The sequence below is a fragment of the Xylophilus rhododendri genome (assembly GCF_009906855.1).
GTDB lineage: Bacteria > Pseudomonadota > Gammaproteobacteria > Burkholderiales > Burkholderiaceae_C > Xylophilus > Xylophilus rhododendri.
On the sequence record NZ_CP047650.1, the window covers coordinates 5,723,980 to 5,779,265 of the forward strand.

54 protein-coding genes and 2 pseudogenes (2 of these 56 only partly in view) are annotated in these 55,286 nt (G+C 68.6%); 23 read left to right on the top strand and 33 right to left on the bottom strand.

The features are described 5' to 3' along the window. A protein-coding gene (locus tag GT347_RS26510; protein ID WP_160555038.1) for a Bug family tripartite tricarboxylate transporter substrate binding protein crosses the window boundary here: on the top strand, window positions 1-972 show its 3' portion. It extends 45 nt beyond the left edge of the window; the window shows 972 of its 1,017 coding nt (coding positions 46-1,017); its start codon lies beyond the left edge, outside the window; the stop codon is at window positions 970-972. A gap of 17 nt (window positions 973-989) precedes the next feature. Here GT347_RS26510 and GT347_RS26515 read toward each other — a convergent pair whose 3' ends face one another. The 8 genes and pseudogenes from GT347_RS26515 to GT347_RS26550 form a co-directional block, all read right to left on the bottom strand. After that, window positions 990-1,913, bottom strand: coding sequence for a hypothetical protein (locus GT347_RS26515; RefSeq protein WP_160555039.1), 924 nt, complete (start codon window positions 1,911-1,913; stop codon window positions 990-992). Between the two features lie 184 nt (window positions 1,914-2,097). Further along, complete coding sequence (locus GT347_RS26520) at window positions 2,098-3,060, bottom strand: Bug family tripartite tricarboxylate transporter substrate binding protein (protein WP_160555040.1); 963 nt, start codon at window positions 3,058-3,060, stop codon at window positions 2,098-2,100. Window positions 3,061-3,163: 103 nt separating this feature from the next. Further along, window positions 3,164-3,955 carry an amino acid ABC transporter ATP-binding protein gene (locus GT347_RS26525; protein ID WP_160555041.1) on the bottom strand — a complete coding sequence of 264 codons (792 nt, stop codon included), beginning with the start codon at window positions 3,953-3,955 and terminating at the stop codon, window positions 3,164-3,166. After that, window positions 3,939-4,595 carry an amino acid ABC transporter permease gene (locus GT347_RS26530; protein WP_160555042.1) on the bottom strand — a complete coding sequence of 219 codons (657 nt, stop codon included), beginning with the start codon at window positions 4,593-4,595 and terminating at the stop codon, window positions 3,939-3,941. Before GT347_RS26530 ends, GT347_RS26525 begins: the two co-directional genes overlap by 17 nt. A 12-nt stretch (window positions 4,596-4,607) precedes the next feature. Beyond that, window positions 4,608-5,270 (bottom strand): amino acid ABC transporter permease, encoded by a 663-nt coding sequence (locus GT347_RS26535; RefSeq protein WP_160555043.1) that lies wholly within the window; start codon window positions 5,268-5,270, stop codon window positions 4,608-4,610. Between the two features lie 83 nt (window positions 5,271-5,353). Then, window positions 5,354-6,148 carry a transporter substrate-binding domain-containing protein gene (locus GT347_RS26540; protein ID WP_160555044.1) on the bottom strand — a complete coding sequence of 265 codons (795 nt, stop codon included), beginning with the start codon at window positions 6,146-6,148 and terminating at the stop codon, window positions 5,354-5,356. Beyond that, complete coding sequence (locus GT347_RS26545; protein ID WP_160555045.1) at window positions 6,145-6,912, bottom strand: GntR family transcriptional regulator; 768 nt, start codon at window positions 6,910-6,912, stop codon at window positions 6,145-6,147. The genes GT347_RS26540 and GT347_RS26545 overlap by 4 nt, the downstream gene beginning before the upstream one ends. Window positions 6,913-7,074: 162 nt before the next feature. Beyond that, a pseudogene (locus tag GT347_RS26550) lies at window positions 7,075-8,438 on the bottom strand (NAD(P)/FAD-dependent oxidoreductase). A 166-nt stretch (window positions 8,439-8,604) separates the two neighbouring features. On the opposite strand from GT347_RS26550, the gene GT347_RS26555 reads away from it, so the two are divergent. The 3 genes from GT347_RS26555 (at window position 8,605) to GT347_RS26565 (ending at window position 11,069) form a co-directional block, all read left to right on the top strand. Beyond that, on the top strand, window positions 8,605-9,768 hold the full coding sequence (locus GT347_RS26555) for an alpha-hydroxy acid oxidase (RefSeq protein ID WP_160555530.1): 1,164 nt from the start codon (window positions 8,605-8,607) through the stop codon (window positions 9,766-9,768). 9 nt (window positions 9,769-9,777) lie between these two features. Next, window positions 9,778-10,527: a 2OG-Fe dioxygenase family protein gene (locus GT347_RS26560; protein ID WP_160555046.1), complete on the top strand. Its 750-nt coding sequence runs from the start codon at window positions 9,778-9,780 to the stop codon at window positions 10,525-10,527. 104 nt (window positions 10,528-10,631) lie between these two features. Then, window positions 10,632-11,069 (top strand): universal stress protein, encoded by a 438-nt coding sequence (locus tag GT347_RS26565; protein ID WP_160555047.1) that lies wholly within the window; start codon window positions 10,632-10,634, stop codon window positions 11,067-11,069. A gap of 3 nt (window positions 11,070-11,072) precedes the next feature. Here the strand turns inward: GT347_RS26565 and GT347_RS26570 are convergent, their stop codons facing one another. The 3 genes from GT347_RS26570 to GT347_RS26580 are packed head-to-tail and all read right to left on the bottom strand — an operon-like array spanning window position 11,073 to window position 14,615. Next, a complete protein-coding gene (locus tag GT347_RS26570; protein ID WP_160555048.1) occupies window positions 11,073-11,819 on the bottom strand; it encodes an SDR family NAD(P)-dependent oxidoreductase in 747 nt (248 codons plus the stop codon). 10 nt (window positions 11,820-11,829) lie between these two features. After that, the gene (locus GT347_RS26575; RefSeq protein ID WP_160555049.1) at window positions 11,830-12,471 is read right to left on the bottom strand and encodes an RluA family pseudouridine synthase; all 642 of its coding nucleotides are present in this window, start codon (window positions 12,469-12,471) and stop codon (window positions 11,830-11,832) included. After that, entirely contained in the window at window positions 12,468-14,615 is a 2,148-nt protein-coding gene (locus GT347_RS26580) for a hybrid sensor histidine kinase/response regulator (RefSeq protein ID WP_160555050.1), read from the bottom strand. The genes GT347_RS26575 and GT347_RS26580 overlap by 4 nt, the downstream gene beginning before the upstream one ends. A gap of 73 nt (window positions 14,616-14,688) precedes the next feature. On the opposite strand from GT347_RS26580, the gene GT347_RS26585 reads away from it, so the two are divergent. Next, window positions 14,689-15,579 (top strand): alpha/beta fold hydrolase, encoded by an 891-nt coding sequence (locus GT347_RS26585; protein WP_160555051.1) that lies wholly within the window; start codon window positions 14,689-14,691, stop codon window positions 15,577-15,579. 9 nt (window positions 15,580-15,588) lie between these two features. Here GT347_RS26585 and GT347_RS26590 read toward each other — a convergent pair whose 3' ends face one another. Continuing rightward, entirely contained in the window at window positions 15,589-16,146 is a 558-nt protein-coding gene (locus GT347_RS26590; protein ID WP_160555052.1) for a hypothetical protein, read from the bottom strand. 215 nt (window positions 16,147-16,361) lie between these two features. On the opposite strand from GT347_RS26590, the gene GT347_RS26595 reads away from it, so the two are divergent. Then, complete coding sequence (locus GT347_RS26595) at window positions 16,362-17,642, top strand: M20/M25/M40 family metallo-hydrolase (protein ID WP_160555053.1); 1,281 nt, start codon at window positions 16,362-16,364, stop codon at window positions 17,640-17,642. A 7-nt stretch (window positions 17,643-17,649) separates the two neighbouring features. Here GT347_RS26595 and GT347_RS26600 read toward each other — a convergent pair whose 3' ends face one another. Continuing rightward, complete coding sequence (locus GT347_RS26600) at window positions 17,650-18,264, bottom strand: PEP-CTERM sorting domain-containing protein (protein ID WP_160555054.1); 615 nt, start codon at window positions 18,262-18,264, stop codon at window positions 17,650-17,652. Window positions 18,265-18,415: 151 nt separating this feature from the next. On the opposite strand from GT347_RS26600, the gene tadA reads away from it, so the two are divergent. Together tadA and GT347_RS26610 are read left to right on the top strand one after the other, a co-directional pair. Then, window positions 18,416-19,507: a tRNA adenosine(34) deaminase TadA gene (tadA, locus tag GT347_RS26605; protein WP_229722550.1), complete on the top strand. Its 1,092-nt coding sequence runs from the start codon at window positions 18,416-18,418 to the stop codon at window positions 19,505-19,507. A 48-nt stretch (window positions 19,508-19,555) separates the two neighbouring features. Then, window positions 19,556-20,566, top strand: coding sequence for an LD-carboxypeptidase (locus GT347_RS26610; RefSeq protein WP_160555056.1), 1,011 nt, complete (start codon window positions 19,556-19,558; stop codon window positions 20,564-20,566). Window positions 20,567-20,581: 15 nt separating this feature from the next. Here the strand turns inward: GT347_RS26610 and GT347_RS26615 are convergent, their stop codons facing one another. The 4 genes and pseudogenes from GT347_RS26615 to gntR all read right to left on the bottom strand — a co-directional run bounded on the left by GT347_RS26615 (window position 20,582) and on the right by gntR (window position 24,980). Next, window positions 20,582-21,568, bottom strand: a complete 987-nt coding sequence (locus GT347_RS26615; protein ID WP_160555057.1) for a 2-dehydropantoate 2-reductase — start codon at window positions 21,566-21,568, stop codon at window positions 20,582-20,584. 69 nt (window positions 21,569-21,637) lie between these two features. After that, window positions 21,638-22,111, bottom strand: coding sequence for a hypothetical protein (locus tag GT347_RS26620; protein ID WP_160555058.1), 474 nt, complete (start codon window positions 22,109-22,111; stop codon window positions 21,638-21,640). Continuing rightward, window positions 22,108-23,766: a hypothetical protein gene (locus GT347_RS26625; protein WP_160555059.1), complete on the bottom strand. Its 1,659-nt coding sequence runs from the start codon at window positions 23,764-23,766 to the stop codon at window positions 22,108-22,110. The genes GT347_RS26620 and GT347_RS26625 overlap by 4 nt, the downstream gene beginning before the upstream one ends. Before the next feature lie 186 nt (window positions 23,767-23,952). After that, a pseudogene (gene gntR / locus GT347_RS26630) lies at window positions 23,953-24,980 on the bottom strand (HTH-type transcriptional regulator GntR). A gap of 147 nt (window positions 24,981-25,127) precedes the next feature. On the opposite strand from gntR, the gene GT347_RS26635 reads away from it, so the two are divergent. Together GT347_RS26635 and GT347_RS26640 are read left to right on the top strand one after the other, a co-directional pair. Beyond that, window positions 25,128-25,661, top strand: coding sequence for a gluconokinase (locus tag GT347_RS26635; RefSeq protein ID WP_229722552.1), 534 nt, complete (start codon window positions 25,128-25,130; stop codon window positions 25,659-25,661). Between the two features lie 67 nt (window positions 25,662-25,728). Then, window positions 25,729-27,018, top strand: a complete 1,290-nt coding sequence (locus GT347_RS26640; RefSeq protein ID WP_160555060.1) for an MFS transporter — start codon at window positions 25,729-25,731, stop codon at window positions 27,016-27,018. A gap of 6 nt (window positions 27,019-27,024) precedes the next feature. Here the strand turns inward: GT347_RS26640 and GT347_RS26645 are convergent, their stop codons facing one another. The 4 genes from GT347_RS26645 to GT347_RS26660 all read right to left on the bottom strand — a co-directional run bounded on the left by GT347_RS26645 (window position 27,025) and on the right by GT347_RS26660 (window position 30,414). Continuing rightward, window positions 27,025-27,531, bottom strand: coding sequence for a DUF1993 domain-containing protein (locus GT347_RS26645; RefSeq protein ID WP_160555061.1), 507 nt, complete (start codon window positions 27,529-27,531; stop codon window positions 27,025-27,027). 111 nt (window positions 27,532-27,642) lie between these two features. Next, entirely contained in the window at window positions 27,643-28,626 is a 984-nt protein-coding gene (locus GT347_RS26650; RefSeq protein ID WP_160555062.1) for a Bug family tripartite tricarboxylate transporter substrate binding protein, read from the bottom strand. Between the two features lie 43 nt (window positions 28,627-28,669). Next, a complete protein-coding gene (locus GT347_RS26655) occupies window positions 28,670-29,035 on the bottom strand; it encodes an AtuA-related protein (protein WP_160555063.1) in 366 nt (121 codons plus the stop codon). Continuing rightward, entirely contained in the window at window positions 29,032-30,414 is a 1,383-nt protein-coding gene (locus GT347_RS26660) for an acyclic terpene utilization AtuA family protein (protein ID WP_160555064.1), read from the bottom strand. Before GT347_RS26660 ends, GT347_RS26655 begins: the two co-directional genes overlap by 4 nt. 103 nt (window positions 30,415-30,517) lie before the next feature. Here GT347_RS26660 and GT347_RS26665 point away from each other — a divergent pair, with 103 nt between their 5' ends. Then, the gene (locus GT347_RS26665; RefSeq protein ID WP_160555065.1) at window positions 30,518-31,435 is read left to right on the top strand and encodes a LysR family transcriptional regulator; all 918 of its coding nucleotides are present in this window, start codon (window positions 30,518-30,520) and stop codon (window positions 31,433-31,435) included. A gap of 18 nt (window positions 31,436-31,453) precedes the next feature. On the opposite strand, the gene GT347_RS26670 is transcribed toward GT347_RS26665, so the two are convergent. Continuing rightward, window positions 31,454-32,536: a helix-turn-helix transcriptional regulator gene (locus tag GT347_RS26670; RefSeq protein WP_160555066.1), complete on the bottom strand. Its 1,083-nt coding sequence runs from the start codon at window positions 32,534-32,536 to the stop codon at window positions 31,454-31,456. 203 nt (window positions 32,537-32,739) lie between these two features. Here GT347_RS26670 and GT347_RS26675 point away from each other — a divergent pair, with 203 nt between their 5' ends. The 5 genes from GT347_RS26675 to GT347_RS26695 are packed head-to-tail and all read left to right on the top strand — an operon-like array spanning window position 32,740 to window position 37,797. Then, the gene (locus tag GT347_RS26675) at window positions 32,740-33,279 is read left to right on the top strand and encodes a sorbitol dehydrogenase family protein (protein WP_229722554.1); all 540 of its coding nucleotides are present in this window, start codon (window positions 32,740-32,742) and stop codon (window positions 33,277-33,279) included. 25 nt (window positions 33,280-33,304) lie between these two features. Continuing rightward, the gene (locus GT347_RS26680; RefSeq protein WP_160555067.1) at window positions 33,305-34,942 is read left to right on the top strand and encodes a GMC family oxidoreductase; all 1,638 of its coding nucleotides are present in this window, start codon (window positions 33,305-33,307) and stop codon (window positions 34,940-34,942) included. Between the two features lie 2 nt (window positions 34,943-34,944). After that, window positions 34,945-36,360: a cytochrome c gene (locus GT347_RS26685; protein ID WP_160555068.1), complete on the top strand. Its 1,416-nt coding sequence runs from the start codon at window positions 34,945-34,947 to the stop codon at window positions 36,358-36,360. Between the two features lie 34 nt (window positions 36,361-36,394). Next, a complete protein-coding gene (locus tag GT347_RS26690; RefSeq protein WP_160555069.1) occupies window positions 36,395-36,841 on the top strand; it encodes a DUF2721 domain-containing protein in 447 nt (148 codons plus the stop codon). A gap of 50 nt (window positions 36,842-36,891) precedes the next feature. Continuing rightward, window positions 36,892-37,797, top strand: coding sequence for a DMT family transporter (locus GT347_RS26695; RefSeq protein ID WP_160555533.1), 906 nt, complete (start codon window positions 36,892-36,894; stop codon window positions 37,795-37,797). Here GT347_RS26695 and GT347_RS26700 read toward each other — a convergent pair. The 3 genes from GT347_RS26700 to GT347_RS26710 are packed head-to-tail and all read right to left on the bottom strand — an operon-like array spanning window position 37,751 to window position 41,598. Then, the gene (locus GT347_RS26700; protein ID WP_160555070.1) at window positions 37,751-39,193 is read right to left on the bottom strand and encodes a class II fumarate hydratase; all 1,443 of its coding nucleotides are present in this window, start codon (window positions 39,191-39,193) and stop codon (window positions 37,751-37,753) included. The genes GT347_RS26695 and GT347_RS26700 overlap by 47 nt on opposite strands. Window positions 39,194-39,199: 6 nt before the next feature. Next, window positions 39,200-40,189 (bottom strand): tripartite tricarboxylate transporter substrate-binding protein, encoded by a 990-nt coding sequence (locus GT347_RS26705; RefSeq protein WP_160555071.1) that lies wholly within the window; start codon window positions 40,187-40,189, stop codon window positions 39,200-39,202. Window positions 40,190-40,224: 35 nt separating this feature from the next. Next, the gene (locus GT347_RS26710) at window positions 40,225-41,598 is read right to left on the bottom strand and encodes a class-II fumarase/aspartase family protein (RefSeq protein WP_160555072.1); all 1,374 of its coding nucleotides are present in this window, start codon (window positions 41,596-41,598) and stop codon (window positions 40,225-40,227) included. 114 nt (window positions 41,599-41,712) lie between these two features. Here GT347_RS26710 and GT347_RS26715 point away from each other — a divergent pair, with 114 nt between their 5' ends. Beyond that, window positions 41,713-42,501, top strand: a complete 789-nt coding sequence (locus GT347_RS26715) for a GntR family transcriptional regulator (protein WP_160555073.1) — start codon at window positions 41,713-41,715, stop codon at window positions 42,499-42,501. On the opposite strand, the gene GT347_RS26720 is transcribed toward GT347_RS26715, so the two are convergent. Then, on the bottom strand, window positions 42,485-42,859 hold the full coding sequence (locus GT347_RS26720) for a VOC family protein (RefSeq protein WP_160555074.1): 375 nt from the start codon (window positions 42,857-42,859) through the stop codon (window positions 42,485-42,487). The two genes, GT347_RS26715 and GT347_RS26720, sit on opposite strands and share 17 nt — an antisense overlap. A 93-nt stretch (window positions 42,860-42,952) precedes the next feature. Between GT347_RS26720 and GT347_RS26725 the strand changes: the two genes are divergently transcribed. From GT347_RS26725 to GT347_RS26735, 3 genes are all read left to right on the top strand, one after another. Next, window positions 42,953-44,977, top strand: coding sequence for a polysaccharide lyase domain-containing protein (locus tag GT347_RS26725; protein ID WP_160555075.1), 2,025 nt, complete (start codon window positions 42,953-42,955; stop codon window positions 44,975-44,977). 108 nt (window positions 44,978-45,085) lie between these two features. After that, window positions 45,086-45,517, top strand: a complete 432-nt coding sequence (locus GT347_RS26730; RefSeq protein ID WP_160555076.1) for a DUF2231 domain-containing protein — start codon at window positions 45,086-45,088, stop codon at window positions 45,515-45,517. After that, window positions 45,514-46,836, top strand: a complete 1,323-nt coding sequence (locus GT347_RS26735) for a PQQ-dependent sugar dehydrogenase (RefSeq protein ID WP_160555077.1) — start codon at window positions 45,514-45,516, stop codon at window positions 46,834-46,836. The genes GT347_RS26730 and GT347_RS26735 overlap by 4 nt, the downstream gene beginning before the upstream one ends. Window positions 46,837-46,846: 10 nt before the next feature. On the opposite strand, the gene GT347_RS26740 is transcribed toward GT347_RS26735, so the two are convergent. Together GT347_RS26740 and GT347_RS26745 are read right to left on the bottom strand one after the other, a co-directional pair. Continuing rightward, on the bottom strand, window positions 46,847-47,902 hold the full coding sequence (locus GT347_RS26740; protein ID WP_160555078.1) for a DUF4126 family protein: 1,056 nt from the start codon (window positions 47,900-47,902) through the stop codon (window positions 46,847-46,849). A 136-nt stretch (window positions 47,903-48,038) separates the two neighbouring features. Continuing rightward, entirely contained in the window at window positions 48,039-48,233 is a 195-nt protein-coding gene (locus GT347_RS26745) for a hypothetical protein (protein WP_160555079.1), read from the bottom strand. A gap of 175 nt (window positions 48,234-48,408) precedes the next feature. Between GT347_RS26745 and GT347_RS26750 the strand changes: the two genes are divergently transcribed. Then, the gene (locus tag GT347_RS26750) at window positions 48,409-48,612 is read left to right on the top strand and encodes a hypothetical protein (RefSeq protein ID WP_160555080.1); all 204 of its coding nucleotides are present in this window, start codon (window positions 48,409-48,411) and stop codon (window positions 48,610-48,612) included. An 18-nt stretch (window positions 48,613-48,630) separates the two neighbouring features. Here the strand turns inward: GT347_RS26750 and GT347_RS26755 are convergent, their stop codons facing one another. The 3 genes from GT347_RS26755 to GT347_RS26765 are packed head-to-tail and all read right to left on the bottom strand — an operon-like array spanning window position 48,631 to window position 51,453. Next, window positions 48,631-49,560 carry an amidohydrolase family protein gene (locus GT347_RS26755; RefSeq protein ID WP_160555081.1) on the bottom strand — a complete coding sequence of 310 codons (930 nt, stop codon included), beginning with the start codon at window positions 49,558-49,560 and terminating at the stop codon, window positions 48,631-48,633. Between the two features lie 4 nt (window positions 49,561-49,564). Further along, on the bottom strand, window positions 49,565-50,542 hold the full coding sequence (locus tag GT347_RS26760; RefSeq protein ID WP_160555082.1) for a Bug family tripartite tricarboxylate transporter substrate binding protein: 978 nt from the start codon (window positions 50,540-50,542) through the stop codon (window positions 49,565-49,567). 44 nt (window positions 50,543-50,586) lie between these two features. After that, a complete protein-coding gene (locus tag GT347_RS26765; RefSeq protein WP_160555083.1) occupies window positions 50,587-51,453 on the bottom strand; it encodes an isocitrate lyase/PEP mutase family protein in 867 nt (288 codons plus the stop codon). Between the two features lie 94 nt (window positions 51,454-51,547). Here GT347_RS26765 and GT347_RS26770 point away from each other — a divergent pair, with 94 nt between their 5' ends. Beyond that, window positions 51,548-52,432 (top strand): LysR family transcriptional regulator, encoded by an 885-nt coding sequence (locus GT347_RS26770; RefSeq protein ID WP_160555084.1) that lies wholly within the window; start codon window positions 51,548-51,550, stop codon window positions 52,430-52,432. Window positions 52,433-52,446: 14 nt separating this feature from the next. Here GT347_RS26770 and GT347_RS26775 read toward each other — a convergent pair whose 3' ends face one another. Continuing rightward, window positions 52,447-53,340: a LysR family transcriptional regulator gene (locus tag GT347_RS26775; protein ID WP_160555085.1), complete on the bottom strand. Its 894-nt coding sequence runs from the start codon at window positions 53,338-53,340 to the stop codon at window positions 52,447-52,449. Window positions 53,341-53,359: 19 nt separating this feature from the next. Then, window positions 53,360-54,283 (bottom strand): LysR family transcriptional regulator, encoded by a 924-nt coding sequence (locus GT347_RS26780; protein WP_160555086.1) that lies wholly within the window; start codon window positions 54,281-54,283, stop codon window positions 53,360-53,362. A 143-nt stretch (window positions 54,284-54,426) separates the two neighbouring features. Between GT347_RS26780 and GT347_RS26785 the strand changes: the two genes are divergently transcribed. After that, on the top strand, window positions 54,427-55,286 hold the beginning of the coding sequence (locus GT347_RS26785) for a hydantoinase B/oxoprolinase family protein (protein WP_229722556.1). It continues 970 nt past the right edge of the window; the window shows 860 of its 1,830 coding nt (coding positions 1-860); it begins with the start codon at window positions 54,427-54,429; its stop codon lies beyond the right edge, outside the window.

Below are 55,286 nucleotides of genomic sequence, written 5' to 3' on the forward strand. Positions count from 1 at the left end.
CTCGGTCTTCTCGGCGCAGTGCTCGGCCTGGCTTCGGCCACGCCCGCCTTCGCGCAGGAATGGCCCTCCGCCAAGCCGATCACCCTGATCATGGGATTCCCGGCCGGCTCCGGCGTGGACGTGGTGGCGCGCAGCATCCAGGAGCCGCTGTCGAAGAAGCTCGGGCAGCAGGTCATCATCGACTACAAGTCCGGCGCCGCCGGCAACATCGCCAGCGAGTACGTGGCCCACGCCAAACCGGACGGCTACACCCTGGCCTTCGGCACCGCCGCCACGCACGGCAGCAACGCGGCGATCTACAAGAAGCTGCCCTTCGACGTGGAGACCGACTTCGTGCCGGTGGCCCCGGTGCTGGACGTGTCCAATGTGCTGGTGATCAACCCAGACGTGATCGACGTGAAGACCCTCAAGGAGTTCGTCGCCGAGGTAAAGGCCCACCCCGGCAAGTACAACTACGCCTCCACCGGCAACGGCGCCGGCACCCACATGGCGTTTGCCGAGTTCAACGCCCGCACCGGCCTGCAGATGGTGCACGTGCCCTACAAGGGTGGCCCGGAAGCGATCACCTCGGTGGCGCGCGGCGAGACCTGCTGCATCATGAACCAGGTGCAGACGGTGCTGCCCCAGTACAAGGCCGGCAAGGTGCGGCTGCTGGGCGTGACGACGATCAAGCCGGTGCCGGCGATCAAGGAGGTGCCCACCATCGCCTCCAGCGGCCTGCCGGGCACCGAGGGTTTCGACAGTTCGATCTGGTTCGCGGTGTTCGCGCCCAAGGGCACGGATGCGGCCATCGTCTCCAAATTGAATGCGGCCATCGGCGCCGTCATGCAGGACCCGGAACTGCGCGCCAAATTCGAGGCCCAGGGCAACAGCATCCGCATCGAGGATCCGGCCCAGTTCAAAAAGACGGTGCACGACAACCGCCTGAAGTGGGCCGAGGTCGCCAAGGCCGCCAACATCAGCGTCGACTGAGGCCGCGGCGCCGCCGGCTACGAGGCTGCTCGCACATGGGGGCCGGGACGGTAGTGGTACCGATGCTCGGCCGGCAGGCCGCCCGACCGGCCGAAGCTGCGCAGCCTGACCCAGAAGGCCTGCCCTTCGGAGATGTGGAGGTCGGGAAAGATGAAGGTGTTGTCCTGTTCCAGGAGGATGCTCAGGGTGGGGAAACCCGTGCCGTGGATGGTGACTTCGAAACTCCGGTTGTCCGGATCTCCATCGCTCACCTGCAGGCGTTCCCCGCCGGCCAGCGTGCCGCCCTCTTGCACGCCCACGATGCGGGGGGCGTAAGGCGGTGGGTCCGGCGGGTAGGGGCCGGGCGGAGCCGGAGGCAGTGGCGGCAGCGGCGGCAAGCTGCTCTCCATGTGCCTGGCCTTGAGGATGCGCACGTTGAAATCGACCTGCGCATTGAAATGCAGGGAGCCGACCACCATGGTCAGGAGAGGCGACTGGTCCCAGTCGCGGTTCCAGTGCTCCACCTGGAAAGTCCTGCCCGGCAGGGTCATCTTGAAGAGCCTGGTCGCGTCGAAGCCGGTGTTGAAGTGCCCGTACACCAGCTCGCCCATGGCGACGAGTTCATCGGGCGAATTGTTGGCGAACATCACCCACAGCTTTTCCTCGGGATAGTTGCGCAACGGCAGCCGGTTGTTGAACCGTATGCCCTGCGGCGGCTGGTCCATCATTCCTTCCTCGGTCGGCAGCGGCCAATACTCCTTGTACTGGATGCGGCCGACACCGCGGTCGTCCAGGCGCAGGCCGATCCAGTTGCTGTCGGCGGGAAAGGGGGGAACCGGGATACGCGCGGCTTCCGCGGACCGGCTGTGGTCGTCGCTGGGAAAACTGAAGTCGGCGATGGGCGGCTGCCGGTGTTGGCCGCGGGTGCGGATCTCGACTTCCTCGCCGCCGAGGCTCAGCATGATCCTGAGACCGTCGTCGCGCGCTTGCGCGTGGGTTGAAGAGGACACCCGCCGGGACCATCTTCCATCGTCTGTTGGCATGTTGACTCCCCGCAATCCGAATGACCGCGTGAGTCCGAATGCTAGTGAGCGTGAGTCTGGAGGCGGGGGTGTTGCGCCTAGGCAGAAAGGGCTAGGGGCTGGGTCACTCGGCCTTGATGCCGCCGGTGCGGATCACTTTCTCCCAGCGCGCGTCGTCGCCGCTCACCACACGCTCCATCTCGGGCGCCGCGCCGCAGGTGTTCACCGCGCCGATGCGGGCGAACTGCTCTTTGGTCTCCGGCAGGCGGCAGGCTTCGAGCAGGGCGGCGACGATCTTGTCCGCGCGCTCCAGCGGCACCTTGGTCGGGCCCATCAGGCCGACCCAGACCGGCACGTCCATGCCCTGCAGGCCGGTGGCGCCGCCGACGGTGGGCGGATGGCCCAGCTCATCCAGGCGGTTCTTCGAGAAGGTGCCGAGCACCCGCGCCTTGCCGCTCTCCACCATCGGGTCGATCGAGGCCGCGCTGGTGATGATCATGCTGACCTGGCCGCCGAGCAGGTCGGTCAGCGCGGGCGATGCGCCGCGATAGGGCACATGCAGGATCTCGATGCCCGCGGCCTGTGCCAGCAGCGCGCCGGTCAGGTGCGAGACCGAGCCGTTGCCGGTGGAGGCGTAGCTCAGCTGGCCGGGCCTGGCCTTGGCGTCCTTCAGCACATCGGCCAGGGTCTTGTAGGGGCTGTCGCTGCGCACGGCCAGGGTCATGGGGGTGTCGGCCACCAGGGCGACCGATTGCAGGTCGCGTTTGGGGTCGTAAGGCAGCTTCTGCAGGTGCGGCGCCACGGTGATCGCGCCGCCGGTGGCCATCAGCAGCGTGGCGCCGTCGGTGGACTTGGCGACGGTGTCGGCCGCCACGATGCCGCCCGCGCCGGCCTTGTTCTCCACGATGACCGGAAAGCCCAGCTTCAGCGTGAGTTTGGTGCCCAGGTAACGCGCGATCACGTCCTGCGAGCCGCCGGCGGCGAAGGGCACGACGATGCGCAGCGGCTTGTCGGCCTGGGCGAAGGCGGAGGTGGCGAGGGCCGTGGCCAGCAGGGCGAGGGTGAGGCGGGAGGGGCGCAGGGACATGGGGGACTCCAGGCAAAACGAACAAGGCCCGCACTGAGCGGGCCTGCTGGACGGAAGTTTAAGCAGCTACATGGCTTGGGCCCAACATCTGGTGTGTCTGGTTTCAGTCGTGCAAGGACGACAGGAACTGCCTCAACTCCGGCGTCCGCGGATCGGCGAACAGCGACTGCGGCGAGCCCGTCTCGTGCACCCGCCCCTGGTGCATGAAGATCACCCGGTCGGCCACCTTGCGGGCGAAGGCCATTTCGTGGGTGACCATCAGCAGGGTCATGCCCTCGGCGGCGAGCGATTCCACCACCCGCAGCACCTCGCCGACCAGTTCGGGGTCGAGGGCCGAGGTGATCTCGTCGCACAGCAGCACGGCCGGCTCCATGGCGAGGGCCCGGGCGATGGCCACGCGCTGCTGCTGGCCGCCGGAGAGCTGGTCGGGCCGGGCGTCGAACTTCTCGCCCAGGCCGACGCGGTCGAGGAGCTTCTTCGCGAGTGCGGTGACCTGGGCCGTCGGCGTCTTCTTGACCAGCGTGGGCGCCAGCATCACGTTGCGGCCGACCGTGAGGTGCGGGAACAGGTTGAAGCCCTGGAAGATCATGCCCACGCGCTGGCGCAGGGCCCGCATGGCCTGCGGGCTGTCGTAGACCAGGGGCTGGCCGTCCACGGTGAGGGCGCCGTCCTGGAACTGCTCCAGGCCGTTGATGCAGCGCAGCAGCGTGCTCTTGCCCGAGCCGCTCTTGCCGATGATGGCGATGACCTCGCCGCGCTGCACTTCCAGGTCGATGCCCTTGAGCACCTCGTTCGTGCCGTAGGACTTACGCAGCCCGTGGATGGAAACGATGGAAGCGCCCGGCGCCGCGAGCGGCTTGGCGGCGTCGGCAACGGTTTCAGCGGCGATGGGCATGGTTCAGTTTCCTCTCGAGGGCGCGGGCACACAGGCTGATGGGAAAGCACAGCGCGAAATACATCAGCGCCAGGCAGGCATAGACGACGAAGGGGCGGAAGGTGGCGTTGGAGATCATGCTGCCGGCCTTGGTCAGCTCGACGAAGCCGATCACCGATGCCAGCGCAGTGCCCTTGACCACCTGCACCAGAAAACCCACGGTGGGCGCCACCGCCAGGCGGGACGCCTGCGGCAGGATCACATGGCGCAGCTGTTCGCCGAAGGACAGCGCCAGGCTGCCCGAGGCCTCCCACTGGCCCTTGGGCACGGCTTCCACGCAGCCGCGCCAGATGTCGGTGAGGTAGGCGCTGCTATAGAGCGTGAGCGCCAGCGCGGCCGACACCCAGGGCGAGGTGTCGATGCCGAACAGCGCCAGCCCGAAGTAGGACAAAAACAGCTGCATCAGCAGCGGCGTGCCCTGGAAGAGCTGCACGTAGCCGGCGACGCAGCGCCGCACGACGGGGCCGCGCGCCAGGCGCAGCACCAGCAGCAGCAGGCCGACGATGCCGCCGCCGACGAAGGCGACCAGCGACAGGTAGACCGTCCACTGCGCGGCGATCAGCAGGTTGCGCAGGATGTCCCAGAGGGTGAATTCGACCATGAACGTGGACTCCTAGCGGCCGAACAGCAGCCGCGGACCGGCCCAGTTCAGCAGGCGGCGCAGCACGATGGCCAGCACCAGGTAGACGAGCGTGGCGACGATCGAGGCTTCGAAGGAGCGGAAGTTGCGGCTCTGGATCAGGTTGGCGGCGTAGCTCAGCTCGGGCACCGAGATCTGGCCGCAGACCGCCGAGCCGAGCATCACGATGATGATCTGGCCGGTCATGGCGGTCCACACCTTGGCCAGGGCCGGCGGCAGCACCACCCGGGTGAAGATCTGCATGCGGCCCATGGCCAGGCTCTGTGCCGCCTCGATCTGGCCCGGGGGCGTGGCGGCGATGCCGGAGCGGATGATCTCGGTGGCGTAGGCGCTGAGGTTGATCACCATGGCGATCACCGCCGCCGTCTCGGGCGTCAGCTTCACGCCGGCTGCCGGCAGGCCGAAGAAGATGAAGAAGAGCTGCACGATGAAGGGCGTGTTGCGGATCAACTCCACATAGCTGCCCACCACCAGCTTGAGCCAGGCCGGCCCGCTGGCGCGCGACCAGGCGAAGGCCACGCCCACCACCAGGCCGATGACGGTGGCGACGGCCGTCAGGCCTATCGTCCAGCACACGCCGGTCAGCAGCAGCGGCCATTCGGCCAGCACCGCGGGGAAATCGAGTTGGATACGCACGTGCAGCACTCGCTCGGATGGTTGTTGTCGGGATGGCGGGGCTCAGGCGCCGCCCTGTGGAGGGCGGCGTGGGCCGGCCGGCTTTAGAGCGGCAGTTCGCCGGTGGTGCGGCCGAGCCACTTCTTGGACATGGCGTCCAGCGTGCCGTCCTTCTTGGCGTCGGCGATGATGGCGTTGACCTTGTTCTTGAGCGCGTCCTCGCCCTTGTTCATGCCGACGAAGCAGGGGCTGTCCTTGAGCAGCAGCTTGTATTCGGCGCCGATCTTGGGGTTCTTCAGGATCATGTTGGCGGCGACCTGCGCGCTGGTGGCGATGGCCTGGGTCTGGCCGGCCACGTAGGCGGCGATGGTGGCGTTGTTGTCCTCGAAGCGGCGCACGTCCACGCCGGTCGGGATCATCTTGTTGAGTTCCTGGTCTTCCATGGCGCCGCGGGTCACGGCCACGGTCTTGCCGGCCAGGTCCTGGTAGCTCTTCACGTTGACGCTCTTGGGCGCGAACACGGCCTGGAAGAAGGGCGCGTAGGCGGCGCTGAAGTCGAGCACCTTCTCGCGCTCGGCGTTCTTGCCCAGGGTGGAGATCACCAGGTCGGCCTTGCCGGTCTGCAGGTAGGGGATGCGGTTGGCGCTGCTGACGGGGATCAGCTCGGCCTTCACGCCCAGCTTGGCGGCGATCAGGCGGGCCATGTCGATGTCCAGGCCCTGGGGCGCCATGTCGGGGCCGACGAAGCCGTAGGGCGGGTAGTCGGTGGGGATGGCGATCTTGAGCGTCTTGGACTTCATCACGTTGTCCAGGGCGGCTTGGGCGTGGACACCGGCGGCGCACAGCGCGGACGCGGCGGCGATCAGGCCGAGGACGAGGGGACGGCGGGCGAGAGTCATAACAAAGCTCCGAGATAGGTAGCGGGGGTTTCGGGGGAGGGTGGCTTGCCGTCGGACCTGGCCGGCGGCGATGGGGAAGCGGTGTTCTTGTCGACCGGCGCGAGTGCGTCGCGCAGGCCGCTCAGCGGGTCCTCGTCGGCCGAGGCAGGCTGCAGGCGCAGGGCGTCCTTCACCGAGCCGATGTGGGCGGCCATCAGGGCCTGGGCACGCTCGGTGTCGCCGGCTTCCAGCGCGGCGACGATCTGCACGTGGTCCTCGCAGGACTGCGCCGCATCGTGCGAGGACTGGTAGAGCATGGCGATCAGCGTGGTGCGGGCGGTGAAGTCGCGCAGGGTGTCGGCCAGCAGGTGGTTGCCCAGGCATTCGGCCAGGCAGACATGGAAGTCGCCCAGCAGGAAGCTGCGCGCGCCCACGTCGCTGCCGCGCACGGCGGCCTTCTCGCGCTGCAGGTGGCTCTTCAACTGCTTGATCGCGGCCTTGCCCATGGGCGGCATCTCGCGGATCAGGCCGACCTCGATCACCCGGCGCGCCTCGAAGGCCTCGCGGGCCTCGTCGCGCGAGGGCTCCACCACGAACCAGCCGCGCCGGGCGCTGACGGTGACGATGCCGCGGGTGGCCAGCCGGGTCAGGGCTTCCCGGACGATGGTGCGGCTGCAGTCGAACAGCATGGCCAGCTGCTGCTCGCCCAGGCGGGTGCCGGGGGCGAGCTTCTGGGCCATGACGGCTTCGATGATGCGGCTGCTGATGTCGGCTGCGGAGGGCATGCAGCCTGATGAGCAGAAACCGTGCCACTGGTATACAAGCCCTGTGCACCGGAATGGTGGCGCTTGATGCACCAGCTTTGTCGCAGGGCCGCTCGCGACGCACCAAAAACTACAAACGCCCGGCCTGAATCCGGGCCGGGCGTCGAGGAGAGCGCAGCTGTCTCAGGGCTTGGGGCCGCGCTCCCCCGGCGCCGGATGCTGCACACCGGCCACGATGCGCGCCGGCCGCTGGAAGTGGAAGTACGCCGTCGACCAGTCGAACAGCACTGCCAGCCGGTTGCGGAAACCGATCAGGAAATAGATGTGCGCGAACAGCCAGAACAGCCAGGCGCCGGTGCCGGAGAAGCGGATCGGCTTCTTCGGCCAGGGCGCCTGCAGGTCGACCACCGCCGCGCGCCGGCCGATGGTGGCCAGGTTGCCGTAGTCGGCATAACGGAAGGGCTCGGTCGGCTTGCCGGCCAGGCGGCGCAGGATGTTGGCGGCGGCGGCGCGGCCCATCTGCTTGGCGCCGGGCGAGACGCCGGGCACCGGCTTGGGCGGCTGGCCGGGCACATGGCTCTGTGCCGCGGCCAGGTCGCCGATGGCGGAGATCTCGGGGAAGTTCTGGATCGACAGGTCGGGCTCGACGGCGATGCGGCCGGCGCGGTCCACGCTGGCGCCGGTGGCGCTGCCCAGCAGGCGGGCCAGCGGTGAGGCAGAGACGCCCGCCGCCCAGATCATGCAGCGGCTGGGAATGCGCACCGAGCCGGCCTCGCCGGCATCCACGTTCAGGCCTTCGCGGTCGATGTGGGTGACGCGGGTGCTCAGCCGCACATCCACGCCCAGGTGCACCAGCTGCGCCTCGGCCTTCTGCGACAGCTCGGGCGGGAAGGCCGCCAGCACCCGCGGGCCGCCCTCGACCAGCAGGACCTGCGCGGTGCTCGGGTCGATGTGGCGGAACTCGCCCGGCAGCACCTTGTGGGCGATCTCGGAGAGCATGCCGGCCATCTCCACGCCGGTAGGCCCCGCGCCGATCACGACGAAGGTCAGCAGGGCCTTGCGGCGCTCGGGGTCGGTCTCGCGCTCGGCCGCCTCGAAGGCCAGCAGCACCCGGCGGCGGATGCGGAAGGCGTCGTCCAGCGTCTTCAGGCCGGGTGCATAGGGCGCCCATTCGTCGTGGCCGAAATAGCCGTGGCCGGCGCCGGCCGCCACGATCAGGTGGTCGTAGGGCAGGGAGGTGCCGTCGGCCAGCGCCACCTGGCGGCTGGCCGGATCGATGCCGACCGCCTCGGCCAGCAGCACGGTGACGTTGGGCTGGTGGCGGAACAGGTGGCGGATCGGCGCCGAGATGGAGGGCGCGGCCAGCCCCGCCGTGGCTACCTGGTAGAGCAGGGGCTGGAAGAGGTGGTGGTTGGCGCGGTCGATCAGCGTCACGTCGACGGGGCGTCGCGCAGGGCGCGGGCGGCTTCGAGGCCGCCGAAGCCGCAGCCGATGATCAGGACCTTGGGGCGGGATTGACGGGGATTAGGGTTTACGAGGGCTTGCATTTTGCTGACATCATGCCATGGCATATGGTGCGCCGCAGCATGGGCCGGCCTCGTGGCGGCCGCGCTGTATGCTGCTGCGCCCTATAAGAAACAGAGACTCCCCTTGACCGCCGACACGCCGCACACCCTGCCGATCCCGCCCATCGCCTCTCCCGTGCCCCGCGCCATGCGGCGCGTGTTCTGCCTGGAAGACCTGGAGGAGGCGGCGCGCCGTTTCCTGCCGCCCGCCATCTTTTCCTATGTGGTCAGCCCGGCCGAGACCGGCGCCACGCTGCACGACAACCGCCGGGTGTTCGACGAGATCCGCTTCATCCCCCGAGTGTTGCGCAATGTGGCGGCCCGTTCGATCGGGACCACCCTGCTGGGTCGGGAATACGCCGCGCCCTTCGGCATCGCGCCCATGGGCGTGAGTGCGCTGACGGCCTACCGCGGCGACCGGGTGCTGGCCGAGGCGGCGGCGCGCGCCAATATCCCGATGGTGATGAGCGGCTCCTCGCTCACCCGCATGGAGGAGGTGGCCGAGGCCGCGCCGCATAGCTGGTTCCAGGCCTATCTGCCGCCCACGCCCGAACGCATCGCCGCCCTGGTGGACCGCGCGGCGCGGGCCGGCTTCGGTACTTTGGTGGTCACCGTGGACGTGGCCGTGCGCGGCAGCACCGAGCACTACGAACGCGCCGGCTTCAGCAGCCCCTTGAAGCCGGACTGGCGCCTGCTCTGGGGCGGCGTCACCCATCCGCGCTGGGCGCTGGGCACCTTCGCGCGCACGCTGCTGACCGGCGGCCTGCCGCACTTCGAGAACAGCGACAACGACAAACGCATCGCCATCGTGGCGCGCAACGTGGTGCGCGAGTTCAGCGGCCGGGCGCACCTGGACTGGAGCGCCATGCGCCGCATCCGCGAGCAGTGGAAGGGCAAGCTGGTGTTGAAAGGCGTGCTGCATCCGCAAGACGCGGTGACCGCGCGCGACGAGGGCATGGATGCGATCGTGCTGTCCAACCACGGCGGCCGGCAGCTCGACGGCGCCGTCTCGCCGATGCGGGTGCTGCCGGCGGTGCGCGCGGCGGTGGGCGATGCGATGCCCATCCTGATCGACAGCGGTTTCCGGCGCGGCACCGATGTGCTCAAGGCGCTGGCGCTGGGCGCGGACTTCGTGCTGGTCGGCCGGCCCTTCAATTACGCCGCGACGGTGGGTGGGGCGGCGGGCGTGGCCCATGCCGCCGGCCTGCTGGCGCGCGAGACCGAGATGGCGCTGGGTATGCTCGGCGTCCATCGCATTGCCGATCTCTCGCCCGAGCTGCTGATGCTGCGGCCGGAAAGCTTTCTGTCCTGACCTAGAAGCATGTCCTCCACCTTCTCTCCTCCCTGGACGCCGCTGGAGCGGCTGGATTCCCAAATCAAGGAACGCGGTTTCGCCGCCCTGCAGCCGGCCGATGTGTGCCGCTGGGCCGGCACCGAGGCGGCTGCGCTGAACGCCCTGCGCCCCGACTGGAACGGCCTGCCGCCGGACGAGTACCTGAAGGACGGCGGCAACTACCGGCGCCGCCGCCATGCATGCTTCGTCGTCGACGGGCAGCGCATCGAGCAGACGCCGCACCGCCCGCACTGGCAGCCGGTGCAGTACAACGCCCTGCACGGCGGCATGCAGCGCTGGTTCGCGCCCATGCTCGACCGCACCGTGGCCGATCCGGCCTGGAAGGGCCTGCTGCGCGCCCTGGCCGATGCGGCCACCGCTCTGCGCGGGCCGCAGCCCTGGTACATCGAGGCGCACCAGTTCCGCATCGACACCACCGACGGCATCGGCCGGCCCACGCCCGAAGGCGCGCACCGCGACGGCGTGGACCTGGTGGCCGTGTTCCTGGTGGAGCGCGAAGGCATCAAGGGCGGTGAGACCCGTGTGTTCGAGGCCGACGGCCCGAACGGCCAGCGTTTCACCCTGGCCGAGCCCTGGTCGCTGCTGCTGCTGGACGATCCGCGCATGATCCACGAGTCCACGCCGATCCAGCCGCTGGGCGGGCAGGGCGGCGGCCACCGCGATACCCTGGTGCTGACCTGCCGGGCCGGCGGATTCCAGGGAGACGGCGTGGTCTGAGGCGCTGTCATGGACGCTTACCTCCGGGCTGGCGCGGCGGGGCATAACAGGGCCGGGCCATGACCCGTTCCGCATCACAGGCAGACAGCCAAAGGAGAAAGACCATGTTCCAGAAGATCCTCGTTCCCGTCGACGGCTCGGACACCTCCATCGCCGCCATCCACCGGGCGGTGACCATCGCGCGGGCCTTCGGCAGCACGGTCACCGTGGTCTCGGTGATCGACCCCTATCCCTTCACCGGCGTGAGCAGCGACATGGCCTACGGCCAGGAGCAGTACCTGGTGGCCGCCAACAACGAAGCCGCCGCCGCGCTGGACCTCGCGCGCAACGCGGCCTCCGGCCTGGGCTTCGAGGTGGAGGTGCTGGTGGTCGAGGGCCATGCGGTGCACCGCGGCATCGTGGAGACGGCCGAAAGCGTCGATGCCGACCTGATCGTGATCGGCTCGCACGGCCGCCGCGGGCTGGAGAAACTGGTGCTGGGCAGCGTCACCCAGCGGGTGCTGGGCGATGCACACATGCCGGTGCTGGTGGTGCGGGACTGAGCTTCAGTCGCGCACATCGGCCAGCAGCTGCTGGCCGAAATCCGCACGCGCCAGATAAGCCAGCACCGCACGTGCCGTGTCTTCGGCCGACACCAGCTGGCCGCTGCCGTGCAGGCCGGCGAAACGGGCCTGGTCGGGGAAGGCCGCCGGATCGCCGCCGCGCAGCTGCTGTTGCATGTCGGTGTCGATCACGCCAGGCGCCAGGGCGCAGAGCCGGGCGCCGTTGGGGCGCTGCGCTTCGTCGAGGGCGGCGCAGCGGGTGAACATGTCCATGCCCGCCTTGATCGAGCAGTAGGCCGATTGGGACGCCATCGGGCGCCGCCCCAATCCCGAGGAGATGTTCAAGACCTTGCGCGGCACTGTCCAGCCGGCGGTCGCCGACAGGAAGGCCGAGCTCAGGAGCATCGGCGCTTCCAGGCCCACACGCAGGGCGGCCACGGTATCGGCCGGCGCTGCATCGCGCAGGGGCACGGCCGGTGGCATGAGCGCTGCGTTGTTGACGAGGGTGGCGCTGGCGAAGGCGTCCGGCTGCAGCTTGGCGATCCACTCGGCCAGGCGGGCGGCCACACTCGCGCCGTCGGCCAGGTCGGCTTGCCACTGGGTGAGTCCGGCGGCGCTGGCCAGGCTGTCGTCGCGCTTGCGGGAAATGCAGAGCAGGGTGTTGCCGGCCGACAGCAGCTGGCGGGCCATGGCCTGGCCCAGTCCGCGCGAGGCGCCGGTCAGGATGAAGAGATGGGTGCTTTGCGTCATGTCGAAATTCTCAGAAAGGCACGGCGCTGTCGAAATGCAGCGCGGCGCCGGTGGCGGGGTGGGTGAATCCGAGCGCGCAGGCATGCAGCAGCAGCCGATCCGCACGCCCGGCGGCGGCGCCGCCATACAGCGCATCGCCCAGGATCGGATGGCCGATGGCCTGCAGATGCACCCGCAGCTGGTGGGTGCGGCCGGTGAGGGGTTCGAGTTCGACGCGGCTGCTGGTCTCGTCCACCCGCTGCATCACACGCCAGCGGGTGATGCTGGGTTTGCCCGCCGCCATGTCCACCTTCTGCAGCGGCCGGCGCGGCCAGTCGGCGATCAGCGGCAACTCGATGCGGCACCAGCCTTCGGCATCCGGCGCGTCGGGCGCGGGCAGGCCATCGACCACCGCCACGTACCGCTTGAAGACCTCGCGCCGTGCAAAAGCCTGGCCCAGCGCGGCTTGTGTCGCGGCGTCGCGGGCCAGCACCATCAGGCCGGAGGTGGCCATGTCGAGCCGGTGCACGATCAGCGCATCGGGCCACTGCGCCTGCACCCGGGCGCTGAGACAGTCCTGCTTGTCTTCCCCGCGGCCGGGCACGGCCAGCAGTCCGGCGGGTTTCTCGACGACCAGCAGATGCGCGTCGACATGGACCGCCGCCGGGCTCAAGACTCCTCGCCCTGCACCAGGCGCTGCACGGTGGCGCAGAGCTCCTCGACATCGTTGGGCTTGTGGATCAGGGCGCGGGCGCCTTCCAGCCGAGCCGCCTTCTCGATCTCGGACGTCACATAGCCGGAGGCCAGCGCCACCGGCAGGTCGGCACGGATCAGCCGGGCCTCGCGCGCCAGGTCCAGGCCGCTGTAGCCGGGCATGTTGTAGTCGGTGACCAGCAGGTCGAAGGCCTGCGGATCGGCCCGCAAAGCCGCCTCGGCCTGGCGTGGATCCGAGAAACCGGTGACCCGGAAACCCCTTCGGCGCAGCAGGCGCTCCACCAGGAAGACCAGCGCCTTGTCGTCGTCCACATACATCACGTGCCGGCCATTGCCCTGGGCGGCGGGCGCGGGCGGGAGCCGGCGCTCGGCCTTGCCGCTGGGCTGGCCTTCGGCCGTGATCGCGGCGGGAAAGTACAGGGTGAAGGTGCTGCCCTTGCCCGGGGTGCTGCGCACATCGGTGGCGCCCTGGTGGGTGCGCATCACGCCGTGCACCACGGCCAGTCCGAGGCCGGTGCCCTTGCCGACTTCTTTTGTCGTGAAGAAGGGCTCGAAGATGCGCTGCAGCGTGGCGCTGTCGATGCCGCTGCCGGTGTCGCTCACCGTCAGCGCCTCGTAGGCGCCGGGCGCCAGGCCCAGGCGCTCGCAGGTGCGCTGGTCGGGCTGGGCGAGGTCGAGTTTCACGGTGACCGTGCCGCGGGGCTCGCCGATCGCATGGATGGCATTGGTGCACAGGTTGAGCAGGGCCTGCTCCACCTGGGTGGCATCGGCCATCACCGGCGGCAGCTCGGCCGCCAGGTCCAGCCGCAGCTCGATGCCGGGCGGCAGGGTGACGCGCAGCAGGCGCTCGGTTTCGTGCACCACGGCCGAGAGCGACACCGGCGCGCGCTGCGTCGGCTCGTTGCGGCTGAAGGTCAGGATCTGGCGCACCAGGTCGCGTGCGCGCCGGCCGGCCTTGCCGATCTCCTCCAGGCTTTCCAGTGCGGGCGCGCCGGACGGCAGGTCGCCCTTGGCCAGTTCCACGTTGCCCAGGATGGCTGACAGGATGTTGTTGAAATCGTGCGCGATGCCGCCGGCCAGCGTGCCCATGGCCTGCATCTTCTGCGACTCGCGCAGCTGGGCCTCCAGCACCGCGCGATGCGCCTCGGCCTTCTTGCGGCCGGTCAGGTCGCGGGCGAAGACGGTGGTGCTTTCGCCGGCGGCATGGCGCTCGAAGGAGACGCTGATCTCCACCGACAGCTCCCGCCCCGAGGCCGTGCGCGCGGTGCGTTCGCCCAGCATCGCCTGGGTGGAGATCTGGGCGAAGGCCAGGGCCTGCGCCGCATCGGGCAGGAAACGCTCCAGCTGGCTGCCCAGCGCATTGCTGGCACTGCACTGGAACAGCGCGGCGGCGGTGGGGTTGAAGACGGTGATGCGCTGGTTCTGGTCCACGCAGATGATCGCGTCCAGCGCCGAATTGATCACGGCTTCGAGCCGGCGCTCGCCCAGGAAGAGCTGCTCGTTGCGCTCCTGCAGCGCCATCGCGCTCTGCTGCAGCGCGCGGCGTTCGGCCAGCAGCGGGCCCTGGTCCACGATCGCGCAGATGTACTGCACGGCGGGGGCGCCGTCTTCCTGCGCGGTTTCGATGCGGCGAATGTGCAGGTCGCCGACCAGGTCGTCGTCGCCGATGGAGAACACCACCTCGGAGGTTTCGCTCATGCCGGTGCGGCTGGCCTCGCGAAAGCCCTGCATCACCTTGGCCACATGCCCACGGCTGACGAAGGGCATCAGCGAGGTCAGGGGCCGGTCGCGTTCGCTGGGCTGGAAGCGGCGGTGGGCCATGGCATTGCCCTGCACCACCATGTCGTGTTCATCGACCACCATCAAGGCCAGGGGCACGCTGGCGAACAGGGTCTCGAAGCGTTCGGAAGCGCTTTCAGCCGCCTCGTTGCTGTAGCGCAGAACCGTGTTCTGGGCGAGCAGCTCGTTGACCATCTCCGACAGGGCCAGGGCTTCGGCACGCTGGCTCGCCGAGGTGCGGGCGGCGCTCGTGCCTGTGGCGGATGAGTCGGTGGCGCTGTCGCGCCGGGTCGGCCGGATTTTGCGTTGGGATGCTTTGGCCATCGTTGGGGCGACATTCTGCATGCGGCTTCGCGCAATCGCGCAAAATTTGGTACGACACGTTAAGGAGGCATCGATGTTTGACGGCTTTTCAACCCATGACGTCCCGGTGGAGGGCGCCACCATCCACGCCCTGGTCGGCGGCCACGGCCCGGCCCTGCTGCTGCTGCACGGCCATCCGCAGACGCATGCGATGTGGCACCGGGTGGCCGAGGGCCTGGCCATGCGTTTCACCGTGGTGGTGGCCGACCTGCGCGGCTACGGCGACTCCTCGCGGCCCGAGGCCGATCCGCAGAACATGGCGTATTCCAAGCGCACCATGGCGCGCGACATGGTGCAGCTGATGGCCCACCTGGGCTTCGAGCGCTTCCTGCTCGGCGCCCACGACCGCGGCGCGCGGGTGGCGCACCGCCTGGCGCTGGACCATCCGGAACGCGTGGAGAAGCTGATGCTGCTGGACATCGCCCCCACGGTGGACATGTATGCCGGCACCAACGAGGACTTCGCCCGCGCCTACTGGCACTGGTTCTTCCTGATCCAGCCGGCGCCGCTGCCCGAACGCCTGATCGAGGCCGACCCCGCCGCCTATGTACGCGAGGTCATGGGCCGCCGCCATGCCGGCCTGGCCGCCTTCGCGCCCGCCGCCATGGCTGAGTACGAACGCTGCATCGCCATCCCCGGCACCGCAGCGGCCATCTGCGCCGACTACCGCGCCTCGGCCGGCATCGACCTGGAACACGACCGCGACGACCGCGAGGCCGGCAACAAACTCAAGATGCCGGTGCGGGTGATGTGGGGCGCCAACGGCGTGGTGCACCGCTGCTTCGACGTGCTGGAGCTATGGCAGGCGCAGGCCGAGGACATCAGCGGCGTGCTGGCGCCCTGCGGGCATTACCTGGCGGAAGAGGATCCGGCGACGGTGCTGGGGCAGATGCATGATTTCTTCCACAGTCCGAAAACCGACTAGCCACAAGGCTCATGCCGCGCTTGAAACTGGGCGTCTGGCGCGGCCCGCGGTGGGCCGCGTCAGCGCCGCGACGATGCAAAGTCCAGCCGCCAGCATGCCGCAGGTTTCTGGCTCCGGCACTGGAGCCAAGGCTGTGAAAATCAAGGTATTCCCTTGCCTGGGCCTTAATCCGGCGATGTTCACGCTGAACTGGTTGCCTGCCGTGCTGTAATCGGCCGAGGTAAATCCTGCCAAGGTGGAGTGAGGGTCCAGCACATAAGTGAATGGGAAGTTCCTCGTAAGGTCGGTTACGATGAATCCATTGAAAGCTGCGCTGGAGAAGTTGCTGGCCACGGGGAAGTTCACCGTGATGGTATCGGCGGCCACAATAAAAGTCAGGTCGTTGAAATAGTCATACGTGCTGCCACTCGCATCGATGGACTGCGTCCCCATGGAGAAGGTGCGGGTGCTGGTGTCCGGGTAGTATTTGTCTATCGAAACCATGTCGCCGGTAATCCCGGCGGCATGAGTCGTTGCGGCTCCCAAAGCGACAAAATAAAACGCCAGGTGTTTAAGGTGTGGTTTCACGGTGAAGCCTGTGTCGGCAGTTGTTGGATATGCCATCTATAATGCGCCATTGGTCTTCATTCTTTGCGATTGCTGATTTAGTCCTTGAGTGCTAGCTTGCTGGGAAGTTAATGCTCGCGCTGATTCATTCCAGGCAGGCAGCGGCAACCGGGTCCTGCCGATAAGGTGGTAACGTCGCGGCCTTTCATCAGCCTCTATCTCCGGAGAACTCTTTCATGCAAGGTACGACCAGCCAACTTTCCAAGCTCGCCACTGCCATCCTGTTGGGTATGGCGGCCGGAGCTGCATGCGCGGCCCCCCAGGCCGCCGTTCAGCAGGCTGCCCAGGCCCAGCAGCAAGGCATGCTCGACACCATGCGTGACCTGGTGAACATCGAATCCGGCAGCAAGGACACCGAAGGCCTGGCCAAGATCGCAGCCCTGATCGCCGAACGCCTGCAGGCCCTCGGCGGCAATGTGAAGCTGATCGCGCCCAGCGACGTTTTTCGCATGGACGACACACCCGATAAGGTCGGCCAGGTCGTGCATGCCGAGTTCAAGGGCAGCGGCAGCAAGAAGATCATGCTGATCGCCCACATGGACACCGTCTACCTCAAGGGCATGCTGAAGGACCAGCCCTTCCGCGTGGAAGGCGACAAGGCCTACGGCCTGGGCATCGCCGACGACAAGCAGGGCGTGGCGGCCATCATCCACACGGTGGCGATGCTGCAGAAACTCGGCTTCAAGGACTACGGCACGCTGACCGTGCTGATCAACGGCGACGAGGAAATCAGCTCGCCCGGCGCACGCAGCACCATCACCAAATTCGGCGCCGAGCAGGATGCGGTGTTCTCCTTCGAAGGCGGCGGCACCGACGGCAGCCTGCGCCTGGCCACCAGCGGCATCGGCGCGGCCTACCTCAACGTGGTCGGCAAGACCTCGCATGCCGGCGCGCGGCCCGAGGGCGGCGTGAATGCGCTCTACGAACTCTCGCACCAGCTGCTGCAGATGAAGGACCTGTCGCAGAACGAGCGCGGCCTGAAACTCAACTGGACCGTGGCCAAGGCCGGCTCCAACCGCAATGTGATCCCGGGTGATGCCTCGGCCCAGGCCGATGCGCGGGCGCTGAAGGTTTCCGACTTCGATGCGCTGGAAAAGGCGCTGCAAGAGAAGGTTCAGAACAAGCTGCTGCCGGACGCCAAAGTGAGCGTGAAGTTCGAGGTGCGCCGCCCGCCGCTGGAGGCGTCGGACGCCGGCCGCAAGCTGGCCAACCACGGCCGCTCTGTCTACGAAGAGATCGGCCTGCCGATGAAGGTGATGGACGTGGCGACCGGCGGCGGTACCGATGCCGCGTTTGCTGCATTGAAGACACGCGGCGCGGTTATCGAGGGCATGGGGCTGAGCGGATTCGGCGCGCATTCGAACGACGCCGAATATGTGCAGATCAATACCATCGTGCCGCGGCTTTATCTGGCCACGCGGCTGATCATGGATGTGTCGCAGGGCAAGGTGAAATAAGGCGGCATCAGGCGGTACGGCTGCGGCGCATGCGCCGTGCTGCGCCGACCAATACCGCCAGACCCGCCAATGCCAGGGCGGCGGAGTCGGGTTCGGGCACGGGAGACAGGGTGAATTTGATTGTGTCGCCTGCCTCGAGGCGGGTTCCTGCGAAATTGAGCTGGAAGTCACTACCGACCGTGGCAAAAGCAAATGTGCCAGGGGTCAGCGTAGTGCCAGCCATGTCCAGGAAATAACTGGCGGGAAATGGACGGGTCACGTCATGAAATATGAAACCTTCGAACGACACACCCGCCCCGATGCCGCCTTCAGAAAAACTCACAATGATCGAAGTAGGCGCGACGGTGAAAGTGATGAAGCCCCCGTAAGAGACTACGACGCCCGAGGGCGTGACGGTATGGTTCCCGAGGTCGTCAGTCAAGGTTACGGTGTCGGGATAATAGCCGCCGACGTTGATCGTGTCGCCTAATATGGTTGTGGCGGCATGTGTTGCGCCTAATGAAAAGGCAAGCACGCAAGCGGTACATAATTTATTCAACATGGAGAAGTCCTTTTGGCAACGATGAGGGATGTGCACGCATGCAAAAGAATACTTAGTGAGCGTACTTAAACGCAGGCGCATGCTTGATTCCTCCGGGCCATGCGGGCACAGAGGTTGGTATTTGCTATTTTTATTCGGTGCATAATGGCTTTCGTTTCCAATCCCCACCATGAACGCCCCAGTTCCTGAGGCTCAAGCCACTTCTGCCAAGACGCATATCGATGAATGTGCGATGCGCCTGGCCCTGTCCATGGCCGAGGCCGCTCGTGAGGCGGGCGAGGTCCCCGTTGGTGCGGTGCTGGTGCGTGACGGCCGGGTCATCGCCACCGGCGCGAATGCGCCAGTCGGGCTGGCCGACCCCACGGCACATGCGGAGATAGTGGCGCTGCGAGCGGCCGCGGCGGCATTGGGCAACTACCGCCTGGACGGCTGCACCCTCTACGTCACCCTGGAGCCTTGCCCCATGTGCGCCGGCGCCATGCTGCATGCGCGGCTGGCCCGCGTGGTGTTCGGCGCAGCGGATCCGCGTACCGGCGCGGCCGGGTCGGTGACCGACCTCTTCGCGGAGCCCCGGCTCAACCACCACACGCAGGTCGAAGGCGGAGTACTGGCGGCCGAATGCGGCGCCTTGCTGCAGGACTTCTTCCGTGAACGCCGTGCCGTGCAGGCGCGGGCCGCGGAGCCCTTGCGCGAGGACGCGCTGCGCACGCCGCGCGCCGCGTTCGAGGCGGCGGCCGATTGGGAGGGCGCTTACCGCAGCGATCTGCCGGCCCTGGAGGGGCTGCGGCAGCATGCGGTGGAACTGGGGCGCGAGTCGTCCGGCCCCGGCTTCCTGCTGCTCCACGGCCCGGCCGAATGGAGCCTGCACTGGCGTGCCATCGCCACCGCGCTGGCGGGGCAGGGCGCCCGCGTGCTGGTGCCCGACCTGATCGGCTTCGGCCGCAGCGACAAACCCAAACGCCAGGATTTCCATCGGCTCGATTGGCATGTCGAGGTCTTGCGCCAATGGTGCGAATCACTGGACCTGGAACGCCTGGTGCCCGTGGCCGCCGAGGACGATACCGCGCTGGCCTACGCGCTGGCGGCGGCGCTCGGTCCGCGCGCGGCGGGTGTGTTGCTGGTGCCCGGCACGAACGCAGGCCTGGAAGGCGCTGCCTGGGCGCAGCTGCCTTATCCCGACAAGGGCCATGCCGCCGCACCCCGCGCCTTCGCCGCCGGCTGGGGCGGGAACGTCGCGGCACCCTCACGCCTGCTGCGGCTGGACACCACCACCGACGCCGGGCTGCGGCGCGCTGTGGAATACTTCTGCCGCCCAGGCTCCTAGAGCTTCCATCCCCTTTTTGCCGAGGCGGCCACCACCGGCCGATACCGCTTGCCGTCTTCCCAGCCGCCGCACGACCACGCGGAACACGACCACGATCATGACCACGCCGCCTGCGGCCATGACCACGGTCCCAAGCACATCTACATCTATTCGCCGGCCGGCGCGGTGCGCGACAAGGCGGCCTTCCGCCGTGGCGTCAAGCGCCTGCAGGCGCTGGGCCACGAGGTGGAGGTGGATGCCGACGCGCTGTCCTCGCACCAGCGTTTTGCCGGCGACGATGCGGCCCGTGTCGCCGCCATCCACCGGGCTGCCGCCAGCGGCGCCGACCTGGCCCTGATCAGCCGCGGCGGCTACGGCCTGACCCGCATCCTGCCCGCCATCGACTACGCCCGACTCGGCAAGGCGATCGCCGACGGCATGAAGTTCGTCGGCTTCAGCGACTTCACCGCGCTGCAGATGGCCTTGCTGGCGAAGAACGGCGCCACCACCTGGGCCGGCCCCGGCCTGCTGGGCGACTTCGGCTCGCCCGAGGTGGTGGACGACATCATGGAAGCCTGCTTCGACGACCTGCTCAGCGGCCATGGCGAAGGCAGCGGCTGGCGCATGCCCGCCACGCCGCGCAGCGCGGCCAGCCAGGCGCCGGACGATGTCTACGTCCAGAAAGCCACGCTGTGGGGCGGCAACCTGGCGGTGATGGCCGGCCTGGTCGGCACGCCCTGGCTGCCGGCGGTGAAGGGCGGCGTGCTGTTCCTGGAGGATGTGAACGAGCATCCCTACCGGGTCGAGCGCATGCTGACCCAGCTGCTGATGGCCGGCATCCTGGGAAGGCAGAAGGCCATCGTGCTGGGCCAGTTCACGGATTTCCGCCTGACGCCGCACGACAAGGGCTTCAAGCTGCAGAGCGTGGTCGACTGGCTGCGTTCGCAGATCGATGTGCCGGTGCTGACCGGGCTGCCCTTCGGCCATGTGCCGACCAAGGTGCTGCTGCCGGTGGGGGCCAAGGTATCGCTGTCAGTGGAAGGCCGCGACGCCTTGATTTACTGGGGCCACGTGCACTAGGCACGCGGCGGTTTCTCAAGCGGCCGGATACAGGCCGTGCGAGCGGCCGAAAAGGCGGGCCATGGCCAGCAAGGCATCGATGTTGGGGGTGGCCACGCCGATGCGCAGGGCGATCTCGTGCACCGCCGTCACGATGCCGTCGAGTTCCATCGCACGGCCGGCCTCCACGTCCTGCAGCATCGAGGTCTTGAAGGCACCCAGCTTGCGGGTGACGGCATGGCGGTCCTGCGGCGTCTCGGCGATGGCGCAGCCGATGCGCTCGCCGACGGCCTGGGCCTCCAGCATGGCGTCTGCGCAGAAGCGGCGGGCCAGGGGGTCGTCGAGCACCCGGTCCACCGTGGCGCCGGTGATCGCGGTGATCGGGTTCATGGTGAGGTTGCCCCAGAGCTTGTACCAGAGGTGGTAGCGCACATCGGGCACCGCAGGGGCGTCGAAGCCGGCCTGTGTCAGCAGGCGGGAGACGGCTTCTGCACGGTCGCTGAGGCCGCCCTGGGGTTCACCCACGATCAGGCGATTGCCCATGGAACGGCGGGCCAGGCCCGGCTCCGGCGTGGAGGTGCTGGCATGCACCACGCAGGCGAGCACCTGGGAAAAGGGCAGGGCGGCGGCGATGCGGCCGCCCGGGTCCACGCTTTGCAGTGCCTGGCCATCCAGGCCTCCGATGCCCTGGCCGAACCACCAGGGCACGCCGTTCATGGCGGGCAGGATGCGGGTGCGGGCGCCGATCATGGGGGCCAGTTGCGCGGCCACCTCGGCGAGGGCGGGAGCCTTCACGGCGATGACGATCAGGTCCTGCTCGCCCAGGTCGGCGGTGCGGTCCGACAGCCGGGCAGCCGGTGCCTGCAGCGCGCCTTCGGGCTCCTGCAGCCGCCAGCCGTGCTGACGCAGCGCCTGTAGGGTGGCGCCGCGCGCCAGGGCGCTGACCTCATGGCCGCCGGCCGCGGCCAGCCGGGTTCCCATCAATCCGCCGATGGCACCGGCGCCTACGATTGCGATCCGCATCTTTGCTGTCTCCTCATGTGGGCGCCGGGCAGCGCCTTCCGATGCGGGATTCTGCGGCATCGCGTCCGCTCAGCGGATCGGCATCTCCTTGATGCCCCTGCTGCCGAAGCCGGACTTGGCCGCTCCATCGGTCTGCTTGACCGGTGCCGCAGGCCCGACCTGGACCGGGACGGAATTGGCCGTGCCCGCCGTGCCTTGCCGGGTGAACACATTGACGTACATCAGGCCGTTGGCCGACGGTATGGCCGTCACCGTGATCGCGGACTTTCCTGGCTGCAGCGTCCGGGGGCCGGCATTGCCCAGCCTGAGGCCCTGGTCGGCACTGAAGCTCACCTTCACGGGGGGTGTCGAAGCGACATGCGAAAAGACGATGGTCACCGGATAGGGCTGGCCGACGGTGGCGATACCGCTGGTTTCGTAATCGATGGTCAGCGACTGGAACTGCGGCTTGGCCTGAGCCAGGTTGGCGAGGGCCAGCGATGCAGCGGCGGACACCAGTAGCAGACGGCGGGCATGGAGGATGGGTTTGGCAAAGTTTTTCATTGGATGCTCACGGTGAAGCAGGTATCGGCCGAGGAATGCCTGTAGTCGCGCACGGCCATCAGGTAATCACCGGCGTCCAGCTGGGCGGAGGCGCTCTGGTATGCGGGTGAATCCGTGACGCCACGCACGACGGTGCCCTTGGCGTTGGTGATGGAGAAGTCGGGGTCGCTATCGATCGGTCCGGTGACCTGCACTTGATAGAAACGCGGCTCGGTCACCGAGAACCTGAGGTAGCGGATCTGCCCGAGCTTGTTGCCCTCCGAATGGGGGTCAAGCGAGTTCGAGACACACAGGTTCTGCAAGGGCGTTCCGATGGCCAACTGCCCATACATCGGCAGTGCGTACGCGGAGCCGCCGTTGTTGGTTTCGCGTACCGCCCAGGCGTCATCCACGGCGGAACTGATGGACTGGGACTCCAGCAGCGGCGCCAGGTTGGCGGCAGCCTTGGGTGCCACCTGGGCCAGCGAGGCCTGGAACGAGTGGATGCCGGTGCTTGCGACCACCGAGCGGAAGGACCCCTTGAAGGCATCGACGATGGGAGCCAGTCCATCGGAGTCGTGCAGCTTGCGCAGCACATACCACAGAGAGTTCTCGTTGAACCAGCCCTTGTTGGCCGCAGGCGGCGTCGTCAGGTCCATCACGATGCTGGAGGACGCCGAATCGCCCTGGCTGTCCGTGTAGCGGCCGCTGTCCAGTGCGATCCCGGACCAGGCCGTAGCCCAGCCTTCGCTGAAGGCGAGGTTGCGGTCCAGCAGGTCGCGGGAGAAGTGACTGCCGCCTGGCGAGTCGTCGCGGCTTGCCGTGCGCTGGAAGTAGTGGGCCCATTCGTGGCTGATCACTGAAGCGTCGTATTCGTCGGTGTCCACGCCTTTCTTGCCGAGCAGCACCATCACGGGCAAGCCGGCGACCATCCGGGTATGCGTGGTGCCGATGGCTCCTGCGGCGAGATTCACCGGGAGGGCCGGCGTGTTCTTCTCGCTCCACAGCACCGTGAGCAGAGGGAACACGGTGGCCGGTGCGGCCTGGAGCACCTTGGACTGGGACGTCTGGATGGTGTCGAGAATGGCGAAGGGCGCCGCCACGCGTTCCGTGTCGACCGAGGTGGTGCCATCCGCAAGCCAGCCCGAGGGAATGACCAGGTCGTGCTTCAGCGCACCGGAGCCGATCAGGAAAAGCTCCTGCACCGCGGCGTAGACCTGGTCGCCTTCGGTGTTGTCCGCGACCTCCGCGGACGGAGCCGCCATGGCACTTGCGTCCTGGAACATCCGGGCCAAGACCCGCAGCTTGACCGAGCCGGGGCTTGGCACCGACAGGGCGTAATGCCCTGCACCGTCGGTCCTGCCGCTGGCCAGTATTTTTCCGCCTATGTCCACGGCTTCGATGGCCACCATACGAACGGGTTTTCTGGTCTGGGCTGCGTAATCGAGCCCTCCGTCGGCCAGGGTCGGAACCGCCTCGAAGCTGACCGTGCCTTGCAACTCGACCCTGGCTTGCGGGGTGCTGGGCGCACCGCCACCGGAATTCGTGTCGCCGTTACCGGTCCCGCCGGTGGTGCCGCCCCCGCCACCCGTCGCCGCCGCCGGGCTGGTGGTCGCGCCACCGCCGCCACCGCCGCACCCACTGACGACCAAGGCCGCCGCCCAAGCCAAGGCCATCGCCTGAAATCTCGAATTCGCCACTGTTGTCCATCCGATTGTTGAAAAGCGGCGGACTGTAGTGGGCACTGACAAGGGTTCGAGGCTGAAGTGACGAACGCCCTTTTCCGTGGGATGAAGCCCCGGTCTGGCGGGACGAAAATAGTTCTTGCGGACTAGAAAGGCCGCGTCAATGAACCGGCCAGATCACATCGCCGCCGTGCTGCCCCTTGCGCAAAGCTCGTACGGCAGGCTCACGCAATGCCCCTGCACCGCCTTTCCACGAATCAGCTGCACCAGCATCTGTGCCGCCACCCGCCCGATCTCCCGCGCGGCGTGCGCAGGCTGGTCAGCGGAGGCACCATCTGCTCGTTGCCCGGCAGGTCGTTGAAGCCGGCCACCGCCACCCGGCCCGGCACCGAAACGCCCAGCCGCAGCGCGGCCAGCAGGGCGCCCTGGGCCATGTCGTCGTTGCAGAAGAAGATCGCGTCCGGCGGCTCGGGCCAGGCCATCATGGCCTCGAACATGCGCGCGCCCAGGGCCAGCGAGGAGGGCTCGTCCACCAGTACCTCCAGCGCCGGGTCGTGCAGGCCCGCCTGCTGCAGGCTCTGGCGCCAGCCTTCAGCCCGCTGCAGCACCCGGGCATCGAGCTGGGCGCCGGCGAAGGCGATGCGTCGCGCGCCGCCGGCCAGCAGATGGGCCGTGATGTCGCGGCCGGCGTCCTGCTGCGAGAAACCGACGCAGTACACGCCCGGCTCGGCACTGGTCTCCATGGTGTGCACGCAGGGCAGGCCGCTGGCGGCGATGAGCTGGCGGGCGGTTTCGCTGCGCTCGAAGCCGGTCACGATCAGGCCGGCGGGGCGGTGCGCCAGCTGCTCGCGCAGCAGTTGCTCCTCTTCGCGCGGATCGTAGTGGGTGATGCCGATCAGCGCCTGGAAGCCCTCCGGCCGCAGGGTGCGCTGCACGCTCTCGATCAGGTCGACGAAGAGGGTGTTGCTCAGCAGCGGGATCAGCACCGCCACATGGTTGCTGTGGGCCGAAGCCAGGGCGCGGGCGGCCGGATCGGGCACATAACCCAGGGTGTCGGCGGCGGCGCGCACCCGCTCCACCAGGTCGAGCGCCACGGCCCGCTCGCCGCGCAGCGCGCGCGACACGGTGATGGGGCTGACGCCCGCCAGCTTGGCGACGTGCTGCAGGGTGACGCGGCCGGTGCCGCGGGTCTTGGTGCTGGTCATGCGGTGAGGAAAAGCAGGCTCATGCGCACGGGTTCTCAGGGGAAACCCGTATGCAGAAACGGTATGCAGGGAATTAGGATAGCGCTATCCGATAGAGGCGATGCCATCGTGCCCGCTCGTCGTGACGATTTCCGCGGACCGTGAGCGATGACAGCAAACTTCGAAAATTCCAACAAGAACGCGACCTGGTGGGTCGTCATGGGCGTGTCCGGTTGCGGCAAGTCGAGCCTCGGCCAGGCGCTGGGGCAGGCGCTGGGCCTGCCGCTGATCGAGGGGGATGATTTTCACCCGGCGGCCAACATCGAGAAGATGCACCAGGGCATACCCCTCACCGACGCCGATCGCGCCGGCTGGCTGGTGGCCCTGGGCCAGGCCCTGGCTTCGCACGCCGGTGGCGCGGTGCTGACCTGTTCCGCCCTCAAGCAGGCCTATCGCGACACGCTGCGCGCCGCCGTGCCGGGCCTGCGTTTCGTCTTCATGCAGATCAGCCCGCAGGAGGCGCTGCGCCGCGTCGAGGCACGCAAGGACACGCATTTTTTCTCCAGCAGCCTGGTCGACAGCCAGTTCGCCACGCTGCAGGACCCGAGCGGCGAGGCGGGCGTGATCGCCGTGCCGGCGACCGAACCGATCGCCGAACTGGTGCGGCTGGTCCGCGCCCGGGCGCCCGTGGCCAGCGCCTGAGGCGCGGCAGCAGGGAAGGCATGGTCGTCTTCCCCCAGATTTCCTTTTCATATCCGGAGACAACCCCATGGCAATCCTCGATGGCCAGAAAGTACCCTCGCGCCGCTGGCGCATCGGCGGCCTGCTCGGCCTCGGCGTGCTGGTCAATTACCTCGACCGGCTGAGCCTGTCGGTGGCCGCGCCGCAGATCAGCGCGGAACTGCATCTGTCGCCCGAACAGGTCGGCTTCTTCCTCTCGGCCTTCTTCTGGTCGTATGCGCTGCTGCAGGTGCCGGCCGGCATGCTGCTCGACCGTTTCGGCCCCACCCGGGTGGGCCGCTGGGGCGCCTTCTGCTGGGGCCTGGCCTCCACCATCACGGCGCTGGCCGGCGGCTGGGGCGGCATCTTCGCGGCGCGCATGCTGCTGGGCGTGGCCGAAGCGCCGGGCTTCATGGTGGGCTCCAAGGCCACCGGCTACTGGTTCCCGCGCGGCGAGCGTGCCTTCGCCACGGCGCTGTTCGACGCGGCGGCCAAGTTCTCCAACGTGATCGGCGTGCCGCTGGTGGCCTTCGTGGTGGTGGGCCTGGGCTGGCGCTGGGGCTTCGTGATGACGGCGGTGCTGAGCTTCATCTACTTCCTGGCCTTTTTGGTCATCTACCGCGACCCGAGCGCAGACACCAAACTCTCGCCGCTGGAGCGCCGCTACATCGTCGAAGGCGGCGCGCAGCCCGAGGGCGTGCCCCCGGTCAGCGCCAGCGGCATGCTGGGCTACCTGCTGACGCAGCGCAAGGTCTGGGGCCTGACCATCGGCTTCGCCGCCTACGGCTACAGCTTCTACCTGTTCCTGACCTGGCTGCCGGGCTACCTGGTGCAGACCATGCACATGAGCATCATCAAGTCGGCCGGCTTCGCCGCGATTCCCTGGATGGTGGCCACGATCTCCGATCTGGTGGTGGGCGGCTGGCTGATCGACAAGCTGATCGCCAATGGCCACGAGGAGTCCCGCGTGCGCAAGACGGTGCTGGTCTCCGGCATGGTGCTGGGCCTGGCGGTGTTCGGCGCCACGCAGACCACCGACCCGGTCTGGGCCATCGTCTGGATCTCGATCGCGCTGGGCGGCCTGGCCGCCGCCGCGCCGGTGGGCTGGTCGCTGCCCTCGCTGATCGCACCGCGCGGCGGCGTGGGCACCGTCGGCGGGCTGATGAACTTCGGCAACAACCTGATGGGCGCAGCGGCGCCGATCGCCACCGGCTTCATCGTGGGCGCCACCGGCTCCTTCGGTAATGCCTTCCTGCTGGCGGGCGTGATCCTGGTGGTCGGGATCCTGTCCTTCGTGTTCCTGCTCGGGCGCATCGAGACGATCCCCGAGCCGAAATAGGAAGCCTCAGGGCTTGCCGAGATAGTCGCTCTTGCCGACCGGCACGCCGTTGTGCCGCAGGATGGCGTAGGCGGTCGTCACGTGGAAGAAGAAGTTCGGCAGCGCGAAATGCAGCAGATAGGGCTGGCCGGTGAAGGACCGGGCGCGCTCGCCGCTGCCCACGGTGACGGCGATGTCCTCGCTGCCGGCGAAGGCCTCGGCGGGCACGCTGGCGATGAAGTCCAGGGTCTTGCGGATGCGTTCGGCGAGCTGCTCGAAATCGGTCTCCGTGTCCTCGAAGGCGGGCGCCTTCTGGCCCGACAGGCGGGACACGGCGAGCTTGGCGGTATCGCAGGCGATCTGCACCTGTCCGGACAGCGGCAGCATGTCCGGCGCCAGGCGGGCCTGGACCAGCACCGCCGGTGCGATCTTGCGCGCGCTGGCGTCGGCCGCGGCCTTTTCCAGCACATGGGCCAGCTGGCCGAGGGAGTGGCGGAAGACGGTGGAGGACGCGTCGTACATCGAGAGGGACATGGCGGTTTTTTCCGGTTGCGGTTCTGTGGAGCGGCCGGATGCTAGCCGCGCCGCCGGATGCCTGCGGGCCGCCGCGGCCCGCCCCTACGCCGCGTGGGCGTTAGGCCCGCATCACTCGGCCTCGATGCCGGCAGCCTTCACAATCCGGCCCCATTTTTGCGATTCGCCGGCCTGGAACTTCGCCAGTTCCTCGGGCGTGGTGGTGAACACCTCGGTGCCGGTCGGCTCGTAGAAGGCGGTGCGCGCGGCCTCGCTCCTGGCCGCATGCACCAGCAGCTCGTTGAGGCGGCGCACGACGGCCGGCGGGGTCTTGGCCGGCGCATAGGCGGCGAACCAGTAGCCCATCTCGTAGCCGGGCACGCCGGCCTCGGCGATGGTGGGCACATCGGGCGCCAGCGGCGAACGCTGCGCGCTCGACATGCCCAGCGCCCGCAGCTTGCCGGCCTTGACCTGGGGCAGGCCGGTGGCGGTGTCGGTGATCATCATGCTGATCTGGCCGCCCAGCAGGTCGGTCACGGCCAGGGTGTTGCTCTTGTAGGGCACGTGCAGCAGCTTCACGTCGGCCATCTGCTGCAGCAGCTCGCCCGCCATGCGGGACGAGGAACTGCCGCTGCCGAAGGAGTACTTGCCCGGCTCCTTCTTGGCCAGCGCCAGGAACTCGACCACCGACTTCGCCGGGAAATTGTTGTTGACCACCATGATCTGCCCGCCCTTGCCCAGGCCGGCGATGGGCGCGAAGTCCTTCACCGGGTCGTAGGGCAGCTTCTTGTAGAGGTGTTCGTTGGCCGCGTGGGTGGTGTTGGTGGTGATCAGCACCGTGTAGCCGTCGGCCGGCGCCTTGGCCACCTGCTGTGAGGCGATGAAGCCGCTGGCGCCGGCGCGGTTGTCGATCACCACCGCCTGTTTGCTTTCTGCCGTGACGCCGTTGGCCAGGGCGCGGGCGATCTGGTCGGTGGCGGTGCCGGCGGCGAAGGGCACGACAAAGGTGATCGGCTTGTCCGGAAAAGTCTGGGCCTGGGCGGGCAGGGCGCCCAGCCAGGCCAGGGCCATGGCGGCCAGGGCGGTGCGGCGGGGGGTGAGCGGTAGGTGCTTCATGGTTCTTGTCTCCTGGTGTTGTCGTATCGAAATCGGTTTTTTTTCAGCCGCCGGGCGGCCCGGCCAGGTGCGGCATCAAGGCCTCGGGCACCTGCACCTGCAGCTCCATCAGCAGGAAGGACAGCGCCTTGCCGTGGGTGTCGAGGTTGAGGGCGTCGTTCACGCCGCCGTCGAGCACGCCGTCCAGCACGAAATTCATCGCGCAGAGCCGGGGAAGCAGGAAACGCTGCACGGCGCTGGGCCGGCGGTGGGCGAACTGCTGCGCCACCACTTCCGGCGTGAGCTGGTCCACCAGCAGCGGCCACAGCGCGGGATGCCAGGCGATCACGCTGATGTTGGAGCGGTCGCCCTTGTCGCCGGTGCGGCCGTGGGCCAGGCGGTAGAGGGGAACGGTGCGCGGCGCTGTCATGCGGCCTCCGTGACGAAGGAGAAGCCGGTCGGCACCACATCGCGCGGCAACAGGCAGGACACGGTGTTGAGCCGCGAGGTGATGGTGGTGCGCACCCCGCCGCCGCCGGCCGGTCCGCAGGTGTAGAGCGCGGTGACTTCATGCAGCAGCTTCTCGGCCTCCGCGCGGTTGGCGTGGGCAGCGGCCACACGCAGGCGCACATCGCGCCCGTCGCCCGCCGCCTGGGCGGACAGCAGCTGGCCGCCGTCGTCCCCGAAGATGCTGGACACACCGATCAAATCCGCGCGCAGCTGCAGCCGCGGCAGGCGCTGGCGCAGCACCTCGGCCGCCAGCCGGGCGCGGGCCTCGGCGCGCGGGCCGGCATAGGAGATCTCGCCCTCGGCCAACCAGCCGCCTTCGTGGCAGACATTGACCTTGTAGTGGCTGGTGCGGGCATGGCCGGTCACGCCTTCCAGCGCCACCCGGTCGGGGCCGACCTGGCGCACGGTGGCGTCCGAGATGTCGGCCGTCACGTCCGGCGTGAGATAGGCCGCCGGGTCGTGCACCTCGTAGAGCAGCTGTTCCTTCACCGTCTGCTCGGTCACATAGCCGCCGGTGCCATCGGCCTTGCCGATGGTGCAGCGGCCCTCGGCGTCGATCTCGGCGATGGGGTAGCCGAGGTTGGCCAGGCCCGGCACATCCTTGTAGCCCGGGTCGGCGAAATAGCCGCCGGTGACCTGCGTGCCGCATTCCAGCAGATGGCCGACCATGGTGGCGCGGCCCAGGCGCTGCCAGTCGTTGGCGGCCCAGCCGAAATGCGACATGGCCGGGCCCACCGCCAGGGAGGGATCGGCCACCCGCCCGCACACCACCACATCGGCGCCGGCGTCCAGCGCCGCGGCGATCGGCTCGGCGCCTATATAGGCATTGGCGCTGACCACCGCCTGCGTGTTCACCCGGCCGCCGATCTCGCCTTCGAGCAGGGCCATGGCGGCCGTGCCCCGCGCATCGTCGCCGTGCACCACGGCCACGCGCGGCGCTTGCAGGCCCAGCTCCCGGGCCAGCCGCAGCACATGGCGGGCGGCGGCCTCGGGGTTGGCCGCGCCGAAGTTGCCCACGATGCGGATGCCGTGCTGCAGGCAGCGCCGCAGCACCGGCCGCAGCATGGCGTCGAGCAGGGGTTCGTAGCCGGCCTCGGGATCGACGCGGCGGCGCAGCTGGGCCAGGGCCAGGGTGCGTTCGGCCAGGGTTTCGAAGATCAGGAAGGCGCGCTGGCCGGCGGGGCCGGCGGCCAGGCGGGCGATCAGGGTGCTGACCACCGGGCCGGCGGCATCGGTGCGGTCGCCCGAGAAGCCGGCGGCGCAGCCGATCAGCAGCGCGGGCCGTGGGGCAGGGGACATGGTCGGTCTCGTTTTGGGCTGGAAGTTCGAAGCCGAATTTAGGCATGGGATCTGTCATCCGTAAAATCGAAATTCCGGATGAATTCATCGAAGAGGCAGATCAATGCACAAGGCCCAGCCCGATCTCTCCACCCGCCAGCTGCGCGCCTTCCTGGCCCTGGCCGACCGCCGGCATTTCACCCGCGCGGCCGAGGCCTGCCACCTGTCGCAGCCGGCCTTCAGCGCGCTGATCCGGGCGCTGGAGACATCGCTGAACACCCGCCTGTTCGACCGTAACACCCGCAGCGTGCAGCTCACGCCGGAAGGCCGGCTCTTCGAGCCTTCGGCGCGCCGCCTGCTGGCCGATGTGGCCGATGCGCTGCAGGACCTGGACGACCAGGTCGAGCGCCGGCGCGGCCGGGTGCACATGGCCGCGCTGCCCTCGCTGGCGGCCGGCTGGCTGCCGCCGGTGCTGGCCGAGTTCCACCAGCGCTGGCCCGGCGTGGAGCTGGAGCTGAGCGACCGCCTGTCCGATGCCTGCCTGGACCTGGTGCGCGGCGGCCAGGCCGACTTCGCCCTGGCCTCGGCCGACGCGCGCGGCGCCGAGGCCATGGGCCTGCACCTCCATCCGCTGCATGCCGACCGTTTCCACCTGGTCTGCCGCGCCGACCATCCCCTGGCCGGCGGCCGCCGCCCCAGCCTGCGGCGCATCGCCGAACACCCCTTCGTGCACATGACCCGCAACAGCAGCGTCCGCCAGGCCCTGGAAGCCGCCCTGCATCCGCTGACGATGAAGACAGTGCTGGAAGTGGAGCAGCTCGCCACCGTCACCGGCCTGGTGGAGGCGGGGCTGGGCATCAGCATCGTGCCGGAACTCACGCTCTACCAGTTCCGCCGTCCCGGCCTGGTGGCGCGGCCGTTGGCGTTGGCGCACACGCGGGCGGTCTACCTGGTGCGGCGGCGCGAGGGCAGCCTGTCGGTGGCGGCGCAGACCCTGCACGATCTGGTGATCAGCCGGCTGGGCAGCCTGGCGCGGGGTTGAGCCCCGGCAGCCGCATCGTCAAAGCGAAAGAATGTGCCGCGCCGCCGCCGAGAGGCGTTTCACGCCCAGCTTCAGGTGGATGGACTTGATCTGGGTGCGCACGGTGTTCAGGCTCACGCCGCGCAGCAGCGCGCATTCCTCGGGCCCCAGGCCGTCGACATGCAGCTGCAGGGCCAGCTGCGCCTCCGCCTCGGTCAGGCCGTGGATGGCGCGCAGACGCTGCAGTCGCAGCTCGGGCGCCGTTTCGCTCGCCGCCGACAGCAGCACCAGCGGCCGTTGCCAGGGCTGCGCCAGCTGGGCATGCGCCGGCACCGGGGTGAGGAACAGGTGCAGCGGTCGGCCGTCCCGGCGCGGCAGCCGCAGCACGCCGCTGGCGCGTGCGGCATCCCAGGCCGCCCGGTTCCAGCCGGGCGTGGCGATGCGCAGCATGCCGCCGGCAAAACACAGGGCGGGGCCGAGCTGCGCGGCCATGGCCCGGCCGGCGGCGTTGTCGAGCAGCAGCCGGCCGGACTCGTCGAGCAGGAAGAGCGCGCCGTCGAGGGCATCCAGCAGGCGGGTGGAGAGGGCCGACTGCAGCTGCAGCGCGCCCAGCCGGCGGCCCAGCGCCAGGGCGCGCGCCATGTGGCCGGACAGGACGTCGATGCCGCGCTGCGCCGCCGGGTCCAGCGGCCGGTCCTCGCAGCCGACGAAGCTGAGGAAGGTGTTTTGCGCCGCGCAACGCTCCAGGAACAGGCCGGCCCAGTTGTCGCTGCCATGCGGCTTGAGGAAGTCCTCGTAGTAGGCGCTGTGCCGCGGCGTGCGCCGGGTCAGCACTTCGTGGTCGAGGAACCAGCGGCCCCGGCCCCATTGCGCCACCAGCGCGGGTGTGGGATCGCTGCGGTGGAATTCGCCTGTATAGGCACCGACCATGCTGTGCAGATTGGCCTGGTCGTCGGTGGCGACGGCATGCACCGAGGTCGCCAGCGTGGCCGCATCGAGCGACATCAGCACCGCGAACCGGCTGCCGGTGCGTTCACGCAGGCCGGCCAGCACGGTCGACCAGTCCGCGTCGCCCAGCGCGGCGGCGTAGATCTGGTCGAGCAGGATCGATTCAGGCGGCATGGCGGCACCGGTACCGAAGACGCCTTCAAATGTAACTTAATGCTGCAGATTTGTAAGGGCTTATGAAGGTCTTGCAGAGCCATACGTAATGACCGAGGGCTAAGGTTATTCCGCACACCGATACAATTTAGGGTTAACCCGATGAAAACGACCGGCCGCAATCGCAGCGGCCGGCGGCGGTGTGCGCAAAAGACGAGGTATTCGTGAGTGAAGCAAACAAGGCATCCGCGCTGTCCCGGCGCGAGATGCTGATCGGCGGTGTCATCGTCGGCGGTGCCGTGGTCCTGGCATCGCCGCTGCGGTCGATCGCCGCGGCGGCCGGGCAGGGCCGGCAGGCGCAGGACCTGGCGGAGTTCCTGCACCTCTCGCAGCTGCTGATCAACCACCGTCTGGTGGCGGGCGTGGGCGAGCGCATCCAGGCTTTTCTCGTCAAACAGCATGCCGACGGCGCCGAGCAAGTGAGGGCGCTGATCGCCATCGCCGAGAAGAAGCAGGCCAAGGTGGTCGAGGACTTCTTCGGCGACATCCCCGCCGGCCCCGCGGAGGATCTGGCCCACTGGATCATCTTCGCCTGGTACACCGGCGCCTCCTCGGCCAAACCGGACGCCACAGTCTTCGCCTTCGAGGAGGCGCTGGCCTTCCAGACCACCATCGACGTGGTCACGATTCCCTCCTACGGCATCTCCGGCCCCGACCGGTGGAGCCAGGTCACGATCCCGCTCGTGCCCATGCCCGTCTTCTGAGCGGCGCCACAACAGTCTTTCCCCCATGAGTCAAAAGAAACAAAGCGCCGACGTGGTGATCGTCGGCACGGGTGTCGTCGGCCTGGTGATCGCCGAGCAGCTGCTCGATGCCGGCATCCCCGTGCTGATGCTGGAAGCCGGCCCGCGCGTGGAACGCGCCGAGGTCGTGGAGAACTTCCGCAACCTGCCGCTGTCGATGAAGGGCAGCGCCTCTTCCTGCTACCCGCCGCGCCCCTGGGCGCCGCATCCGATGCCGACCAAGAAGCCCGAGGACGCCTACCTCCAGCTGAGCGGCCCGGACTCCTACGACCAGTCCTATATCCGCTACGCCGGCGGCTCAACCTGGCACTGGGCCGGCACCAGCTGGCGGCTGACGCCCGAGGACATGCGCCTGAAGTCGCTCTACGGCGTGGGCCGCGACTGGCTGTTCGACTACGACACGCTGGAGCCCTACTACACCCGCGTCGAGCACAAGCTGGGCATCTGCGGCCCTTCGGACCGCGCCCAACAATGGCCGCAGACCGGCGCCCGCTCGCAGCCCTATCCCATGCCGGCGCTGCCCTTCAGCCCGGGCGAGACGCGATTCACCGAGGCCGTGGCCTCGCTCGGCCTGCACAACTTCCCCGTCGCCCAGGCCCGCAACAGCGGCATGCCCTACGACGACCGGCCGGCCTGCTGCGCCAACAACAACTGCGTGCCGGTCTGCCCGATCGGCGCCAAGTACGACGGCGCCACCGCGCTGCGCCGGCTCGAAGCCAAGGGCGCACGCATCGTCTATGACGCGGTGGTCTACCGCGTGGAATCGGGCGCCGGCAACCGCATCGAGGCGGTGCATTACTTCGATCCGAACAAGAAGAGCCACCGCGTGGGCGGCAAGCAGTTCGTCATCGCCTGCAACGGGCTGGAGACACCCAAGCTGCTGCTGATGTCCGCCGACGAGCGCAACCCGCGCGGCATTGCCAACGGCTCCGACCAGGTCGGCCGCAACATGATGGACCACCCCCAGCTCACCATGACCATGGAGCTGGACGAGCCCTTCTGGTCCGGCGTCGGCCCGGTGGTCAACAGCGGCATCATGGAAACCTCGCAGGGCGATTTCCGCTCCCGCCATGCCGGCGCCTACTTCCGCTACAACAACTTCGGCCGCACCCGCTTCGTCGTCTTCGAGGCGCTGAAGAAGGGCCTGGTCGGCAAGGCGCTGGACGAGGAGATCCGCCGCATGACCGCCTGCAGCGCCGACGTGGTGCTGGCCCACGAGATCCTGCCGGATGCGAACAACCGCCTGACCCTGTCCGACAAGAAGGACTGGCTGGGCCTGCCCCGGCCGCACATCCACTACGACGTGGGCGACTATGTGCGCCGCTCGGCCGAGGAATACTCGGTGCCGCTGGGCAAGAAGATCGCCGCGGCCATGGGTGCGAAGAGCTACAAGATCAGCCCCAAGTTCAACCAGAGCAAACACATCATGGGCGGCACCATCATGGGCGCCGACCGGGCCGATTCGGTGGTCGATGCCGACTGCCGCACCCACGACCACGAGAACCTCTACCTGCCCGGAGGCGGCGCCATGCCCAGCACCGCCTGCGGCAACAGCACCATCACCATGACGGCACTGGCCTTCCGTGCGGCCGATGCGCTGCAGCGGCAGATGAAGGGGGCTTGAACATGGGCTTCCGACTCAAGACCCGCCTGCTCGGCGCTGCGCTGGGCCTGATGGCCCTGGCACCCGCATTCGCCCAGACCACCTTTCCCGACGAGCTGGTCAAGCGCGGCAAGTACCTGGCCACCGCCTCGGACTGCATCGCCTGCCACACCGCCCACCATGGCCAGCCCATGGCCGGCGGCCTGGTGATCGACTCGCCGGTCGGCAAGATCGTCGCCACCAACATCACGCCGTCGAAGCAGTTCGGCATCGGCGCCTATACCGAGCAGCAGTTCGCCGACGCCCTGCGCAAGGGCGTGCGTGCCGACGGCGCCAACCTCTACCCGGCGATGCCCTACACGGCCTACGCCAACCTGCACGACGAGGACGTGAAGGCGCTCTACGCCTACTTCATGCAGGGCGTGGCGGCGGTGGACAAACCCACCGAGCCGACCAGCCTGCCGTTCCCGATGAACATCCGCGCCTCGATGAAGGCCTGGAACGCGCTCTTCCTGCAGAGCGAGCCGCAGAAGGACGCGCCCGAATTCTCGATCGACCTCAACCGCGGCCGCTACCTGGTCGAGGGCGCCGCCCACTGCAGCACCTGCCACACCCCGCGCGGCTTCCTGATGCAGGAGCAGGGCGGGCAGAAGATGGCCGGCGCCCTGGTCGGCGCCTGGTACGCGCCCAACATCACCCCGGACAAGGTCAGCGGCATCGGCAGCTGGAGCCGGGACGAACTGGTCGCCTACCTCAAGACCGGCCGCCTCGAAGGCAAGGCGCAGGCCGCCGGCAGCATGGCCGAAGCCATCACCAACAGCTTCAGCCACATGACGGACGCCGACCTGCACGCCATGGCGGCCTACATCCTGCAGCTGCCGCCGGTCGCCAACGCGGCCGACGCCCAGGGCGGCAAGAGCCGCTTCGAGCAGGGCCAGGCCGGCAACGGGCTGAGTGGCTTGCGGGGTGACAACTACGCAGCCGGCATGAAGAGCAAGTCGGTCGGCGCCCAGCTGTTCTCGGCCAACTGCGCCTCCTGCCACGGCTACAACGCCCAGGGCACACGCGACGGCTACTACCCGAGCCTGTTCCACAACTCGGCCACGGCCGGCGCCAACGCTACGAACCTGATCGCCACCATCCTCTACGGCGTGGACCGCGAGACGGCCGAAGGCCATGTCTTCATGCCGCCCTTCGGCAGCCAGGTCAATGCGGTGACCAAGCTCAGCAACGGCGACGTGGCCCACCTGGCCAACTACATCCTGCAGGAGCATGGCAACGGCGGCCTGAAGAAGGTCAGCGCAGCGGATGTGCAGACGGTGCGCGCCGGCGGCCCGCGCTCGCCGCTGATCACGCTGGCGCGTTTCGGCATGGGCGTCGGCGTGCTGGTGCTGCTGGTCCTGGGTTTCTGGCTGCTGCGCCGCCGAAGCCGGCAGTAGCAGGCGCCGCATGGCCGGCTCCTAGAATCCGGCCATGCTCTCGATCCACGCCGACACCTCCCACGTCATCCAGCTGGCCGTCGGCCCCGCCTTCATGCTGGCGGCCATCGGCGGCACGCTCACCATCCTCAGCAACCGGCTGGCGCGCATCAACGACCGCACCCACAAGCGCCGGGAGGACCGCGAGACGGCCGACGCCGACAGCAAGTCCGACGAAGCCAAGCGCCAGGACATCGACACCGAGCTCGACACCCTCAACCGCCGCGCCCGCATCATCAACGCGGCCATGACGGCCGGCGCCTCCTGCGCCATCGTGGTCTGCCTGCTGATCGGCTCGCTCTTCATGGCCAACGAACTCGAGATCGACTTCGACCGTCCGGTGGCCCTGCTCTTCATCGTCGCGATGCTCACGCTGATCGCCACCTATGTGCTGATGCTGGTGGAGATATTCGTGGCCCAGCACAGCATCAACCCCACCTGATCGCCCGGCGGGCCGCCAGCCCGCGCGGCGTGGACAATCGCCCCATGTGGATGATCGTCTCGTCGTTGCTGTTCGCCGTCATGGGCGTGTGTGTCAAGAAGGGCTCGCTGGCCTTCACCAGTGCCGAGCTGGTGTTCTGGCGAGGCATCATCAGCATGGTGGTCATCGGCCTGCTGGCCCGCGCCCAGGGCGTGAGCCTGAAGACCCGCCACGGCAAGCTGCATGCGTCGCGCAGCCTGGTCGGCGGCTTCTCCATGGGCACCTGGTTCTACTGCATGGCCGCCGTGCCGCTGGCCGGGGCGATGACCCTCAACTACCTCAGCAGCGTCTGGGTGGCGCTGTTCCTGGTCGGCGCCGGCTTCGTGGCCTACCTGGGCGGCGGGCGGGAGAGCGAGGGCCGCATGCTGCTCGGCCAGCTGGCGCTGCTGGCCACGGTGGTGGCGGGCTTTTCCGGGGTGGTGATGATCCTGCGGCCCTCGGCCGATCCGCAGTCGCTGATCCCCACGCTCAGCGGCCTGCTGTCCGGGCTGCTGGCGGCTTTCGCCTACCTGCAGGTGGTGGCGCTGTCGCGGGTGGGGGAGCCGGAGATCCGGGTGGTCTTCTATTACGCCGTGGCCTCCGCCGTGCTGGGGGCCTTGTGGATGCTGTTCACCGGCATCTCCGAATGGCACTGGTCGAACGCGATCTGGCTGCTGCTGATCGGCTTCTGCTCGGCCTTCGCCCAGCTCTCGCTGACCCGGGCCTACGGTTCGGCCCGCTCCCATGTCGAAACGCTGGTCGTGGCCAACCTGCAGTACTTCGGCATCCTCTTCGCGGTGATGTTCGGCATGTGGTTCCTGGGCGAGCAGATCGACGCGCTGGGCTGGACCGGCATCGCCATCGTGATCGGCAGCAGCGTCGCGGCCACACTCATCCGCGACCGGATGTTCCCGAAGGCTCCTGTCGAAGAGCACTGAGGCCATGCGGCGCGGCCATGGCCGCGGCATCCACATGGCGATCGTAGTCCTCTGCGCTGATGAGGCCCAGCGAGACCGCTGCTTCCCGCGGACCGCGGTTGGAAGCCAGCGCTTCCCGCACGATAGCGGCCACCCGGTCGTAGCCCAGCACCGGATTGAGCACGGTCACCGCCAGCAGCGCGTTCTCCACGTTGGCGGCCAGCCGTTCGTGGTTCAGCTCCAGCCCGGCCACCAGGCGCAGGGCGAACACCCGCACCGCATCGGCCAGCACCCGGATCGACTGCAGCAGGTTGTGGATCAGCAGCGGCTTGGCCACGTTCAGCTCGAAATTGCCGCTGGCATTGGCCATGGTGACGGTGACATGGTTGCCCATCACCTGCAGCCCCGCCTGCACCAGCACCTCGGCGATGGTCGGATTGCGTTTGCCCGGCATGATGGAAGAGGTCAGGCCGTCGTCCGGGATGCGCAGCTCGCCCAGGCCGCAGCGCGGGCCGGAGCCCAGCAGGCGCAGGTCGTTGGCCATCTTGATGAGCGAGCTGGCCAGGGTGTTGAGGGCGCCCGAGGCCTCCACCAGCGCGTCGTGCACGCCCATGCCTTCGAACTTGCTCGGATTGGGCACGAAGGCGGTCGCGGTCAGCCGGCTCAGTTCCTCGCAGAAGGCGGTGTCGAAGCCCGGCGGCGCGTTCAGCCCGGTGCCGGCCGCGGTGCCGCCCTGCGGCAGCACCCTCAGCCGGGGCAGGGTGCCGGCCACCCGTTCCATGCCGAGGTCGACCTGGCGGGTGAAGGCGTCGAAGGCCTGGTCCACCGTCATCGGCACCGCATCCATCAAGTGGGTGCGGGCGATCTTCACCACGCCGCGAAAGGCCTGGGTGCGGTCCGCCAGGCTGTCGCGCAGCACGGCCAGCGCCGGCAGCAGGCGCTGCTGGATTTCCAGCGTGGCGGCGATATGCATCACGGTCGGGAAACTGTCGTTGGACGACTGCGAGGCGTTCACATGGTCGTTCGGATGCACCGGGCTTTTGCCGCCGCGCGGCTGGCCCAGCAGCTCGTTGGCTCGGTTGGCCACGACCTCGTTGGCGTTCATGTTCGTCTGCGTGCCGGATCCGGTCTGCCAGATGGTGAGGGGGAAGTCCGCATCGAAGCGGCCCCGGCTGAGTTCGGCGGCGGCGCGCTCGATCGCGTCGGCGCGTTCGGCGTCCAGCGCGCCGCAGCGCAGGTTGGCGCGCGCGGCCGCCATCTTCTGCAGGCCGAAGGCGTGCAGCAGGCAGGGCGGGAAATACTCGGTGCCGATGGTGAAGACCGCCAGCGCGCGCTGGGTCTGCGCGCCCCAGTAGCGCTCGGCCGGTACTTCGACCGGGCCGAATGCGTCGTGTTCGATGCGGGTGCCGGGCGTCATCGCGGCTCAGTCGAGGCTGATGTGGGCTTCGGCGGCGACCTTCTTCCAGCGCTCCACCTCGGAGGCCGTGTGCTGGCCCAGCGCCGTGGCGGAAGCGTCCGCCGTGGGCAGCAGGCGGATGCCCTGGGCGGCCATCTTCTGGGTCCAGGCCTTGTCTTCCAGCGCCTTCAGGTAGGCGTCGGACATCTTCGAGACGATCTCCTTGGGCGTGCCCCTGGGCGCGTACAGGCCGAACCAGGTGGAGGTCTCGAAACCCGGCAGCACCGTGGCGCCCAGCGTGGGCACGCCGGGGAACTGGCTCATCTCCTTCTCGGAGGTCAGGCCGATGGCCTTGAGCCGGGCACCGACCTGGGGCAGCGCGGTGTTGGTCTGGTCGAACATGGCATCGACCTGGCCGGCGATCAGGTCGTTCATCGCCGGGCCCGCGCCCTTGTAGGCCACCTGGGTGATGCGGATGCCGGCCCGGCTGGCGAACAGCGCCGCCACCAGGTGCGAGGTGGAGCCCACGCCGGCATTGCCGAAATTGAGCTTGCCCGGGTTCTGCTTGGCATAGGCGATCAGCTCGGCCGCCGAGCCGTAAGGCGACCTGGTGCTGACCAGCAGCACCAGCGGCGTATCGGGCATGCGCAGCACCGGCTCGAAGTCCTTCACCGGGTCGTAGGCCAGTTTCTTGTAGAGGGCGGGCGCCGCGCCCATGTAGCCCATGTGGCCGACCAGGAAGGTGTAGCCGTCCGGCGCGGCGCGGGCCGCCTTGGTCGAGCCTATGGTGCCGCCGGCACCGGCCGCGTTGTCGATCAGGATGGTCTGGCCGAGCTGGCGGCCGGTGTGGTCGGCGATGTCGCGGGCCAGGGCGTCGGTGGGGCCGCCGGCGGCGAAGGGCACGATCCAGCTGATCGGCCGGGTCGGCCAGGCCTGGGCCCGGGACATCGCGGGTGCGGCCAGGGCGGCGATGCCGGCGGCGAGGGTGAGGGCCAGGGTGCGTCTTGTGTGCAGCATTTCTTGTCTCCGTCTTGTGTGTGATGTCCCGGATCTCAGGCCACGCGGGCCGAGAGTTCGATCGCCCGGTCCACCATCTGCGGCGCCAGTCCCAGGTAGTTGGCGGGGTCGGTCAGCCGGTCGATGGCAGCGCGGTCGAAATGCGCGGTGACCTCGGGCAGCGCCATCAACGCCTCGGCCAGGGTGCCGCCCTGCGTGTTGACGGTGCGGCAGGCGTCGTAGACCACGTCGTGCGCCTGCTGGCGGCCGATGAAGGGCGCCATGCCCATCATCACGGCCTCGGCCACGATCAGGCCCTTGCTGATGCCCAGGTTGTGGGCCATGCGGGCCTCGTCCACGATCAGGCCGCCGAGGGCGAACTTGGCCTGGTGCAGGGCGCCGGCGCTCAGCACGAAGCTCTCGGGGATCGCGATCCACTCGGCATGCCAGGGGCCGGTGGCGCGCTCGAAATCCTGCACCGTGGCATCCAGCATCAGGCCGGCATGCTGGCGCACCGCCTTCGAGGCGGCCAGCATCAGCTCGCTGGAGATGGGGTTGCGCTTCTGCGGCATGGTGCTGCTGGCGCCGCGGCCCTTCACGAAGGGCTCGTAGACCTCGGCGAACTCGGTGCTGGCCATGATCATGATGTCCAGCGCGATCTTGCCGAGCGAGCCGGTGATCAGGCCCAGCAGGTTCACCGCCTCGGCGAAACCGTCGCGCGCCACATGCCAGGTGGTGGCGGGCACGCCCAGCTGCAGTTCCTCGGCCATGGCGGCCTGCACCTCGAAGCCCTTGTCGCCGAGCGAGGCCAGGGTGCCGGCGGCACCGGCGAACTCCACCACCGCCACCCGCGGCCGCAACTGGGCCAGGCGTTCCTGGTGGCGGTCGAACATGGCCAGCCAGATCGCCACCTTGTAGCCGAAGGTCACCGGCAGCGCCTGCTGCAGGTGGGTGCGGCCGGCCATGGGGGTGTCGCGGTGCGTCCTGGCCAGGCCGGCGAGGATGGCGCGCAGCTCGCGGATGTCGCCGTCGATGCTGTCGAGCGCATCGCGCACCTGCAGGGCGACGGCCGTGTCCATGATGTCCTGGGTGGTGGCGCCCCAGTGCACATAACGGCCGGCATCGCCGCACATGGCCACCAGCTGGTGCACCAGGGGCAGGATGGGATAGCCGACGATGTCGGTCTCCTCGCGCATGTGGTCGAAGTCGATGCGCTCTATCTTCGATTCGCGGGCGATCACCTCGGCTGCCTCGGCCGGGATCACGCCGACCCGGGCCTCGGCCTTGGCCAGCGCCACTTCGGCATCGATATAGCGCTGGATCAGCGCCCGGTCGGAAAAGATCTCGCGCATCTTCGCGGTGCCGAAGGCATCCCGAAAGAGAATCGAGTCGATGACGGTGCTGGCAAAAAAGCTGGAACTGGACGGCATGGTGGGCGGCTGTGGATGATGGCTGTAAGGTACGTACCTAATATCTTAAATTTAATATGACCGGACTTGAAAGCAGGCCAGGGTTTATCCCGGGCGATCCGCGGGCGGGCCGCCGTGGCTGATGTGCTGTACGTGCAGATCGCACGCGACCTGGCCGCCCGCATCGCCTCGGGCGAGCTGGCGGTGGGCTCGGTGCTGCCCAAGGAGGTGGACCTGGCCGTCACCCTGGGCGTGAGCCGCCACACGCTGCGCGCGGCGATCCAGGAGCTGGAGCAGCTGGGCCTGGTCTCGCGCCGCCGCAAGCTCGGCACCCGGGTGGAGGCCCGCGAGCCCAGCGGGCATTACCGCCAGGCCCTGAGTTCACTGGAAGACCTGATCCACTACGGCCAGGCCCATGGCCGGGTGCTGCAGTCCACCCGCACGGTGGTGGCCGACCGCGCCCTGGCCCGGCAGATCGGCTGCGCGGCCGGCAGCACCTGGCTGAAGATCTCCTTCATGCGCCTGGACGGCGCGGCCGAGCCCAAGCCGATCGGCTGGACCGATGTGTATGTGGATGCGGAGCAGGGCGATGTCTCCAGCCTGCCGGAGCGGGTGGCCGGCTCGCCCGATGTGCTGGTCGCCACCCTGCTGGAAACGCACTACGGCCGCCGCGTTGCCCAGGTGCGCCAGGATGTGCACGGCGCGCTGGTGCCGGCAGAGCTGGCCGAGGCGCTGCAGGCTGAGGCCGGAACGCCTGCGCTGCGCATCGTGCGGCGTTATCTGGACGAGGCCGGCCGGCTGATCGACCTGAGCATCACCCTGCATCCGGCCGACCGCTATGTGTTCTCCATGCAGCTGACCCGGGAGCAGGCCAGCGCCGCGCAGCCCGCGGCCACGCCGGAGCCGGCTAGTAGCCGCCGCTGACCCGGCGGCAGTAGAAGCGCAGCCGGTGGCCGTCCGGGTCGGCCGCCACGAAGGTATAGGCGAAGGCCATGTGGTTCGGCGGCTCGACGATGGCCAGGCCCCGGCGCACCCAGTCGGCATGCATCCGGTCCACATCGCCATGGGTGCTGACCGGAAAGTCCAGTTCGAAGCCGGACGAGGGCAGGGCACCGGCGGAGGCGATGCTGTCGCGCTGCGCCAGGCCCAGGCGCGCGCCGGATTCCTGGAAGAACATCACGAAGGTGGCCTCGAAGGGCACCGGCTGCTGCCCGAGAAGCTCGGCGTAGAAGCGGCTGCTTCGTTCGAGATCGCTCACATAGAGGATGAAAGAAGCGTCCAAAAGAGCTACCTCGCGGCGGGATGGATGGGCAGGACGGGCCGGTGCGGACCGCGTCCCCAATAATGACCGGCGATGCTAATCACCGGAACTGACATGAAGATGAAGATCGGCGCCTTGTTCGTGGGACTGGCGTCCCTGTCCGCTGGCGCGCAGGCCAGGCCCGGCCCCGACGCCGTGACCGCCCGCGACCTGTGGGTGGAGCCGCCCACGTTGCAGGCGATCGGCCTCGAATGGCGCATCGAGGGCGACGGCAACCGCAATGCCAGCGTCGAGGTCGAATACCGCGAGGCGGGGCAGGGCGCCTGGCTGCCGGCCATGCCGCTGGTGCGCTCGCAGGGCGAGAAGGTCGGCAACCTGGTGCCGCCACGGGCCAATTTCCATCCGGACCCGAACCGCTACGTCAACCCCAATATGTTCGCCGGCAGCATCTTCGGCCTGCTGCCGGACACCCGCTACCAGGTGCGCCTGAAGCTCGCCGATCCCGACGGCGTGCGCGGCGGCGGCAGCCGCACCGTCGAGGTCCGCACCCGGGCCGAGCCGATGCCGGCGCCGGGCGGCAAGGTCTATCACGTCTACCCCATCGGCTGGACCGGCCCCAAGCAGGAGCCGGCCTTCACCGGCCTGATGGAGGCCTACTACGAAGGCGCGGCCAGCTCCGACTTCCAGGGCACCTTCCCGCCCCGGGTGAAGCCGGGCGACACGGTGCTGGTGCATGCCGGCACCTACCAGTCCGACCGGGTGCACTACCTCAACGGCCTGCCGCATCCGGGCTACAACGCCCTCAGCACCCTGTTCGACGGCACCTACTACCTCACGGCCAGCGGCACGGCCGACAAACCCATCGCCATCAAGGCCGCGGGCGACGGCGAAGTCATCTTCGACGGCAACGGCGCGCAGACCTTCTTCAACCTGATGGCCGCCAACTACAACTACTTCGAGGGCATCACCTTCCGCAATGCCAACCTGGTGTTCCTGCTGGGCCTGAAGAACATCGCCGGGGCCAGCGGCTTCACGCTCAAGCATTCCAGGCTCTACGACATCGGCCGCGGCGTGCAGGACGACTGGTCGGGCTCGAAGAACTTCTACATCGCCGACAACGAATTCATCGGCCGCCACGACCCGAAGAAGATGATGGGCTGGCGCGGCGCCGAGTGGGAGAAGCTGCCGGGCTTTCCCGAAAAGCTCGGCGGCCCGGAAGGCTCCGAATACGCCATCAAGCTCTATGGCCAGGGCCATGTGGTGGCGCACAACTACATCGCCCACTGGCACGACGGCGTGGACATCGCCACCTACGGCGATCCCGACCAGGATGCCAACGGCCTGGAGAAGCGCGACCGGGTGCCGGTGTCCATCGACTTCCACGGCAACGACTTCTTCAACATGAGCGACAACTGCATCGAGACCGATGGCGGCGCGCACAACATCCGGGTCTACGACAACCGCTGCTTCAACAGCATCAGCGGCGCGCTCAGCGCCACGCCGCTGCTGGGCGGGCCGGTCTATTTCGTGCGCAACCTCGTCTACAACACCACCACCGAAGGGGTGATGAAGGTGGGCACCGCCGCCAACGTGCTGCTGCTGCAGAACACCTTCGTGGGCGAGGTGGCGACCGACGCGCCCAACCAGGTGTGGATGAACAACCTGGTGCTGGGCGTCAACCCCAAGGCGCCGCTGCTGCGCATGAACAGCTACAGCAACCACTCCCAGGCCGACCACAACGCCTACGGCTTCAATCCGCAGGCGGCCGTCGCCTACGAATGGAACACGCCGCCTTTCGAGGTGGGCATGGACTGGAGCAAACCGACGGTCAAGCGCGCCTTCAAGAGCCTGGCCGACATGCAGGCCGCCACCGGCCAGGAGCGGCACAGCTTCGCGGCGGGCTATGCGGACCTGGTGAAGGTCTCCATGCCCGACAGGCCGGACGTGCAGCGCCTCTACGCCCCTGCCGACTACGACTTCAGCCCGGCGGCCGGCTCGCCGCTGGTCGATGCCGGCGCCCGGCTGCCGACCATCAACGACGGCTTCCAGGGCAAGGCACCCGATATCGGCGCCTTAGAAGCCGGCGCCGCGCCGCGCCTCTACGGCCCGCGTCCCTGGCATCGCGACGCGGGTTCGTGATTCTGAAAGCGGCGTAGGCGAAAAGCGCTAGCCGCTTTCGGGGCGGCTTGTGGGGCGGGAAGCGATCTAGGCTGGCGGTCCTTTAGACAAGCCTTGCCGAAATCACCCATGAGACCCGACCTCCATCCGCCACCCTCCCGGCCCGCGGCCATCGTCTTCGACCTGCTCAACCCCATCCCTTTCGGCTTCCTGGTCGCCGCGCTGATCTCCGACGTGGTCTATGCCAACAGCGGCAATGTGATGTGGTTCAAGGCCGCCGCCTGGCTGATCGCCGCCGGCCTGGTCTTCGCCATCATTCCCCGGCTGATCGACCTGGTCCGCGTCTGGTTCCCGGGCGCGCGTCCGCGGTCCGGCCATGCCATGGCGGCCTTCTGGCTGTACCTGGCAGGCATCGCCGCCGCCATCGTCAATGCCTTCGTGCACAGCCGGGATGCCTATTCCATCGTGCCGGAGGGTGTGTGGCTGTCGATCGCCACCGTCGTGCTGCTGGCCATCGCCACCGTCCTCACGACCCTGCACGCACTCAAGGGCCAGCCATGAAAAAAATCAACAAGACATGGGTCGCCCTGGTTCCCGCCGCCATGGTGCTGACCCTCGCCGCCTGCGGCGACCGGGCAGCCGTCGATCCCCAGCGCCAGATGGGCGCCGCGCCCGAACTGCCGGCCGCGAAGAATTTCCTGGTGCCGCCGATGCAGGTGCCCACCGGCGTGGGCTGGCAGGGCGATGCCCATCCGGCCGTGGCCGCCGGCCTGAAAATCGAGAAGATCGCCGGCCAGCTCAAGCACCCCCGCCAACTGCTGGCGCTGCCCAACGGCGATGTGCTGGTGGTCGAATCCAACGGCCCGGGCACCGAAGCCGTGACCACGCCCAAGCAGCTGATCGCCGGCATGGTGAAGAACCGCTCCGGCAAGGGCGAGAAGGGCGGCAACCGCGTCACCCTGCTGCGCAAGGACGCGGCCACCGGCAAGTGGGCGCAGCATGTGTTCATCGAGAAGCTGAACTCGCCCTTCGGCATTCAGCTGATCGGCCAGACCCTCTATGTGGCCGACACCGACCGCATCCTGAAGTTCGCCTACGACCCGGCCGCCACCCGCATGGCCGACCCCGGCACCGAGCTGGCCGACCTGCCGAGCACCATCAACCACCACTGGACCAAGGCCCTGCTGGCCAGCCCGGACGGCAAGAAGCTCTATGTCGGCGTCGGCTCCAACAGCAACATCACCGAGAACGGCCTGGAAGTCGAATACCGACGCGCCGCCGTGCTGGAAGTGGATGTCGCCAGCGGCGCCAGCCGGGTGTTCGCCTCCGGCCTGCGCAACCCCACCGGCCTGCAGTGGGAGCCGCAGACGGGCAAGCTCTGGGCCATCGTCAACGAACGCGACGAGATCGGCGCCGACCTGGTGCCCGACTACCTGACCTCGGTGCAGGACGGCGGCTTCTACGGCTGGCCCTACAGCTACTACGGCCAGCATGTGGACCAGCGGGTGCATGCGCAGCGGCCGGACCTGGTGGCCAAGGCCCTGAAGCCCGACTACGCGCTGACCTCGCATGTGGCGCCGCTCGGCCTGCTGTTCTACACCGGCGCCAACCTGCCGGCCTCGTATCGCGGCGGCGCCTTCATCGGCGAACACGGCAGCTGGGACCGCTCGCCGCTGAGCGGCTACCAGGTGAGTTTCGTGCGCTTCGAGAACGGCAAGCCGACCGGGCAAAAGATGCCGGTGGTGACCGGCTTCTTCTCGCAGGACGAGAAGTCGCTCTTCGGCGCGCCGGTCGGCCTGGCGCAGGGCGCGGATGGCGCCCTGCTGATCGCCGACGATGTCGGCAACACCGTCTGGTCCGTCACTGCCGCCGGGCAGTAGGGACCGGTCTTCAGGCCCCGCGGTCCTGGTCCTGCGGCGCGATAGCGGCCAGGCAGACCAGGGCCGCGCCACCGAAGGCCAGCAGGTCTTCGGTGGCTGCCACCGGCCAGTCGCGGCCGACGGCACGCGACAGGCGGGTGCGCAGCAGGTAGCCGAGATAGGTGGCGGCCACGGCGCCGGCTGCACCGGCCAGTGCGGCGGAGGGCGAACGCCCACCGGCCAGCGCAGCGCCGGAGATCGCGCCCGATACCGCCCGCGCCCCCACGCCCAGCGGCTCGGTGCGGCTCGGTGTGCTGGGCAGCTTGTCGGCCACCAGTTCACCGATCGCCATCGGCGACAGCACACCCACAGCCGCCTTCGATGAAAGAAAGGCCAGCGGCGAGCCCGACACATCGACCAGCCCCAGCCGCGCCGCCCAGCTGACGGTGGCCAGCGGCGCATTGGTACGCGGCCCGGCCGTGGCGCCCAGCAGGAACGCCAGGCCCAGCGTGCGCCAGCGGGTCGACCCCTCGGTCTGCAGCCGCGCGGGCTGCTCCCCGTTGCGGACGATGCCGATACCGGTCTTCACGTCCCGGAAGAAAGGCAGGAAGAGCTTGCGCGCCGCCTCGGTCGACATGCCGAAGACGGTGTGCGAGACATAGGAATAAGGATGCGAGATCAGCGGCGCCTTCCAGAACGGATCGCCGAAGCCGAAGGCCGGCACCAGGGTCTCGTCCACCACCGTGGCCGCCACCCAGCCGAAGGCCGCGCCACGCACCGCCGTCACCTGCGGCACCAGCCCGGCGGCCATGCCGTAGGCGCCGCCCACCAGGCTGCCGATCAGGTAGTGCACAGCCTCGCCGGCCACCGGCAGCGCCGAGCGAGGCAGCGAGTGGCCAGTGGTGAGCCGGGCCGCCTGATCGGCCGCCTTCTCGGTGGAAGGCCGGCCGGACACGCCGGAGGTGATGCTGGCGCGTGCCAGCAGTGCCTGGAAGGCGGTCATGGCTACGGCGCCGATCAGGCCGGCGGCCAGGCCCGATGCCAGTCCGGGAAGGGGAGAGTCCTTGTGTTGAAGGGTGAGGCTCATGCTGAGGAGGTCCGATCGGAAAGTGATGGAAACCTCACAGCTTCGCGCGGGCGGTCGGCAGGCCCTTGCAGGACATGGCCGCCTCTTGCGTGTGGATTCCCGGCCTCGGCGCCGCGCGCGCCGGCCGGAGCCTGGATCAGAAAACGCGACGCTGGTCCTCTGCGCCGAGGTACATGCGTTCGGCCTTGCTGGCCTGCACCATGCTGCGGCAGCGCTGGATTTCCGCTTCCAGCCGCGACTCCGGAGCCGGCGGCTTGCCGCCCAGGGCGATGAAGGGGTTGAGCCACTGGAAATGCCCGAGGGCGGGGAAACGGCGTTCCGTCAAAAGCATGGTGGGTCCTTGTCGTCTCGCCGGCATCGGGCTCGAACGAAGCCATAGTCTCCCCGGGCAGCATGCTGTTTTTGTAGGACAAAGCCGCGTGCTGCGTAAGCCATGTCAACCAAAGTGCGGCGGCTTGCAATGGCTTCAAACAAGGCTTTTTCGTCAGTAGACGACAATCGAGGCAATGACCAGCAAGAAAACCCCGACCATCCAGCAGCTGCTTGACGAGCGCATCGATCCCATCAACACCCAGCCCGTGCTGCGCACCATCTGGAATACCAGCTGCGGCGGCTACCCCGCAGGAGAGCTGATCAGCATCTCCGCCGGCAGCGGCAAATCCACCCCCGCTGCCGCCAAGAAGACGGCCAAGGCCCGCGCCAAGGCCTGATCCGAAGTCCCCCTCCCGTCACCCCGCCAGGGGTGGGAAACCGTAGAGCCGTGCCGGGTTGTCGCTGAGGATGGCCTGGCGCACGGCGGCATCGGGCACCCAGTCGCAGAACAGGTCGACCATGTCGCCGTCGTTGGGCATGGTGTCCGGCGCGAAGAGCGCCGGGTTCGGCCAGTTGGTGCCGAACACCAGCCGATCGGCGCGTGCATCCACCATGGCCTCGACCAGCGGCCGCATGTCCGTGTATCCAGGCGGCCCGCTGTGGCTGCGTCTATGCCAGCTGGAGATCTTGGCCCAGCAATCGTCGCGCTGCCGCAGGATGCGCAGCATGGCCTGGAAGCCCGGCTGATCCGGCCCCAGGCGGCCATCCACGCAACCCATGTGATCGAACACCAGCGGCACCGCGAGGCGCAGCAGCATGGGCTCCAGCTGCGCGATCTCCTCGGCATGGTGGAAATGCAGCTGCAGATGCCAGCCCAGCGGCCGGATGCGTGGCGCCAGTTCGGCGATGGCATCGGTGCCGCCATAACCCTTGACCAGCGTGGACACCCGCACGCCGCGCATGCCGCCTTCGTGCAGCCGGTGCAGTTCGGCGGCTTCCACCTGCGGCGACAGGCCGGCCACGCCACGCGCGCGGTGCTGGCCCAGCGCGGCGATCAGGTCCAGCGTGAGGCGGTTGTCCGAGCCGTACACACTGGCGCTGACCTGCACCGTGCGCTCCAGGCCCAGCGTGGCGCACATGGCCAGATAGGCCTGGCGATCGGCCGGCGCCGGGGTGTAGGAGCGGTCGGCCACATAGGGATAACGCTGCGGGTCTTCGTAGACATGGCAGTGGCAGTCGGTCGCGCCCGGCGGCAGCCGGTGGCGCGGCTTGCGTGGATGCGGGTCGGGCGGCAGGCAAAGCGGCGGCTGCGCGGTGGGGGTGGTGCCAGTGGTTCGGTTCGTCATGTCTTCAAGGCAGCTTGATGCCGGCGTCCTTCACCACCTGGGTCCACTTGCGCACCTCGGACTTGAGGATGCCGTCGTACTCCGAGCCCGGGCCGGCGACCACATCCGAGCCCAGCACCTCGAACTTCTGGCGTGCCTCGGGCGACTTCAGCACCTCCTGCATGGCCGCGCTCAGTTTGGCGACCACGGCGGGCGGCGTGCCGGCGGGCACCACCAGCCCGGTGGTGGTGCTGGACTCGAAGCCCGGCAGGCCGGACTCGGCCAGCGTCGGGATCTGCGGCACGATGGCCGAGCGCTGCGCGGTGGTGATGCCCAGGGCCTTCAGCTTGCCGGCCTTGATCTGCGCCAGGGTGGAGGCGAGCTGGTCGAAGGTGGCGTTGACCTGTCCGCCCAGCAGGTCGGCCACCGCCTGGCTGCTGCCCTTGTAGGGCACATGCAGCAGCTGAGTGCCGCTGGCCTTCTGGAACAGCTCGGCCGTGAGATGGGCGGCGGTGCCGGTGCCGGGCGAGGCGATGCTGACCTTGCCCGGATGCGCCTTGGCATAGGCGATGAACTCGGCCACGCTGTTGACCGGCAGCGAAGGGTTGACGATCAGCAGCAGCGGCGCCTGGGCGATCGGCGAGACGGCCACGAAGTCGCGTGCCGGATCGAGTTTCATGTCCGGCGTCAGCGCCTTGGCCGGTGCCAGCACGCCGGTGGAGGCCAGCAGCAGGGTGTAGCCGTCGGCCGGCGAACGCGCGGCGACTTCCGAGCCCAGCAGGCCGGCGGCGCCGGGGCGGTTGTCCACGATCACCGTCTGGCCGAGCTTTTCCGACAGGCCGTTGGCCACGATGCGGGCCGTGGCGTCGATATTGCCGCCGGGCGGGAAGGGCACGATCAGCTTGATCGCATGGTCGGGGTAGGGCGCCTGCGCCTGGGCCAAGCCCGCCGCGGCGAGTGCGGCGGCTGCCAGGAGCGAGTGGAAATTCCTGCGTTTGATCATGTCTGTCTCCTTATGTTTGTGGGGTTCGTTGCCGGGGTCGCTGCTCAGCCGGCGTAGCGGCGCGATCGCTCCATCAGCTCGGGTGTGCCGACCACCGCGTTGAGCTGGTCGAAATCGAACATGCGCTCCTTCATCGGCGCAGTCGTGCCGGCGCTGCGCAGGCTGGCGTAGTACTGCTGCAGCTGATGCGCCGCGAATCGCGCGGTGCCGCCGGGAAAGATCACGATGCGGTAGCCGCGCGCGCCGAGTTCGTCGGCGCTCTGGATCGGCGTCTTGCCGCCTTCGACCATATTGGCCAGCATCGGCACCCGCGAGGAGAAGATGCCGCAGACGCGATCCATCTGCTCGGCGGTGTTCACGGCTTCGATGAAGAGCGCATCGACCCCGCAGGCGAGATAGGCCTCGGCCCGCTCGATCGCCGCCTCCAGGCCTTCGACGGCCACCGCGTCGGTGCGCGCCAGGATGAGGGTGTCGGCGCTGTGCCGGGCGTCCAGCGCGGCGCGCAGCTTGCCGCACATCTCGGCGCTGGAGACCAGGCTCTTGTTCTCCAGGTGGCCGCAGCGCTTGGGAAAGGTCTGGTCCTCCAGCTGGATCATGGCCGCGCCGGCGCGCTCGAAATCGCGCACCGTGCGCTGCACGTTGATGGCGTTGCCGAAGCCGGTGTCGCCGTCCACGATCACCGGAATGGCGATGCGGTCGGTGATGCGCTGCAGCACGTCCACCGCTTCCGAGGCCGTCGTCAGCCCCACGTCGGAGCGGCCGAACTGGCTGTACGCCACGGCGCCGCCGGACAGGTAGACGGCTTCGAAGCCCGCCTGTTCGGCCAGCAGGGCGGTGAGGGCGTCGTAGACGCCGGGGGCCAGCAGGGCGGGGGCTTGCTGCAGGCGGGTCTTGAGTGCGGGAAATGGCAAGGCGAGTCCTCGGACGTTGTGCGTGAAGCGACTCTAAAGAAGGCAAAGGCGAAATAAAATCGATTAGTTTTCAGAAGCCAACCGAGAAATTCTGATGAAGTGGGAAGCCTTCGCCACCCTGGACGCCGTGCTGCGCACCGGCACCCTGGCCGCCGCCGCCAAGGAGACCAACCTGACGGCCGGCGCCGTCGGCCTGCAGATGAAGCAGCTGGAGGCCTTCGTCGGCCACCAGCTCTTCGACCGCTCCGGCCTGCAGGTCAAGCCGCTGCCATTGGCGGGACAGGTGGCGGCCATCATGCGCAGGGCGCAGGGGGAACTCGATGTGCTGCGGCGGCCGGCCAGCATCGTGCTGGAAGGGCCGCTGGAGCTGGGGGTGATCGAGTCGATGCAGCCGCTGCTGCTGCCCGGCGCCCTGCAGGCGCTGCGGCGCGCGCATCCGGGCCTGCGGGTGCATCCTCACCGGGGCAAGAGCGCGGAGCTGACCCATGCGGTCAAGGCCGGCAACCTGGATGCGGCGGTGGTGGCGCAGCCGGAGCAGGGCGCCTCCTCGCGACTGGACTGGCATGCGTTGATGCACTGCCCGCTGTCGCTGGTGGTGCCGCCGGATGCACCGGCGGGCGCCTCGCCGGCAGCGCTGTTCCAGCGCTACGAATGGATCCAGTACGACCGCGCCAGCATCGCCGGACGGCTGGCCGCCCGCTATCTGCAGAAGCACTTCAAGCCACGCGCCGGCGGGCTGGAGCTGGATGGCGTGCGGGCCGTGCTGGCCATGGTGAACGCGGGGCTGGGCCTGTCGATGGTGCAGCTGTCGGAGCCGGGCATCGCGCTGCCGTTTCCGGTGCGGGTGATCGCGCTGCCGCAGGCGCCGGTGATCCGCTTCTCGCTGGTCAGCCGCAGCGCCGACGCGCTCAGCCGGCCGCTGGCCGCCGTGCGGGAGGCGCTGGGCGAGGCGGCGCGCGAACGGGGCTTGCCGGGCTGAGCGCGGGCGCGGCTTCAGTCCGGCTGCGGGTTGCGCTGGGCGAGCAGGGCACGTAATCGGCCGACCAGGTCGGCGCACGCACCTTCCAGCCGGTCCTCGGGCCGGCTCACGACGACCAGCGAACGCTCGATGCGCGGCTCCACCAGCACGGCCGTCTGCAGGTCGGCGACATCGGCGATCACTGAGGCGGTGAGCATGGTGGCGTAGGAGCCGGAACGCACCAGTGCCAGCGTGGCCTGCAGCGAATCCAGTTCCAGGGCGGGCGCCAGGGCGATGCCGTGACGGCGGAATTCGCGCTCGATCAGCAGGCGCAGCGGGTTGTCCAGCGTGGGCAGCACCAATGGCAGCTTGGCGGCTTCGGCGCATCCGATCTCCGCTGCTGCCAGGCCCGGCCCGGCACGCCGTATCAGCCGCAAGGGCTCCGCCAGCAGATGTTCCATGCGCACGCGAGTTTCGCCATGGTCCACACCGACGATGGCGAAGTCGAGTTCGTGCTGGATGACCGCCTGCGTCAGCACCGCGCTATAGCCTTCGCGCACGGTGAGCTGCACGGCGGGATGGGCGGCCATGAAGTCGAGCAGCAGGTCCGACAGCAAGCCGCTGCTCATCGAGGGCGGCAGTCCGACCACCAGCGGCGTGCGGGGCTCGTCGACATCGCCACCGAAGGCCGCGGTGAGTTCATCGGCCTGGCGCAGCAGCGCCTTGCAGCGGGCATAGAGCGCATCGGCCAGCGGCGTCGGCGCCACGCCCAGGGGCGTGCGTTCGAACAAATGGATGTCGCGCATGCTCTCCAGCTGCCGGATCATCGCGCTGACGGCCGACTGCACCACATGCAGTCGCACCGATGCCCGGGTGAAGCTGCGCTCCTCGTAGACGGCGACGAAGCAGCGGATCTGGCGCAGTTCCAAGTTCGGTTCCGCCGCGTGCTTATCCGTGGGCGCCGTCGAGCGATCGCAGCAGGGTCTGCTGCATGCGCCGCGTGAACCACTGCTCCGCGGCGCTGTGCACATGGCCCTTGCGGCTGAGCACGCCCACCGTATGCACGATGCGCGGCTCGACGATGCGCGAGGCATGGCGCGACGGCACGGGCGCCTGGCTGCGCAGCACCGAGCCCGGCAGCACCGTGGCCCATCCGGGCCGGCCGGCGATGTCCAGCAGGGTGCTGACCGAATCGGCCTCCAGTCCGCAGACCAGCGAAAGCCCCATGTGGCCGGCGATGGTCCGCAGGGTGCGCTGCACACCGTCGGCCGCAGGCGGCAAGGCCAGCTTGTAGGCGGCCAGTTCGCACAGCGGTGTCTGGCCGCCGCCATGGCCGTCCAGCGGGGGCGAGCCGGTCACCAGATAGACCGGCTCGGCCGCCAGGGTGCGCAGTTCGGTGCTGGCACTGAGCGGCGCGGCATCGACATCGACGATGGCGAAGTCGACCTTGCGCGACTCCACCCAGCCGGCGAGCTGGGCGGTGTCGCCCTCGCGCAGGCTGATCTTCAGCTGCGGATGGGAGTCGTGCAGCGGCAGCACCTCGTGCGGCACCACGGTGCGGCCCAGCAGCGGCGACACCCCGATGCTGATGCCCTGCGGCGCGCACAGGGCGGGGTCGGCCAGCAGCAGGTCGATCCGGTGCGTCTGCAGCAGCAGCGCAAGGCACTCGGGGTAGAGGCGTTCGGCATGCGGCGTCGGCACGAAGCCCCGGCTGTCGCGTTCGAACAGATCCATGCCGCAGGAATCCTCGAAGCGGCGCAGCTGCATGCTGACGGCCGGTTGCCCCAGCTTCAGGCGTTGCGCGGCCTGGGTCACGCTCCTCTCTTCGAAGAGCGCCACAAAACACTCGATGGCCTTCAGGCTGAACTGCATCCGGAACTCCGCTCGCAAAGCCCGTGCCACGTGCAGGCACCACGCGGCCGCATCACGTCGTGTGAAGTGGGCATCGAACAGTATTGCTTGTTGCGGCTTCGGGGTCGCGCCGATAGTCCATCGCATCACTCACCTGACGGCGTATGGACCAGCAAACCACCACCTCTCTCGATCTGTACGACATGCTCGTACTGCGGCGGCGCTTCGAGGCGACCATCCGCGAAATGGCCAACACCCTGTTCCGTGCGGGCCGCTCCGGCGTGCTCAACACGGCGCACGATTTCTCCTGCAGCGTGACCGATGCCAAGCTGCAGACGGTGAGCGCGGCGGTCGGCGTGCCGATCCACGTGGGCAGCATCCACCTGGTGCCGCGCGCGGTGGTCGACAAGTTCGGCACCGACGTGCATCCCGGCGACTGCTTCGCCAACAACAGCAGCTACCACGGCAACACCCACTGCGCCGACCTGACCCTGTGCAGCCCGGTGTTCGTGGGCGGCAAGCTGCTCTTTTATTCGATCGCCCGGGCGCATCTGGCCGATGTCGGTTTTCCCGTGCCCACCACCTACGGCCCGGACTCGCGCGACTACTACCAGGAAGGCCTGATGCTGCCCTGCGTGCGCATCCAGCGCGATGGCAGGGACGTGCAGGAAGTCATCGACATCTGCAAAGCCAACATCCGGGCGCCCGAACAGTTCTACGGCGATTACCTGGCCATCCTGGCCGCGGTGCGCACCGGCGAGAAACGCCTGCAGGCGATCGCCGAGGCCTACGGGGCCGATGCCATCGTCGAGTTCCTGGACCGCTACCAGGCCTACGGCGAATCGATGATGGCCGACGCCATCCGCGGCCTGCCCGGCGGCAAGGTCGCCCGCGAGGTGCGCTACGACTCCGACCTGCCGCAGTATCCCCAGGGCATACCGGTGCGCGCCAGCATGGAGATCGATCCGGCCGAAGGCCGGCTCACCATCGATCTGCGCGACAACGTGGACAACCTGCCGCTGGG

Bases quoted from the DNA above. Each gene is read 5' to 3' on its own strand.
- GT347_RS26515 (WP_160555039.1), bottom strand. From the start codon at position 1,913: ATGCTGAGCCTCGGCGGCGAGGAAGTCGAGATCCGCACCCGCGGCCAA.
- GT347_RS26520 (WP_160555040.1), bottom strand. From the start codon at position 3,060: ATGTCCCTGCGCCCCTCCCGCCTCACCCTCGCCCTGCTGGCCACGGCC.
- GT347_RS26525 (WP_160555041.1), bottom strand. From the start codon at position 3,955: ATGCCCATCGCCGCTGAAACCGTTGCCGACGCCGCCAAGCCGCTCGCG.
- GT347_RS26530 (WP_160555042.1), bottom strand. From the start codon at position 4,595: ATGGTCGAATTCACCCTCTGGGACATCCTGCGCAACCTGCTGATCGCC.
- GT347_RS26540 (WP_160555044.1), bottom strand. From the start codon at position 6,148: ATGACTCTCGCCCGCCGTCCCCTCGTCCTCGGCCTGATCGCCGCCGCG.
- GT347_RS26545 (WP_160555045.1), bottom strand. From the start codon at position 6,912: ATGCCCTCCGCAGCCGACATCAGCAGCCGCATCATCGAAGCCGTCATG.
- GT347_RS26555 (WP_160555530.1), top strand. From the start codon at position 8,605: ATGCGGCGCGTGTTCTGCCTGGAAGACCTGGAGGAGGCGGCGCGCCGT.
- GT347_RS26560 (WP_160555046.1), top strand. From the start codon at position 9,778: ATGTCCTCCACCTTCTCTCCTCCCTGGACGCCGCTGGAGCGGCTGGAT.
- GT347_RS26565 (WP_160555047.1), top strand. From the start codon at position 10,632: ATGTTCCAGAAGATCCTCGTTCCCGTCGACGGCTCGGACACCTCCATC.
- GT347_RS26570 (WP_160555048.1), bottom strand. From the start codon at position 11,819: ATGACGCAAAGCACCCATCTCTTCATCCTGACCGGCGCCTCGCGCGGA.
- GT347_RS26580 (WP_160555050.1), bottom strand. From the start codon at position 14,615: ATGGCCAAAGCATCCCAACGCAAAATCCGGCCGACCCGGCGCGACAGC.
- GT347_RS26585 (WP_160555051.1), top strand. From the start codon at position 14,689: ATGTTTGACGGCTTTTCAACCCATGACGTCCCGGTGGAGGGCGCCACC.
- GT347_RS26595 (WP_160555053.1), top strand. From the start codon at position 16,362: ATGCAAGGTACGACCAGCCAACTTTCCAAGCTCGCCACTGCCATCCTG.
- GT347_RS26600 (WP_160555054.1), bottom strand. From the start codon at position 18,264: ATGCGCCTGCGTTTAAGTACGCTCACTAAGTATTCTTTTGCATGCGTG.
- tadA (WP_229722550.1), top strand. From the start codon at position 18,416: ATGCGCCTGGCCCTGTCCATGGCCGAGGCCGCTCGTGAGGCGGGCGAG.
- GT347_RS26615 (WP_160555057.1), bottom strand. From the start codon at position 21,568: ATGCGGATCGCAATCGTAGGCGCCGGTGCCATCGGCGGATTGATGGGA.
- GT347_RS26620 (WP_160555058.1), bottom strand. From the start codon at position 22,111: ATGAAAAACTTTGCCAAACCCATCCTCCATGCCCGCCGTCTGCTACTG.
- GT347_RS26625 (WP_160555059.1), bottom strand. From the start codon at position 23,766: ATGGCCTTGGCTTGGGCGGCGGCCTTGGTCGTCAGTGGGTGCGGCGGT.
- GT347_RS26635 (WP_229722552.1), top strand. From the start codon at position 25,128: ATGACAGCAAACTTCGAAAATTCCAACAAGAACGCGACCTGGTGGGTC.
- GT347_RS26640 (WP_160555060.1), top strand. From the start codon at position 25,729: ATGGCAATCCTCGATGGCCAGAAAGTACCCTCGCGCCGCTGGCGCATC.
- GT347_RS26645 (WP_160555061.1), bottom strand. From the start codon at position 27,531: ATGTCCCTCTCGATGTACGACGCGTCCTCCACCGTCTTCCGCCACTCC.
- GT347_RS26650 (WP_160555062.1), bottom strand. From the start codon at position 28,626: ATGAAGCACCTACCGCTCACCCCCCGCCGCACCGCCCTGGCCGCCATG.
- GT347_RS26655 (WP_160555063.1), bottom strand. From the start codon at position 29,035: ATGACAGCGCCGCGCACCGTTCCCCTCTACCGCCTGGCCCACGGCCGC.
- GT347_RS26660 (WP_160555064.1), bottom strand. From the start codon at position 30,414: ATGTCCCCTGCCCCACGGCCCGCGCTGCTGATCGGCTGCGCCGCCGGC.
- GT347_RS26665 (WP_160555065.1), top strand. From the start codon at position 30,518: ATGCACAAGGCCCAGCCCGATCTCTCCACCCGCCAGCTGCGCGCCTTC.
- GT347_RS26670 (WP_160555066.1), bottom strand. From the start codon at position 32,536: ATGCCGCCTGAATCGATCCTGCTCGACCAGATCTACGCCGCCGCGCTG.
- GT347_RS26680 (WP_160555067.1), top strand. From the start codon at position 33,305: ATGAGTCAAAAGAAACAAAGCGCCGACGTGGTGATCGTCGGCACGGGT.
- GT347_RS26685 (WP_160555068.1), top strand. From the start codon at position 34,945: ATGGGCTTCCGACTCAAGACCCGCCTGCTCGGCGCTGCGCTGGGCCTG.
- GT347_RS26690 (WP_160555069.1), top strand. From the start codon at position 36,395: ATGCTCTCGATCCACGCCGACACCTCCCACGTCATCCAGCTGGCCGTC.
- GT347_RS26695 (WP_160555533.1), top strand. From the start codon at position 36,892: ATGATCGTCTCGTCGTTGCTGTTCGCCGTCATGGGCGTGTGTGTCAAG.
- GT347_RS26700 (WP_160555070.1), bottom strand. From the start codon at position 39,193: ATGACGCCCGGCACCCGCATCGAACACGACGCATTCGGCCCGGTCGAA.
- GT347_RS26705 (WP_160555071.1), bottom strand. From the start codon at position 40,189: ATGCTGCACACAAGACGCACCCTGGCCCTCACCCTCGCCGCCGGCATC.
- GT347_RS26710 (WP_160555072.1), bottom strand. From the start codon at position 41,598: ATGCCGTCCAGTTCCAGCTTTTTTGCCAGCACCGTCATCGACTCGATT.
- GT347_RS26725 (WP_160555075.1), top strand. From the start codon at position 42,953: ATGAAGATGAAGATCGGCGCCTTGTTCGTGGGACTGGCGTCCCTGTCC.
- GT347_RS26730 (WP_160555076.1), top strand. From the start codon at position 45,086: ATGAGACCCGACCTCCATCCGCCACCCTCCCGGCCCGCGGCCATCGTC.
- GT347_RS26735 (WP_160555077.1), top strand. From the start codon at position 45,514: ATGAAAAAAATCAACAAGACATGGGTCGCCCTGGTTCCCGCCGCCATG.
- GT347_RS26740 (WP_160555078.1), bottom strand. From the start codon at position 47,902: ATGAGCCTCACCCTTCAACACAAGGACTCTCCCCTTCCCGGACTGGCA.
- GT347_RS26745 (WP_160555079.1), bottom strand. From the start codon at position 48,233: ATGCTTTTGACGGAACGCCGTTTCCCCGCCCTCGGGCATTTCCAGTGG.
- GT347_RS26750 (WP_160555080.1), top strand. From the start codon at position 48,409: ATGACCAGCAAGAAAACCCCGACCATCCAGCAGCTGCTTGACGAGCGC.
- GT347_RS26755 (WP_160555081.1), bottom strand. From the start codon at position 49,560: ATGACGAACCGAACCACTGGCACCACCCCCACCGCGCAGCCGCCGCTT.
- GT347_RS26760 (WP_160555082.1), bottom strand. From the start codon at position 50,542: ATGATCAAACGCAGGAATTTCCACTCGCTCCTGGCAGCCGCCGCACTC.
- GT347_RS26770 (WP_160555084.1), top strand. From the start codon at position 51,548: ATGAAGTGGGAAGCCTTCGCCACCCTGGACGCCGTGCTGCGCACCGGC.
- GT347_RS26780 (WP_160555086.1), bottom strand. From the start codon at position 54,283: ATGCAGTTCAGCCTGAAGGCCATCGAGTGTTTTGTGGCGCTCTTCGAA.